Annotated in this window: 56 protein-coding genes (1 of these 56 running past the window's edge); 27 read left to right on the top strand and 29 right to left on the bottom strand. The window is 43.4% G+C overall.

Annotated elements, in window-relative coordinates; all coding sequences use genetic code 11:
• A protein-coding gene (gene ruvC / locus IEV61_RS04250) for a crossover junction endodeoxyribonuclease RuvC (RefSeq protein WP_262890587.1) crosses the window boundary here: on the top strand, nucleotides 1–163 show its 3' portion. Its footprint begins 470 nt before the window's first position; only the last 163 of its 633 coding nucleotides appear in the window; its start codon lies beyond the left edge, outside the window; it ends in the stop codon at nucleotides 161–163.
• Between the two features lie 55 nt (nucleotides 164–218).
• Here the strand turns inward: ruvC and IEV61_RS04245 are convergent, their stop codons facing one another.
• From IEV61_RS04245 to rsmA, 5 genes are all read right to left on the bottom strand, one after another.
• Nucleotides 219–620: an HIT family protein gene (locus IEV61_RS04245; RefSeq protein WP_188414047.1), complete on the bottom strand. Its 402-nt coding sequence runs from the start codon at nucleotides 618–620 to the stop codon at nucleotides 219–221.
• Between the two features lie 121 nt (nucleotides 621–741).
• Nucleotides 742–1,215: a transcription elongation factor GreA gene (gene greA / locus IEV61_RS04240; RefSeq protein ID WP_188414045.1), complete on the bottom strand. Its 474-nt coding sequence runs from the start codon at nucleotides 1,213–1,215 to the stop codon at nucleotides 742–744.
• Nucleotides 1,216–1,377: 162 nt separating this feature from the next.
• Nucleotides 1,378–2,310, bottom strand: coding sequence for a 2-hydroxyacid dehydrogenase (locus IEV61_RS04235; protein WP_188414043.1), 933 nt, complete (start codon nucleotides 2,308–2,310; stop codon nucleotides 1,378–1,380).
• A gap of 350 nt (nucleotides 2,311–2,660) precedes the next feature.
• Nucleotides 2,661–2,867: a hypothetical protein gene (locus tag IEV61_RS04230; RefSeq protein WP_188414041.1), complete on the bottom strand. Its 207-nt coding sequence runs from the start codon at nucleotides 2,865–2,867 to the stop codon at nucleotides 2,661–2,663.
• Nucleotides 2,868–2,890: 23 nt separating this feature from the next.
• Complete coding sequence (gene rsmA / locus IEV61_RS04225) at nucleotides 2,891–3,670, bottom strand: 16S rRNA (adenine(1518)-N(6)/adenine(1519)-N(6))-dimethyltransferase RsmA (protein ID WP_188414039.1); 780 nt, start codon at nucleotides 3,668–3,670, stop codon at nucleotides 2,891–2,893.
• A 216-nt stretch (nucleotides 3,671–3,886) separates the two neighbouring features.
• On the opposite strand from rsmA, the gene pdxA reads away from it, so the two are divergent.
• Together pdxA and IEV61_RS04215 are read left to right on the top strand one after the other, a co-directional pair.
• Nucleotides 3,887–4,942 (top strand): 4-hydroxythreonine-4-phosphate dehydrogenase PdxA, encoded by a 1,056-nt coding sequence (gene pdxA, locus IEV61_RS04220; RefSeq protein ID WP_188414037.1) that lies wholly within the window; start codon nucleotides 3,887–3,889, stop codon nucleotides 4,940–4,942.
• Nucleotides 4,943–5,040: 98 nt separating this feature from the next.
• Nucleotides 5,041–6,222: a DUF5009 domain-containing protein gene (locus tag IEV61_RS04215; RefSeq protein WP_188414035.1), complete on the top strand. Its 1,182-nt coding sequence runs from the start codon at nucleotides 5,041–5,043 to the stop codon at nucleotides 6,220–6,222.
• A gap of 13 nt (nucleotides 6,223–6,235) precedes the next feature.
• Here the strand turns inward: IEV61_RS04215 and IEV61_RS20765 are convergent, their stop codons facing one another.
• Together IEV61_RS20765 and IEV61_RS04205 are read right to left on the bottom strand one after the other, a co-directional pair.
• Entirely contained in the window at nucleotides 6,236–6,361 is a 126-nt protein-coding gene (locus IEV61_RS20765; protein WP_373867818.1) for a HepT-like ribonuclease domain-containing protein, read from the bottom strand.
• A gap of 248 nt (nucleotides 6,362–6,609) precedes the next feature.
• Nucleotides 6,610–6,870 carry a nucleotidyltransferase family protein gene (locus tag IEV61_RS04205; protein WP_188414033.1) on the bottom strand — a complete coding sequence of 87 codons (261 nt, stop codon included), beginning with the start codon at nucleotides 6,868–6,870 and terminating at the stop codon, nucleotides 6,610–6,612.
• Between the two features lie 137 nt (nucleotides 6,871–7,007).
• Here IEV61_RS04205 and IEV61_RS04200 point away from each other — a divergent pair, with 137 nt between their 5' ends.
• The 14 genes from IEV61_RS04200 to IEV61_RS04135 all read left to right on the top strand — a co-directional run bounded on the left by IEV61_RS04200 (nucleotide 7,008) and on the right by IEV61_RS04135 (nucleotide 18,147).
• Nucleotides 7,008–7,529 (top strand): YceD family protein, encoded by a 522-nt coding sequence (locus tag IEV61_RS04200; RefSeq protein ID WP_188414031.1) that lies wholly within the window; start codon nucleotides 7,008–7,010, stop codon nucleotides 7,527–7,529.
• Nucleotides 7,530–7,543: 14 nt separating this feature from the next.
• A complete protein-coding gene (gene rpmF / locus IEV61_RS04195) occupies nucleotides 7,544–7,735 on the top strand; it encodes a 50S ribosomal protein L32 (protein ID WP_188414029.1) in 192 nt (63 codons plus the stop codon).
• A gap of 15 nt (nucleotides 7,736–7,750) precedes the next feature.
• Nucleotides 7,751–8,689, top strand: a complete 939-nt coding sequence (gene plsX / locus IEV61_RS04190; RefSeq protein ID WP_188414028.1) for a phosphate acyltransferase PlsX — start codon at nucleotides 7,751–7,753, stop codon at nucleotides 8,687–8,689.
• Between the two features lie 11 nt (nucleotides 8,690–8,700).
• Entirely contained in the window at nucleotides 8,701–9,690 is a 990-nt protein-coding gene (locus IEV61_RS04185) for a beta-ketoacyl-ACP synthase III (RefSeq protein ID WP_188414026.1), read from the top strand.
• A 79-nt stretch (nucleotides 9,691–9,769) separates the two neighbouring features.
• On the top strand, nucleotides 9,770–10,246 hold the full coding sequence (accB, locus tag IEV61_RS04180) for an acetyl-CoA carboxylase biotin carboxyl carrier protein (RefSeq protein WP_188414025.1): 477 nt from the start codon (nucleotides 9,770–9,772) through the stop codon (nucleotides 10,244–10,246).
• A gap of 91 nt (nucleotides 10,247–10,337) precedes the next feature.
• Nucleotides 10,338–11,678, top strand: coding sequence for an acetyl-CoA carboxylase biotin carboxylase subunit (gene accC / locus IEV61_RS04175; RefSeq protein ID WP_188414024.1), 1,341 nt, complete (start codon nucleotides 10,338–10,340; stop codon nucleotides 11,676–11,678).
• Nucleotides 11,679–11,752: 74 nt separating this feature from the next.
• The gene (gene tatC, locus IEV61_RS04170; protein WP_188414023.1) at nucleotides 11,753–12,625 is read left to right on the top strand and encodes a twin-arginine translocase subunit TatC; all 873 of its coding nucleotides are present in this window, start codon (nucleotides 11,753–11,755) and stop codon (nucleotides 12,623–12,625) included.
• A gap of 48 nt (nucleotides 12,626–12,673) precedes the next feature.
• A complete protein-coding gene (gene rpiB / locus IEV61_RS04165) occupies nucleotides 12,674–13,108 on the top strand; it encodes a ribose 5-phosphate isomerase B (RefSeq protein ID WP_188414022.1) in 435 nt (144 codons plus the stop codon).
• 38 nt (nucleotides 13,109–13,146) lie between these two features.
• Complete coding sequence (locus tag IEV61_RS04160) at nucleotides 13,147–13,572, top strand: PH domain-containing protein (RefSeq protein WP_188414021.1); 426 nt, start codon at nucleotides 13,147–13,149, stop codon at nucleotides 13,570–13,572.
• Nucleotides 13,573–13,652: 80 nt separating this feature from the next.
• Nucleotides 13,653–15,182 (top strand): M28 family peptidase, encoded by a 1,530-nt coding sequence (locus IEV61_RS04155; protein ID WP_188414019.1) that lies wholly within the window; start codon nucleotides 13,653–13,655, stop codon nucleotides 15,180–15,182.
• Nucleotides 15,183–15,342: 160 nt separating this feature from the next.
• The gene (locus IEV61_RS04150; RefSeq protein ID WP_188414017.1) at nucleotides 15,343–16,734 is read left to right on the top strand and encodes a LutB/LldF family L-lactate oxidation iron-sulfur protein; all 1,392 of its coding nucleotides are present in this window, start codon (nucleotides 15,343–15,345) and stop codon (nucleotides 16,732–16,734) included.
• Nucleotides 16,735–17,289 (top strand): dihydrofolate reductase family protein, encoded by a 555-nt coding sequence (locus IEV61_RS04145; RefSeq protein ID WP_188414015.1) that lies wholly within the window; start codon nucleotides 16,735–16,737, stop codon nucleotides 17,287–17,289.
• Nucleotides 17,290–17,318: 29 nt separating this feature from the next.
• Complete coding sequence (locus IEV61_RS04140; protein ID WP_188414013.1) at nucleotides 17,319–17,573, top strand: hypothetical protein; 255 nt, start codon at nucleotides 17,319–17,321, stop codon at nucleotides 17,571–17,573.
• Nucleotides 17,563–18,147 (top strand): ATPase, encoded by a 585-nt coding sequence (locus IEV61_RS04135; RefSeq protein WP_188414011.1) that lies wholly within the window; start codon nucleotides 17,563–17,565, stop codon nucleotides 18,145–18,147. Before IEV61_RS04140 ends, IEV61_RS04135 begins: the two co-directional genes overlap by 11 nt.
• On the opposite strand, the gene IEV61_RS04130 is transcribed toward IEV61_RS04135, so the two are convergent.
• From IEV61_RS04130 to gcvH, 5 genes are all read right to left on the bottom strand, one after another.
• On the bottom strand, nucleotides 18,144–18,758 hold the full coding sequence (locus tag IEV61_RS04130; protein ID WP_188414010.1) for a SprT-like domain-containing protein: 615 nt from the start codon (nucleotides 18,756–18,758) through the stop codon (nucleotides 18,144–18,146). The genes IEV61_RS04135 and IEV61_RS04130 overlap by 4 nt on opposite strands.
• A 34-nt stretch (nucleotides 18,759–18,792) precedes the next feature.
• A complete protein-coding gene (feoB, locus tag IEV61_RS04125; protein WP_188414008.1) occupies nucleotides 18,793–20,904 on the bottom strand; it encodes a ferrous iron transport protein B in 2,112 nt (703 codons plus the stop codon).
• An 8-nt stretch (nucleotides 20,905–20,912) separates the two neighbouring features.
• Nucleotides 20,913–21,131, bottom strand: a complete 219-nt coding sequence (locus IEV61_RS04120; protein ID WP_188414007.1) for a FeoA family protein — start codon at nucleotides 21,129–21,131, stop codon at nucleotides 20,913–20,915.
• Between the two features lie 238 nt (nucleotides 21,132–21,369).
• A complete protein-coding gene (locus IEV61_RS04115; RefSeq protein WP_188414005.1) occupies nucleotides 21,370–21,681 on the bottom strand; it encodes a VanZ family protein in 312 nt (103 codons plus the stop codon).
• Nucleotides 21,682–21,741: 60 nt separating this feature from the next.
• Entirely contained in the window at nucleotides 21,742–22,122 is a 381-nt protein-coding gene (gcvH, locus tag IEV61_RS04110) for a glycine cleavage system protein GcvH (RefSeq protein WP_188414003.1), read from the bottom strand.
• Nucleotides 22,123–22,276: 154 nt separating this feature from the next.
• Between gcvH and IEV61_RS04105 the strand changes: the two genes are divergently transcribed.
• From IEV61_RS04105 to IEV61_RS04085, 5 genes are all read left to right on the top strand, one after another.
• Nucleotides 22,277–22,864, top strand: coding sequence for a DUF4142 domain-containing protein (locus tag IEV61_RS04105; protein ID WP_188414001.1), 588 nt, complete (start codon nucleotides 22,277–22,279; stop codon nucleotides 22,862–22,864).
• A gap of 118 nt (nucleotides 22,865–22,982) precedes the next feature.
• Nucleotides 22,983–25,430 carry a zinc-dependent metalloprotease gene (locus IEV61_RS04100; RefSeq protein ID WP_188413999.1) on the top strand — a complete coding sequence of 816 codons (2,448 nt, stop codon included), beginning with the start codon at nucleotides 22,983–22,985 and terminating at the stop codon, nucleotides 25,428–25,430.
• A 56-nt stretch (nucleotides 25,431–25,486) separates the two neighbouring features.
• Nucleotides 25,487–26,503 carry a Gfo/Idh/MocA family oxidoreductase gene (locus IEV61_RS04095; RefSeq protein ID WP_188413997.1) on the top strand — a complete coding sequence of 339 codons (1,017 nt, stop codon included), beginning with the start codon at nucleotides 25,487–25,489 and terminating at the stop codon, nucleotides 26,501–26,503.
• A 13-nt stretch (nucleotides 26,504–26,516) separates the two neighbouring features.
• A complete protein-coding gene (locus tag IEV61_RS04090; protein ID WP_188413994.1) occupies nucleotides 26,517–27,005 on the top strand; it encodes a TlpA family protein disulfide reductase in 489 nt (162 codons plus the stop codon).
• Nucleotides 27,006–27,300: 295 nt separating this feature from the next.
• Nucleotides 27,301–29,790 (top strand): TonB-dependent receptor, encoded by a 2,490-nt coding sequence (locus IEV61_RS04085; protein ID WP_188413992.1) that lies wholly within the window; start codon nucleotides 27,301–27,303, stop codon nucleotides 29,788–29,790.
• Between the two features lie 138 nt (nucleotides 29,791–29,928).
• On the opposite strand, the gene IEV61_RS04080 is transcribed toward IEV61_RS04085, so the two are convergent.
• From IEV61_RS04080 to IEV61_RS04055, 6 genes are all read right to left on the bottom strand, one after another.
• Nucleotides 29,929–30,915, bottom strand: a complete 987-nt coding sequence (locus tag IEV61_RS04080; protein ID WP_188413990.1) for a transglutaminase family protein — start codon at nucleotides 30,913–30,915, stop codon at nucleotides 29,929–29,931.
• Nucleotides 30,916–31,013: 98 nt separating this feature from the next.
• Complete coding sequence (locus tag IEV61_RS04075; RefSeq protein WP_188413988.1) at nucleotides 31,014–31,949, bottom strand: alpha-E domain-containing protein; 936 nt, start codon at nucleotides 31,947–31,949, stop codon at nucleotides 31,014–31,016.
• A gap of 86 nt (nucleotides 31,950–32,035) precedes the next feature.
• Complete coding sequence (locus IEV61_RS04070; RefSeq protein ID WP_188413986.1) at nucleotides 32,036–33,484, bottom strand: circularly permuted type 2 ATP-grasp protein; 1,449 nt, start codon at nucleotides 33,482–33,484, stop codon at nucleotides 32,036–32,038.
• Nucleotides 33,485–33,702: 218 nt separating this feature from the next.
• Complete coding sequence (locus IEV61_RS04065; RefSeq protein WP_229747029.1) at nucleotides 33,703–34,497, bottom strand: succinate dehydrogenase/fumarate reductase iron-sulfur subunit; 795 nt, start codon at nucleotides 34,495–34,497, stop codon at nucleotides 33,703–33,705.
• An 86-nt stretch (nucleotides 34,498–34,583) separates the two neighbouring features.
• On the bottom strand, nucleotides 34,584–36,518 hold the full coding sequence (locus tag IEV61_RS04060; RefSeq protein WP_188413984.1) for a fumarate reductase/succinate dehydrogenase flavoprotein subunit: 1,935 nt from the start codon (nucleotides 36,516–36,518) through the stop codon (nucleotides 34,584–34,586).
• A 97-nt stretch (nucleotides 36,519–36,615) separates the two neighbouring features.
• Nucleotides 36,616–37,398 carry a succinate dehydrogenase cytochrome b subunit gene (locus IEV61_RS04055; protein WP_188413982.1) on the bottom strand — a complete coding sequence of 261 codons (783 nt, stop codon included), beginning with the start codon at nucleotides 37,396–37,398 and terminating at the stop codon, nucleotides 36,616–36,618.
• Between the two features lie 173 nt (nucleotides 37,399–37,571).
• Between IEV61_RS04055 and IEV61_RS04050 the strand changes: the two genes are divergently transcribed.
• Nucleotides 37,572–38,636, top strand: a complete 1,065-nt coding sequence (locus IEV61_RS04050; RefSeq protein WP_188413980.1) for a TlpA family protein disulfide reductase — start codon at nucleotides 37,572–37,574, stop codon at nucleotides 38,634–38,636.
• Here IEV61_RS04050 and pdeM read toward each other — a convergent pair whose 3' ends face one another.
• Together pdeM and IEV61_RS04040 are read right to left on the bottom strand one after the other, a co-directional pair.
• Entirely contained in the window at nucleotides 38,637–39,293 is a 657-nt protein-coding gene (gene pdeM, locus IEV61_RS04045; RefSeq protein ID WP_188413978.1) for a ligase-associated DNA damage response endonuclease PdeM, read from the bottom strand.
• A 112-nt stretch (nucleotides 39,294–39,405) separates the two neighbouring features.
• On the bottom strand, nucleotides 39,406–39,954 hold the full coding sequence (locus IEV61_RS04040) for a YciE/YciF ferroxidase family protein (RefSeq protein ID WP_188413977.1): 549 nt from the start codon (nucleotides 39,952–39,954) through the stop codon (nucleotides 39,406–39,408).
• A 252-nt stretch (nucleotides 39,955–40,206) separates the two neighbouring features.
• Between IEV61_RS04040 and IEV61_RS04035 the strand changes: the two genes are divergently transcribed.
• Nucleotides 40,207–40,992: an SGNH/GDSL hydrolase family protein gene (locus IEV61_RS04035; RefSeq protein ID WP_188413974.1), complete on the top strand. Its 786-nt coding sequence runs from the start codon at nucleotides 40,207–40,209 to the stop codon at nucleotides 40,990–40,992.
• A 69-nt stretch (nucleotides 40,993–41,061) separates the two neighbouring features.
• Here the strand turns inward: IEV61_RS04035 and IEV61_RS04030 are convergent, their stop codons facing one another.
• The 9 genes from IEV61_RS04030 to mutL form a co-directional block, all read right to left on the bottom strand.
• Complete coding sequence (locus IEV61_RS04030; protein WP_188413973.1) at nucleotides 41,062–42,762, bottom strand: hypothetical protein; 1,701 nt, start codon at nucleotides 42,760–42,762, stop codon at nucleotides 41,062–41,064.
• A 17-nt stretch (nucleotides 42,763–42,779) separates the two neighbouring features.
• Entirely contained in the window at nucleotides 42,780–43,553 is a 774-nt protein-coding gene (locus IEV61_RS04025; RefSeq protein ID WP_188413972.1) for an ABC transporter ATP-binding protein, read from the bottom strand.
• Nucleotides 43,554–43,649: 96 nt separating this feature from the next.
• Complete coding sequence (locus IEV61_RS04020; RefSeq protein ID WP_188413971.1) at nucleotides 43,650–44,849, bottom strand: GAF domain-containing sensor histidine kinase; 1,200 nt, start codon at nucleotides 44,847–44,849, stop codon at nucleotides 43,650–43,652.
• 157 nt (nucleotides 44,850–45,006) lie between these two features.
• On the bottom strand, nucleotides 45,007–45,882 hold the full coding sequence (locus tag IEV61_RS04015) for a hypothetical protein (protein ID WP_188413970.1): 876 nt from the start codon (nucleotides 45,880–45,882) through the stop codon (nucleotides 45,007–45,009).
• A gap of 246 nt (nucleotides 45,883–46,128) precedes the next feature.
• Nucleotides 46,129–47,589, bottom strand: coding sequence for a cysteine--tRNA ligase (gene cysS, locus IEV61_RS04010; RefSeq protein WP_188413969.1), 1,461 nt, complete (start codon nucleotides 47,587–47,589; stop codon nucleotides 46,129–46,131).
• Between the two features lie 262 nt (nucleotides 47,590–47,851).
• The gene (locus tag IEV61_RS04005) at nucleotides 47,852–48,997 is read right to left on the bottom strand and encodes an endonuclease/exonuclease/phosphatase family protein (protein WP_188413967.1); all 1,146 of its coding nucleotides are present in this window, start codon (nucleotides 48,995–48,997) and stop codon (nucleotides 47,852–47,854) included.
• A complete protein-coding gene (locus tag IEV61_RS04000) occupies nucleotides 48,987–49,853 on the bottom strand; it encodes a rhomboid family intramembrane serine protease (protein ID WP_188413966.1) in 867 nt (288 codons plus the stop codon). The genes IEV61_RS04005 and IEV61_RS04000 overlap by 11 nt, the downstream gene beginning before the upstream one ends.
• 40 nt (nucleotides 49,854–49,893) lie before the next feature.
• Entirely contained in the window at nucleotides 49,894–50,613 is a 720-nt protein-coding gene (locus IEV61_RS03995; protein WP_188413964.1) for a rhomboid family intramembrane serine protease, read from the bottom strand.
• A 620-nt stretch (nucleotides 50,614–51,233) separates the two neighbouring features.
• Nucleotides 51,234–53,090, bottom strand: coding sequence for a DNA mismatch repair endonuclease MutL (gene mutL, locus IEV61_RS03990; protein WP_188413962.1), 1,857 nt, complete (start codon nucleotides 53,088–53,090; stop codon nucleotides 51,234–51,236).
• Nucleotides 53,091–53,266: 176 nt separating this feature from the next.
• On the opposite strand from mutL, the gene IEV61_RS03985 reads away from it, so the two are divergent.
• The 3 genes from IEV61_RS03985 (at nucleotide 53,267) to IEV61_RS03975 (ending at nucleotide 57,597) form a co-directional block, all read left to right on the top strand.
• A complete protein-coding gene (locus IEV61_RS03985) occupies nucleotides 53,267–54,904 on the top strand; it encodes an amidohydrolase (RefSeq protein ID WP_188413960.1) in 1,638 nt (545 codons plus the stop codon).
• Entirely contained in the window at nucleotides 54,891–56,711 is a 1,821-nt protein-coding gene (locus tag IEV61_RS03980) for a serine hydrolase domain-containing protein (protein WP_188413958.1), read from the top strand. The genes IEV61_RS03985 and IEV61_RS03980 overlap by 14 nt, the downstream gene beginning before the upstream one ends.
• Nucleotides 56,712–57,204: 493 nt before the next feature.
• On the top strand, nucleotides 57,205–57,597 hold the full coding sequence (locus IEV61_RS03975) for a VOC family protein (RefSeq protein WP_188413955.1): 393 nt from the start codon (nucleotides 57,205–57,207) through the stop codon (nucleotides 57,595–57,597).
• Nucleotides 57,598–57,671 lie beyond the last annotated feature (74 nt).

Raw genomic sequence — 57,671 nt, 5'->3', positions numbered from 1 at the left:
AGCCGTTTGCCATAGTTTTCAAAAAATAACTACCGGCAGGGGTAGTAAAATAAGCTATTCAGGATGGGAATCGTTCGTGAAAGATAACTCGCGGAGGGTAGCTTCGCCTTTACAAATCAAGAAGCCCCTCCCCAACCCTCCCCGGGAGGGAGGGAGCGAATAGTAGTGTGTTGCTTAAAATCTTAAAGTCCTCCCTCCCGGGGAGGATTTATGAGGGGCTATTCTACGCGTAAAGCTTCCTTAATCTTTTCTGCAATAGCTTCAAACTGCTCTGGTGTGAAGCTAAGTTTAGGCTTTGAGAAGTTCATATCACTTACTGAGTTCATCGGGATGAGGTGGATATGTGCATGTGGCACTTCCAGGCCTATTACCGCTACACCAATTTTAATACAAGGTATTACCCTTTTCATAGCTGTAGCCACAATTTTAGCAAATAACTGAAATTCAGTATACAAGCCATCCTCCATGTCGAACAAGTAATCTACTTCCTGCTTCGGTATTACCAATACATGGCCTTCAGCCAGTGGATTAATATCTAAAAAAGCCAGAAATTCGACGCTCTCGGCAACTTTATAGGCAGGTATTTCTCCTGATATGATCTTGGAAAATAGGGTTGACATTTTTTGGTGAGTTGTTGAATGGTTAAGTGGTTGATTGGTTAAGTAGTTGTTGAATAATGAGGAGTGATTAAGTGGTAAGCGTATTTGCAACTACTCACCACTTAACCATTCAATTACTCACTTACCTACTGATCTCCATAATTTCAAATTCAATTTTTCCGGCAGGTACGGTAATCTCGGTTTTGTCGCCTACTTTTTTGCCTAATAGACCTTTGGCAATAGGAGAGGCAACCGATATTTTACCCGCTTTTAAATCGGCTTCACTTTCCGACACCAACTGGTAGGTCATGGTGGCGCCGTTCTTTGAATTTTTGATGGTTACTTTAGATAAAGCCAGCACTTTAGACGTATCAATTTTCGATTCATCCAGCAGGCGGCCATTGGCCAAAGCATCTTCCAGTTTCCTTATTTTATCTTCATGATGGCCCTGCGCTTCTTTGGCAGCATCATATTCGGCATTCTCAGATAAGTCGCCTTTATCGCGCGCTTCGGCAATTGCGTTAGATATAATTGAACGACCTGTTGTTTTTAGGTATTGTACCTCTTCTTTTAATTTTTCTAAACCTTCTTTGGTGTAGTATTGAACCTCTGCCATAAAAACACAATATTTTAAATAGATATTTACCAGTAGCTATCAAAAAAAACCGCCCTCCCTGATTTTGGTAAGAAGGACGCAACGGCTACTAAAAACAAACAAGACTATGAGACCTTTAACGCCTGCATAGTCTTGTTTGGTATAAAAACGAAGATAAGAGATTTAAGTTTTAATCTCCAAATTTTTAATTTTTTGTGCCATCACCTCGCTTATTTTCCGGTACGATTCAAAAGTCCAGCCGCCCACATGCGGGCTCAATAATACCTTATCATTTTGCTTTAATTCGTAAAACCAGGGCTGCTCACCCAAGGTAGGGAATTTTTCCACTTCCAACACATCTAAACCAGCACCCAGTATTTTACCTTGTTTAATGGCATTAAGTACGGCTTGGGTTTGCACCACTTTACCGCGCGATGTGTTCAGCAAAAATATAGGCTTACGGAAATGGTACAGGTATTCATAATTTACCAATCCGTTGGTTTCTGGAGTAAGTGGCACGTGGAGACTAAGCACTTCGCTATGCTTAACAATTTCTTCCATGCTTACCTCGCGCGCATAGGCATCGCTAAAGCCGGTTTTGTATTTGTCGTAAGCAATTACATTTACTTCAAAGCCTTTCAATTTGCGGGCAAAGCTTTTACCCATATTGCCGTAACCAATAATGCCCACGGTGCGGCCTTTTAGTTCATATCCGCGGTTGGCTTCACGTTGCCAAAGGCCCGCCCGTACTTCCGCGTCTCCTTGGTTCAGGTTGTTCATTAAAGATAGCAGCATACCCACGGCATGTTCGCCCACAGCATCGCGGTTTCCCTCGGGGGCATTTACCAACGTAATGCCTTTTTCTGCTGCGTAAGCTTCATCAATGTTATCCATACCTGCACCTGCCCTGGCAATGAATTTAAGGTTAACGGCGGCGTCTAAAAATTTACGGTCTACCTGAAATTTGGAGCGTACCATTAAGCCTTCATAATCTGCAATAATGGCTAATACTTCATCTAATTTAATTAAGGGCTGGTAATTACAGGTATAGCCCATGGCCTCTACTTGTTCTATGAAGATAGGGTGGAGGTCGTCGACTATGAGTATGTTTTTCAATGTTTAGGTATTAATTTATACAAACTGTTTCTCGATTATTTAGCAAATGCTAAAATGAGTACATAAAGCATAACTAAACCATTTGCGGTTAAGCCAATCTTATGAACTTTTGTAGTGTTGTACATTCTAAAATCTGCAAGAAAAAGAATTGTACCAATTGGGAGTGTAAAAATTTCTATTACAAAGGGGAATGGAGGAGTATGGCTATTGCCCTCAAAACCAAACAAAAACCCTGTCCAGATTGATAGGGAGAACGAAATTATGTAAAAGAAATAATATAATATTTCTCTTGGACTTAACTCGTTATTTTCTTGCACCATGATGAATAATAAAGGAATCGGGTACACTTACTATTGGATTTCAACAGGTGTCCCAAATTTTCTTTCTTCAACATCTTTCAATCCCGCATCAATATTATTTTTTACTGCTTGTGGCAAGTCATCGTAAAAATCGTAGCCCTTGTTTTTAAATACGACTTTTACTTCACTCAAAATTTCGGGGCTATCCACTTCAAGTAAAAGTTTCATAATCTCCAGTTTTTCTGCTTGAATGTCCATACTCAAATATACGCAATATTAGTTTACCGGTTTGCAGTAATACGGTTAGTCAACTCTACAAAATCGTTTACACTTAAGCGTTCGGCACGCAGGTCAAGCGTTGCGTCTTCGGTCATGGCTTCTTTATTAATTAAAGAGGATAGTGCATTACGTAAAGTTTTACGCCTTTGGTTAAAGCCTGCTTTTACCACCTGCCAAAATAGCTTTTCATCGCAGTTGAGTTCCGGTACTTCGTTACGGGTAAGCCTTATCACGGCCGAAAGTACCTTGGGCGGCGGATTAAATACGCCTGCCTTTACAGTAAACAAATATTCAACCTTATAATACGCTTGCAAAAAAACACTCAATATGCCGTACTCCTTACTGCCTGGCTTGGATGCGCAGCGTTCGGCTACTTCTTTCTGAAACATTCCAACTAATTCGGGTACCTGGTGCCGGCTATCCAATACCTTGAAAAGAATTTGCGACGAAATATTGTAAGGGAAATTACCTATAATAGCGAAGGAGCCGGTAAAAATAGTGCTAAAATCCATTTCCAAAAAATCGGCATTAATGAGGCGTTGCTTCAGTTGCGGATATTTTTTTTTGAGGAAATTGTACGATTCGGTATCAATATCGATCAGGAAAGTTTCGTAATCAGCCTTCTGTAGTAAAAAGTCGGACAGTACACCCATACCCGGGCCTACCTCAAGCACCTGGGTATATTTGCCCTTGGGGCGCAGGCTGTCTACTATCTTAGAGGCTATATTTTTATCAGTTAAAAAGTGCTGACCCAGGTGCTTTTTTGCGCGGACTAAAGACATTATCTATACTCGAATTTTTACAAATTACGTGATATTTGCGCAGGGATGGTAAACATTATTACCGAAAACCCTTTATTTGCATTAATATAATTCTGATTAATAGAATTTTTAGTGATGATTTCACCAGTTTTAAGGTGCAACAATTCATCGGCTATAATGTCTTGATCAATTATATAATCAGTGAAATCACCTTAATCGGTGCAATCAAATACAGTTATGAGTGAAAAGCTAAAAATAGGTATCAGTATAGGCGATGTAAACGGCATCGGTATGGAAGTTATCATAAAAACACTGGCCGATGCCCGTATTTATGAATATTGTACACCCATTGTTTACGGCCATACCAAGGTTGCCTCTTTTCACCGTCGCACGGTTCAGGTGCACGATCTGAACTTTAACGTGATAGAGAGTGCTGCTGATGCACATCACAAAAAAGCCAACATGATTAATTGTTGGGAAGAAGATGTGAAAATAGAATTAGGCTTATCTACCCCTACCGGTGGCAAGTATGCTTTCATGTCATTACAACGTGCCACTGATGATTTAGTAGCAGGCGAGATTGATGCGCTGGTTACTGCACCTATTAATAAAGATAATATTCAGAACGAAGAGTTTAAGTTTCCGGGGCATACCGAGTATTTGCAAGAACGTGCCAATTCGCCAGAAGTGCTAATGTTTCTGGTGAGCGAAACCTTGAAAGTAGGCGTGGTTACCGGGCATATCCCTGTATCGCAAATAGCACAATCGTTAACTGCCGATAAAATTGTTGCCAAGTTAAAGCTGATGAATACCAGCTTGAAACAAGATTTTTGGATACGTAAACCCAAAATTGCCGTTTTAGGGCTAAATCCTCATGCGGGCGACAATGGTTTAATTGGCAGTGAGGAAAAGGAAATTATAATACCAGCGCTTGAAGCAGCCCGTGATAACGGTATAATGGCCTTTGGACCTTACCCGGCCGATGGCTTTTTTGCGAATGGTACTTATATGCAATTTGATGCCGTGCTGGCTATGTATCACGACCAGGGATTGATACCTTTCAAACAAATATCTTTCGAGTCGGGCGTTAATTATACCGCAGGGTTAAGCTTTGTGCGTACCTCGCCCGATCATGGTACCGCTTATGATATTGCCGGTAAAAATAAGGCATCGGAAGTGTCGTTCCGTGAAGCTATGTTTGAGGCTATCCATATTGTAAAACACCGCCGCGAAACGGCTGAATTGAATGAAAATCCGCTGCAATTCAGCAAGCTTAGCCGCGATAGGGATTAATCCAGGTTATACATCTGTTACAAACAGGTGGCAATGTTTCAGCAATACAACCGTTAGTTTTGTATCAAGCTGTAATTATTAGTACTTCTACCAATATAATGAATAACGTATACACCCGGGTGCGGTCCATCGACGCTTTCCGTGCGGTTACCATGTTCCTCATGATCTTTGTGAACGATCTGGAAGGGGTACCCAACGTGCCGGAATGGCTTAAACATGCAGGAGAAAACTCTGATGCTTTGGGTTTGGCCGATGTTATATTTCCAGCCTTTTTATTTATCGTAGGCCTCTCTATTCCCTTTGCCTTTCAAAACAGGCAAAGTAGCGGCGGGAAGGTGCCTTACCGCATTATTACCCGCTCGCTGGCGTTGATCCTCATTGGTTTTTTTCATGCCAATATGGAAACGTATGATGACCTCAATACCCTGCTGCCCAAGCCGGTTTGGGAAAGTTTGCTCACCTTTAGTTTCTTTTTCATATTTCTCGATTACCGCGATTTTACCAGTATCAAACGTTACCTGTTTCAGGGCTTTGGCGTAGTGCTTTTGGTAGCTATGTCGTTACTGTACAAAAGTAACGACCCTGCACATTCTACCTGGCTGCATTTTAGCTGGTGGGGCATATTGGGGTTAATTGGCTGGTCGTACATGGTTTGTGCGCTTATTTACCATTATTCAAAGGGATTACTTTGGATACAAGCCGCTGCCTGGATCATCTTCATCCTGATCAACCTTGATTTTCACTTTGGCTGGCTCACCTTTTTAATGCAGTGGAAAAGTTATTTCTGGCTGGCGGGCAATGGTGCCATGCAGGCCTTCACCATGGCGGGTATTGTAGTATCGGTGATGTATATGCGCCTGATGCAAAATAAGGAACTGAACCTGTTATGGGCAGGACTTATTTTACTGGCCATTATTTTGGCTAACCTGGGCTTTATTGTGCGCTATGTAAGTGGCGGTATTTCCAAAGCGCACGATACGCCATCTTGGGTGCTCATATGTACCTCCATTAGCCTGGTGGCTTACATGGTGTTCTTATTTGTTGTAGATAGAAAGGAAAAATACAACTGGTTCAAGATCATAGAACCGGCCGGTACCAACACCTTTACCTGCTACTTAATTCCGTTTATATTTTATCCTATTTATGGCATGACAGATGCCGGTTACCCCGAGTATCTAAGCGAAGGTACGGGTGGCCTCATTAAATGCCTGGTGTTTTCGCTGGTGATGATTTGGGTGGCAGGATTGCTTAATAAAATAAACTTGCGACTGAAGATATAGGGCTATTGTCAATTTACTCCTCTAAAAGTTTCTCCACTTCTTTTTGCAGCACAGGTAAATGAGTTATCACAACATTCCAGATAATAACATGATTTACATTGTCATAAGCGTGAATTACCTTATTGCGTAGATCGACCATTAAGCGGGCGTAAGAAATAGAGATATTCGGATCAATTTATAAAAGCTTATTTACAGCCTCACCAATAATTTCCAATTCGCGTTCAACCGCCCGGCGCTTAGTCTTGTTAGATTAATATTCCGGGAAAATGCGTTTACCATCGAGGTACTCATCAACTGAATTAATGGCTTCAAGTACATCAGTAATTAGCTTTTTTACTTCAATACTCATAATACCTCCATCTTTTGGCTGGCAATGGATTGTAGTAATTAAGGGTTTGTGATAGTTTCCTCTGCAACTAATTCCACATCGCGCTTCAGCAGGTTTTGTAAAGCATACATCAATTCAAAATAGTTATGACCATAAGTTTGAAAGTCTATACCTGCTTTGAAACGGATTACAAAATCAACATCGCTATCGGCGTGCATTGTATTTGTAGCTGCGCTGCCAAAGGCATAGGCGTGTGTTACGTCATAAGCCCGCATCAGTTGTTGAATTTGCTCAAGATTGTCCTGAATGATGTTTTGCATAATAAACAGAATGAGTAAAGGTAGCAAACCGAATTTAATACCGCTGCATTTGTCATAACAAAGCTGTTACCCAAAATTCAAAAAACGTTTTCGCTTTCCATAAAAAATCTCTACATTTGCGGGCTAATTATCGCTCATTGAAATCGTTAAGAACATATTCAATTCCTTTCACCGGCCTCAAGTTAGGCCGGCACGAGTTTGAGTACACGATCAACAACGAATTTTTCAACGAATTTGAGTATTCGCTGGTAAAAAAAGGTGAACTGCAATGCCGGGTAGAACTGGATAAGCAGGAAACCATGATCATACTTGACTTTGATATTCACGGTACGGTAGATATGGCCTGCGATCGTTGTTTATCTGAATATCCGCAGCAGTTGGATATACAGGAGCAACAGGTATACAAGTTTAGCGAAGAGGAGATCGACGCTGACGATGAGATCATTACCCTGAACAAGAATGACACAGAAATTAGTGTTGCAGGGTTAATTTACGAGTACATAACTGTTGCGGCTCCGTTTATAGCGGTGTGCGACAACGAGGGTAATACCCCGTATTGTGATAAAGATATGCTTGACCGTTTAAACAAACTGGCAAGCGGTGATGAACAAGAAAAAAGTGCCGACCCACGCTGGGATGCGCTTAAAAAATTAAAATGATATAATTTAAAGTTATGCCAAATCCAAAACGTAAGTTCTCCAAATCAAGAACTGCTAAACGCAGAACGCACTATAAAGCCGAAGCGCCTACATTAACTACTTGTGCTACTACTGGTGCTGTGCATTTGCCACACCGCGCTTACACTGTTGATGGTAACCTTTACTACAACGGTAAAGTACTTATTGAAAAAGCAGCCACAGTTTAAGCCCAATTTTCTGCAATGAAGATAGGCTTAGATATTATGGGCGGCGATTATGCTCCGAAAGCCGCTGTTTTAGGAGCAATCGAAGCTTATAGAGTTTTACCTGCAGGGCAAAGCCTTGTGCTGGTAGGCGATAAGGACGTAGCAGTAAGTATTCTTCAGGAAAATGAGTTTAACCCCGATCACTTTGAGTTTGTACACACAACCGAAGTGATAGGCATGGGCGAGCACCCTACAAAAGCCATTGCACAAAAGCCCGATTCGAGCATTGCCCGAGGGTATAACTTGTTAAAGACGGGCGAAATTCAAGCGTTCTCTTCGGCAGGTAATACTGGTGCTATGTTGGTAGGGGCTATGTTCAGCGTAAAAACTATCCCGGGTGTTATTCGTCCGGCTTTAACAGCTATTGTACCCAAACTGAAAGGCGGTTTGGGTATTTTATTGGATGTAGGTGCCAATGCAGATTGTAAGCCCGATATGCTCTTGCAGTTTGGCTTATTAGGTAGCTTATTTGCCGAGGCTGTGTATGGTATTGCCACTCCTAAAGTTGCACTGATGAATATTGGTGAAGAAGAAGAGAAGGGTAACATATTAAGCTTAGCTGCTTATCCGCTCATGAAAGCTTCATCGCAATACAACTTTGTAGGCAATGTTGAGGGCCGCGATTTGTTTGGCGATGCCGCCGACGTATTTGTATGCGACGGTTTTACCGGTAACATTATTGTAAAACTGGCCGAATCATATTACGTAATAACGCGCAAAAAAGGCTTTAACGACGAGTTTTTTAACCGCTTTAACTACGAACAGTATGGCGGTAGCACAATTTTGGGTATCAATGCCCCGGTAGTAGTAGGGCATGGTATCTCCAGCCCCGAGGCTATCAAGAACATGGTGCTCTTATCGCGCAATATGGCCGAGAGCAACCTCGTTGAAAAAATTAAACAGGCTTTCGTTTAAATCTCAAATAAATGCATAAACTACAGGCTGCAATTACCGCTGTACATGGCTATGCACCCGAATATGTGCTTACCAACCACGAGTTGGAAGCGCTGGTTGATACCAATGATGAGTGGATTACCAGTCGTACCGGTATTAAAGAGCGCCGCATACTTAAAGGCGAAGGCACCGGCACCTCAGATTTAGCCGTTCCGGCTGTTGAAGGCTTGCTTAAAAAGCGCGGCATTAGCGCCGAAGAAATTGACCTGATCATATTTTGTACCACTACCCCCGATATGCCTTTCCCGGCTACGGCTAATATTTTGGCAGATAAAATTGGCGCTAAAAACGCCTGGGGATATGATTTGCAGGCCGCCTGCTCGGGCTTTGTTTTTGGCCTGGCAACCGGAGCCGCATTTATAGAGAGTGGCAAGCATAAAAAAGTACTGGTAGTAGGCGGTGATAAAATGTCGTCAATTATTGATTATAGTGACCGCGCTACTTGTATTATTTTTGGGGATGGTTGTGGCTGTGCCTTACTCGAACCTAATTCTGAAGGTTTTGGTATTGTAGATTCGGTATGTAAAAGTGACGGCTCGGGCCGTGAGTTTTTAAATATGAAAGCCGGTGGCTCTTTAAAACCCGCCTCGCACGAAACGGTCACCAACCGTGAGCATTATGCTTACCAGGAAGGTAAAACCGTGTTCAAGTTTGCGGTAACCAATATGGCCGAAGTTGCTGCCGAAATTATGGAGCGCAACAATCTTACCGCCGATGATATTGCATGGCTGGTGCCACACCAGGCCAACAAGCGTATCATTAATGCCACGGCCAATCGCATGGGCATCAGTGATGAAAAAGTGGTTATTAATATAGAACGTTATGGTAACACTACCAACGGTACTATACCGCTTTGCCTGTGGGAATGGGAAAGTAAATTTAAAAAAGGCGACAACATTGTATTAGCTGCTTTTGGAGGTGGTTTTACGTGGGGATCGCTGTACCTTAAATGGGCTTACTGATTTTTTTGGCAACAATTTTTATTTAATTTGTTATAACTTAGGTTTTTAAATATTATCCAAAACCAACTATTTCTAAAATATGGATATTAAACAAATTCAGGATCTGATCCGCTTCGTTTCTAAATCAGGTGTAAACGAGGTATCTATCGAACAGACCGATTTTAAGATCACTATTAAAACCAACCAGGCACCAACCATAGTTAACGCTACCATACCTGCCGCACAGGTTGCACAACCGGCGCAGGCCGCAATGCCGGTAGTAACCGAACATACATCAGCCCCAACTGAAGCTCCGGCCGCTGCCGATGTATCTAAGTATGTAACTATCAAGTCGCCCATGATCGGTACCTTCTACCGCTCATCATCGCCAGATAAACCTAATTTTGCTAACGTTGGCGATGAAATTCAATCGGGCAGCGTACTTTGCATCATTGAGGCCATGAAACTTTTTAACGAGATCGAGTCTGAAGTATCGGGTCGTATCGTAAAAGTCCTGGTAGAGAACTCATCGCCGGTAGAATACGACCAGCCTTTGTTTTTAGTTGAACCTATGTAATTGTTAAGTTGATTAGTGAATGGTTGATAGGTGAGTAGTTACTAACTTAATCAACTACTTAACTCAATCAACCACTTAACTAACACAACTCATGTTTAAAAAAATACTAATTGCTAACCGTGGCGAAATAGCCCTGCGCATTATCCGTACTTGTAAGGAAATGGGCATAAAAACGGTAGCTGTATATTCTACCGCAGATCGCGACAGCCTGCACGTACGTTTTGCTGATGAGGCCGTATGTATTGGTCCGCCGGCAAGCCGCGATTCTTACTTAAATATACCTAACATTATATCGGCAGCCGAGTTGACCAATGCCGATGCTATACATCCCGGCTACGGTTTCCTTTCCGAAAATGCCAAGTTTAGCGCCATTTGTGCCGAATACGGTATCAAGTTCATCGGTGCAACAGCTGATCAGATCAATGGCATGGGCGATAAAGCCTCTGCCAAAGAAACCATGAAAAAAGCCGGCGTGCCTACCATTCCGGGTTCCGATGGTTTACTAACCGATGTTAAACAAGGCATTCAGGTAGCCAATAAGGTGGGTTACCCCGTAATCTTAAAGGCAACTGCCGGTGGTGGTGGCCGTGGTATGCGCGTGGTATGGAATGATTTGGAGTTTGAACCCGCCTGGGATTCGGCCCGTGCCGAATCTGGTGCTGCCTTTGGTAATGATGGGTTATACTTAGAAAAATACGTAGAGGACCCACGCCACATCGAAATACAGGTAGTGGGCGATCAGTATGGTAAGGTTTGCCATTTGTCTGAAAGAGATTGCTCTATTCAGCGTCGTCACCAAAAATTGGTAGAAGAATCGCCTTCACCGTTCATGACCGAAAAACTTCGTAAAAAAATGGGTGAGGCTGCTATTAAGGGCGCCAAAGCTGTACGTTACGAAGGTGCCGGTACCATTGAATTTTTGGTAGATAAGCACCGCAATTTCTACTTTATGGAGATGAATACCCGTATACAGGTAGAGCATCCGGTTACCGAAGAAGTAATTAACGTAGATTTAATTAAAGAACAAATTAAGGTTGCTGCTGGTACGCCAATATCGGGCAAAAACTACGAGCCTACTATGCACGCCATAGAGTGCCGTATTAATGCCGAAGATCCTTTCAATAATTTCCGTCCATCACCGGGTAAAATTACCAATTTCCACTCACCGGGTGGCCACGGCGTACGTGTAGATACGCATGTGTACAGCGGTTATGTAATTCCGCCTAACTACGATTCAATGATTGCCAAGTTAATTTGTGTGGCCCAAACCCGCGAAGAAGCTTTAAATACTATGGAGCGTGCCCTGAGCGAATTTGTGATTGAGGGTATCAAAACCACTATACCTTTCCACTTGCAACTCATGCGCGATCCTAACTTCAGGGCGGGTAATTTTACCACCAAGTTTATGGAGAGCTTTGAGATAGCGGAATAAATATTTCATGAAATAAAAATTAAAATACAATACCATTCGTATGTGATACAGAATGGTATTTTTGTTTACAGTACATGAGCGATAATAAAATAATAAAAGCGATAAAGGAAAAGACGAACGACCTCGAAGTGGAGATGTCGTTTTTTGATCATATTGAGATACTAAGGTGGCATTTGATAAGGGCTTGTATTGCCATTATCATTTTTACCGGATTAGCTTTTTATTACTACGATTTCGTTTTTGATACGATCATCATGGGGCCCATGAAGCCTAACTTCTGGACCTACAGGATGCTGTGTAAATTAGGGGATTATTTGCATCGGTCGGGTTTTTGTATCACCAAAATTCCGGGTAAGATTATTAATAACGAAATGGCCGGCCAGTTCACGCTGCAAATTAACTCGGCTTTAATTATAGGTATCACGCTTGGGTTTCCTTATTTATTATGGGAAATTTGGCGTTTCATTAAGCCAGCTCTTCACGAAAAGGAACGTAAGGCAGCTTCGGGTTTTGTCTTTTATGCCTCTTTATTATTCATCTTGGGGATTCTGTTTGGCTATTACGTCATATCGCCAGAGTCTATCAGCTTTTTAGCAAGCTATCAAATAAGTGCTATCATTGAGAATAATTTTACCATTGATTCTTATCTGTCATCAGTTGCTACACTCACTTTAGCTACAGGTATAGTATTTGAATTGCCTATACTGGTTTACATTTTAGCCAACCTGGGTATTTTAACCCCTAAATTTATGCGTGCAGGCCGGCGCTATGCCATTGTAGCAATTTTAATTGTTGCCGCAGTAATTACACCAACGCCCGATATGATGACCATGTTCATCGTGAGCTTGCCGCTATTTGTTTTATACGAGGTAGGCATCATGGTAGCAGGTGCAGTTGAAAAACGTAAGCTGAAAAAACATAACGAATTAATGAAAGCAGAAGCCTAAGATCAATCAGTCCATGGTCTATTGTCCATGGACCATAGACTAATTATCATGAACACTAACCTTAAAATTGCCATTGGCTCAGACCATGCAGGCTTCAACTATAAACAAGAACTAATAGCATGGTTGCCGCAGGCAACTGTTAAAAACTTCGGCACTAACTCGCCCGATTCTACCGATTACCCCGACTTTGCTCACCCGGTAGCTTTAGCGGTTGAAAGCGGTGAGTTTGATTTTGGCATATTGGTTTGCGGCAGTGCCAACGGGGTAGCCATTACTGCCAATAAGCACCAGGGTATTCGTGCAGCTATATGCTGGCAGCCCGAACTGGCCGCATTAGCCCGTCAGCATAACAACGCCAATATTGTGTGCATCCCTGAGCGTTTCATTTCTTTGGAAGATGCTAAAGCCATTGTAGAAACGTTTTTGACCACCCAATTTGAAGGTGGCCGCCATGCCACACGCGTTGGCAAAATGGCTTGCTGAATTTTTAATAATTGATAAATAATTATTAAGTTTATTGCATGACCGAAACACTTATTTGGAAGGGCTCGCCATCTCAATTGCAAAATTTAGGAGCTTATATTTTATGTGCACTATTTTCTTGGTTGGTTATCCCAATTTTTATAGCTATTTGGTTATACATCAAAACCTCATGTACAAAGTTCGAAATTACAAATGAACGCATTTTGGTTAGCCGCGGTGTATTAAACAGAATAACAGACGAAGTGTCTATTTATAAAGTTGTAGACTCGCAAATGGAAGAGCCATTATTGTACCGCATAGTGGGTTTAGCTACCATAACATTTTTTATAGTTGGAGATAGGACAAACTTCAGCATTACTATAGACGGTATAAAAAACGCCAGGTATATTGGTGATGAAGTAAGAAAATATATGGATAGTTCAGGATCAATAATGAATGATGCTATTATTAACCAAATAGGATAACGGTTTATATTATTATTGTTACTTGTTCTGATTGAAAGGTTACTTGAATTTGACTACCATTGTAAAACGTTCTGTTAAAAATGAAAAAAACTTTGTTATGCAGTGCTGCATTCATTGCAGCACTCGGGGCCTGTGCCCAGCCTAATCCTACGGCAGTAAAATACGCCAAGTATATCACCGTAGATAACGCCAAAAAACACCTGACCATTATTGCTGCCGATGATATGGAAGGCCGCGAAACCGGCAAGCCCGGCGCCGATAAAGCCGCCAACTACCTGGCCGGCGAATACAAAAAATTAGGCCTTTTGCCTGCCAATAATGGCTCTTTCTTTTTAGATGTGCCTTTAACCAGTACTTCTTTCAAAGTTAACTCGGTAAGCGTTAACGGTACAGCACTTACGGTAGGGAAAGATTACTCAGCACTTAGCGGCGGCGGTACCCAAACCATCAATGCTTCGGAAGTAGTATTTGTAGGCTATGGTTCAGAAGCAGAATTAAAAGATCTTGATCTTACAGGTAAAGCTGTCATGGTAATTACCGAGCCTAAACCGGGTGCCGATGCCAGCATTAGCCCTATGCGTGCATTTGGCAGAGTAGCTGCAGCCTTAATGGCTAAAAAACCAGCCATAGTATTAGGTGTAGGTGCTGTAGCACCAGTTACAGGCGCAGGTAGTGAGCGTATAGGCCTTAAACCAGCCACACCGCACCCGGTTGTTACACGTGCCCTGGTACTGTCAATTACCCCGGCCATTGCCGACCAGGTATTAAAAGCAAGTGGGAAAACCTATGCCGATTTAAAATCAGCCGCAGGTCAGCCGCAAACGTTTAAAGCCGATGTAAAAGCCAGTGCCGAAACTATGGTTAAGGATGCTAAGGCGGTAGATATTGTTGCCTACATTCCGGGTTCAGATCCTAAATTGAAAGACGAAGTTTTAGTTTTCTCTGCTCACTATGATCACATAGGTATGGAGCCTGAAGGCACCAAAGGCGACCGCATAAACAACGGTGCTGATGATGATGGGTCGGGTACTACCGGTATTCTGGAGATTGCTACTGCCTTTATGAAAGCTAAAAATGATGGTAAAGGCCCTCGCCGTACTATCTTATTTTTAGGTAACGTAGGCGAAGAAAAAGGTCTATTAGGCTCAGAGTATTATTCTGAACACCCGGTATTTCCTCTCGAAAAAACAATTACCGATTTGAATATCGACATGATCGGCCGTCGCGATCCATCGCATGAAGGCACGCCTGACTATTGCTATTTGATAGGTTCTGACAAGTTAAGCACTACCCTGCACAAGATCAGCGAGAACGCCAATAATACTTACACTAAACTGGCGGTAGATTATAAGTACAATGATCCTAAAGACCCTGAGCGTATTTACTACCGTTCAGATCATTATAATTTTGCCAAGCACGGCGTACCAATCGTATTTTACTTTGATGGTGTACATGCAGATTACCATAAAGTAAGTGATGAAGTAAGTAAAATTGATTTCCCTTTACTGGTTAAACGTACCCAACTGGTATTTTACACCGGCTGGGATTTAGCCAACCGCGATGAGCGCCCGGTAGTGGATGTGAAAAACGACATGCCGGCAAGCAGGTAGTTGATGGCTCAAAGTTAATGGTTCATGGGAGCCATAAGTAAAAGCGCCCTGCAGTTGGAACTCTGTAGGGCGCTTTTTTCATGGGTTATTGATTTTGGAGTGCTTTAAGCTATGAACTAAGAACCATTAACTATGAACAAAAAACACTAATTTCGCATCTATGGGAAGTACGGCCGAGAAATTTTTGGCAGATTCGGAAGAGAAAGCATTTGATCAGGATCATCGCCGTATCATTAATTTTAACATGGGCAGGTACCATACCTCCGTTGCCCGTGGTACGGCCCGCCTGGTAAATCTCGAAACTGCCAAACGCAAAGCTCATGTGGTGAAATGGCGGGTAATGGAAAACCTCGACAAGTACCTGCCCGAGTTTGAAGCCAACTTTTTACGTCGGGGCGGCAAGGTAATTTGGGCTAACGATGTTGCCGAGGCCCAACAGGAAATACTGAACATATTGCAAAGAGCAGGGGTAAAGCGCGTGGTTAAATCAAAAACCATGGCTACCGAAGAAATTCATTTGAACGAGTTTTTAACGGAGAATAATATTGAATCGTTAGAGACTGATTTGGGGGAGTACATTGTACAGCTACTGGGCCAAAAGCCTTACCACATCGTTACCCCGGCTATGCATCTTTCTAAAGAGGACATCGCTAAACTCTTCCACGAAAAATTTGGTACACCTATAGATTCTACTCCCGAGCAACTTACCGCAAAAGCGCGCGAGCTGCTGCGCGATAAGTACCTTGAAGCCGATGCCGGCATTACCGGTGCTAATTTCTTGGTTGCTGATAGTGGCAGCATTGCGCTAAGTGAAAATGAGGGGAACACCAGGTTAAGCACCACCTTTCCTAAAATACATATTGCTGTTGTAGGTATTGAGAAGATCATCCCCTCCATGGCTGATCTTGACCTGTTTTGGCCACTACTCTCAACCCATGGTACAGGTCAAAACTTAACCGTGTACAATACGATACTCACCGGCCCCCGTCAACCTAATGAAACCGACGGCCCCGAAGAGATGTACGTGGTTTTGCTGGATAACGGACGCACCGATCTGCTGGCTCAGAAAGATCAGCGGCAAGGGCTGTATTGCATCCGCTGCGGGGCTTGTTTGAATGCTTGCCCGGTTTATCAAAACGTGGGTGGGCATACGTATAACACTACCTATAGCGGTCCCATTGGTTCGGTTATTACGCCGCACATGAAAGGGATGGAGGAGTTTAAGCACTTAAGCTATGCCTCAAGTTTATGCGGTCGGTGCACCGAAGTTTGTCCGGTTAAAATTGATATCCATAAAATGTTACTGCTTAACCGCCGTGATGCGGTGAAAGCAGACCTGGTAAGCAAGCCCGAAAAGTGGGGCTGGGCTATCTGGAAGAAAATGATACTTAAACGTAATTTTACCGACTTTTTTGGTGGAAAAGTGAAGAATTTCCTACTGAAAACGTTGTTCAAAAAGTCGTGGGGGCATTACCACGATATGCCGCAGGTGGCCGAAAAGTCTTTTGCGCAGCGCTGGGCAGAAGAAAATAATCAAACAGAAAAAGGCTAAATGAGAAAAGTAGTATTGAATTTGGCCGTAAGCCTTGATGGATTTATAGAAGGCCCCAACGGCGAGTATGACTGGTGCCTCACCGACCAGGACTACGGCATGGCCGAGTTTTTTACCACTACCGACACCATCTTTATAGGCCGTAAAAGCTACGAAATGGTGGCAGGGATGGAAGATGAATACTTCCCGGCCATTCAAAAGATCTACGTTTTTTCAGATACCCTATCACCTGTTGCTCACGAAAAAGTGGAAGTTGTTACAAAGGACAGCTTTGATAATGAGGTTAAAGCCATACTCAATAGCGAAGGTGCCAACATCTGGATGTTTGGCGGAGCCAGCCTCATTTCGGCATTCATCGAACGGAAAATGATCTCACAAATGATCCTGTCTGTTCATCCTGTTATACTGGGTGGGGGCAAGCCGTTGTTTCAAAATATAACCAGTAAAGTTGATCTGTTACTGGTTGATACCAAGACGTACGATACTGGTTTGGTACAACTCAATTATGTGCTGAAGCCTGAATTTGACCATGCGCTATTTGATACGACATTGTAGTTGGTTGATTAATTTTAGTATATTGTGTTATGATGACTTTGGAAGAAATCTACAAATTAGATCCCACACAAAAAGTAATTGACGAGGGTGCTGATTGGGGGGCTAAAGAAATGTTAAAAGCAGGCTTACCAATCTACTACCGGAGTGAAGAACATCCTGAAACAATGTCGGGCAACTTCTTCGTAAAGGAGTATCCTAATGGTGCAAAGTTTATTATTCGCAGTGAGTTAACAGAAGATATGCGTTTGTTAGAGGAACAAATAAGGCTAATAAATGCAATCTGACGGGCCATTACTGGTTGTAATAGCAGGGCCAAATGGTTCGGGGAAAACCACATTAACCTCATACCTTATAGAAAAAAAGAGGATTAAAATGGCCATAATTAATCCTGATGAAATTGCTTTTAAGGAGTTTGGAAGTTACCAACATCAAGTTAAAGCCGCTCGCCTAGCTCTCGATAGAAGAAAAACCGCGTTATTAAATAGCAATGATGTAGCTTTTGAAAGCACCTTTTCCGGCAATTCAGAAATCAATGATATCAAACAGGCAATAAAGCTCGGGTACAAAGTTATTTTGTATTATGTGGCTTTACAATCTGTGTTAGATAATGTAATCAGGGTGAAAGAACGTCAGTTTAAATTAGGCCATAATGTAGAAAATGGAGACATCATTAGGCGTTTTCATAGTAGCCAGACTAATTTGATAAATTATATTAGCCTGTTTGATACTGCTTACTTATTTGATAATTCCGAAGCAGTTCGCTCTCGTGTTGCCATTTTTTCGCATGGAAAAGCATCATGGGTAAATCCAAAACATATCCGGCACCCTTTCTACCAAAAGCTATTTAATCAAATTTAAGCAACCTCTACCAACTCTACCTCCGCCACCGGGCTAAATAAGTATATCCTTTTTGTGCTTACCTCAATGCAGCGGAAGCGCTTGCGCAACTGCTCTTCTTTTCTAAACACCCGGCCATCCTTTAACTTAAACACAGCTTTAAGGGGCAGCTTTTCTACGGTAGTCGCCGTGGCATGGTTAGCATCATACTTCCTTAACGAGCGGTATAAGTTCAAGTCCGAACAGCTGGAGGCAGCGGGATTATTCAGGTAAGCGGTAATTGCACTTTTAACATCAGCCGGAAAAACCTGCTGATCAAAAAAGGGCTGCATCATTTTCTTAAAATTGCTTTTCCACTCGGCGCCATGCGGTTTAATAAGGTGTTTATGCTGGTTCCAGGTGTGCAAATGGGCAAACTCATGTACGGTAGTAACCAGGAAAGCGTAAGGGTTTAAATTGTTGTTTACCGAAATACGGTGACCTTTGCCATCGAAAGGTGGACGATAATCACCAAATTTGCTATTGCGGCTGCGCGATATTTTAAATTCGCACTTAAAATAATCTATCCAGCGGCCAACCAGCGGGGCGGCACCCCCCGGTAAATACTTTTCTAAAACTTTGATCTTGTCCACTAAAACTCCTAAGCGAATATAAGCAGCGGTAACGTTATTTTAATAACGTGTAAGTAATAAAGCTGGCTGCATAAGCCAATACGGCCATGTAGGCGAATTGTACAGCCGGCCAACGCCAATCTTTGGTTTCGCGGTAAACTACAGCTACTGTGCTGGCACATTGCATAGCAAAGGCATAGAACATCATAAGGGAGAAAGCTACAGCGAGTGTAAACGTTGGCTTCCCGGTTTCAGCGTTGCGAGCACTGCCCATCTTTTGTTTTACAGATTGTATTTCGTCGGCATTTCCATCTACGCTGTAAATGGTAGCCATGGTACCCACAAATACTTCGCGTGCGGCAAATGAGGTAATTAAGGCAATGCCTATTTTCCAGTCAAAGCCCAGGGGCTTAATGGCGGGCTCAATAGCATGGCCAAGATAACCGGCATAAGAGCTTTCCAGCTTTTCGGAGGCAATGGCATGCTGTACCTCCGTAGGTTTCATAATTTGACCGTATTGAGGTTGTTTATATTTCTTTTCTATTTGTTCAAAGTTGTTGCCGGGGCCGTAGGATGCCAGTACCCACAAAATAACCGATACGGCAATAATAACCTTGCCCGCCTGTAATACAAAGGTCTTGGCACGGTCGAACATGGTGAGCAGTACGTTATTCCACCGGGGCATGCGGTACACGGGCAATTCCATGATGAAATAGCCGCGTTCGCGTGCTTTAAGTATGTACTTCATAACCCAGGCTACAATAATGGCCGATACCAAACTCAGTACATACATACCCGTAAGGGCTAAACCCTGCAAATTAAATATCCACCACAGGTTTCTATCGGGCACTACAAGCGCAATTAGCAAGGTATAAACCGGCAAACGGGCCGAACAGGCCACCAATGGCGTAACCATAATGGTAATCATGCGGTCTTTCCAGTTCTCTATGGTGCGGGTACTCATGATAGAAGGTACCGCGCAGGCAAAACCACCAATCAAGGGCACTACCGATTTTCCGTTCAAGCCTACTTTACGCATCAGCCGGTCCATCATAAAGGTAACCCGCGCCATATAGCCGGTATCTTCCAGTATGGCAATCAAGGCAAATAGTATAGCAATTTGAGGGATGAATACTAATACACCGCTCAAACCTGCAATAACTCCATCGGCCAGCAGATCGGTCAGCGGGCCGGCAGGCAAGAGGTTATGTACGCCGGTTTGCATCCAGATAAACAGCTTTTCGATGAGTTCCATGGGGTAGGCCGACCATGCAAATATGGCCTGGAACATGAAAAGCAATATACCGAAGAAAATAAAAAAACCAAATATCCGGTGGGTTAAAACCTTGTCTATCCGGTTGCTGGTACTTTCTTCCTGGGCTGCTTCCTGCTTGGTTACGGTGTCGTAGAGCAGGTCGTTAATGTAATTATAACGGGCAATGGTTTCTGTAGCCTGAGCCTTTTGCGAGTGGAAATTATGGGCAAGTTCAAGCTCTTCAATACGGCTGCTTTCTCTTTCTGATAAAAAAGTAAGCGTTTCGTGCTGGTGAGCCAGTTGTAAGGCAAAGTAGGGGTTGTCAACCTGTAGTTCTTCGCCAATGGCATCAACCAACTGCGGCGCTATTGATTTTACATCGATACTGTCTTGTTGCAGGGCAAACTTATTAGCGTAAGAGATACTCTTCTTTAACTCGTCAATACCTTCATTACGGCGGGCAGAGATTGGCACGATAGGTACGCCTAACTTTTTCGACAGGCTGTTAATATCTATCGAGATGCCATCCTTTTTAGCTACATCCATCATGTTTAAGGCAACAACAAGAGGTATCTTCAGGTCGGCAACCTGGGTATATAAAAGTAAATTTCTTTTGAGGTTAGAAGCATCAAGGATGACCACCACCAGATCGGGGGCTTCATGAACTCTATCGGCCAGTACAGAAAATACGATAGATTCGTCGCGGCTTTTAGGATAAAGACTATAAGTTCCGGGAAGGTCAATGATCTCGGCGCGTCGGCCATCGGGCAGGTTGCAAAAGCCAGTCTTTTTATCAACCGTAACACCCGGAAAATTTCCTATTTTTTGGTTTAAACCGGTGAGTAAATTAAAAAGGGTTGATTTACCGGTGTTGGGGTTTCCTACAAGCGCAACTTTGATCTCTGCCTTCAATGCAATAATTACTGTAAAATAATGGTCGAAGCTTCTTGTTTACGTAAGCTGAGCATGTAGCCCGAAACGTTAACGGCAATGGGATCACCCAGGGGGGCAACGCGCTCTACCTTGATCTCTTCACCGGGTAAGCAACCCATTTCCATCAATTTAAGCGACATTTCAAGGTCTGTAAACTCCTTAATAATGCCTGTTTTTCCTATTTGCAGTTGCGATAGCTTTTTCATAAACCGAATACAAACATAGAGCTTATTTAAATCAAATCCAAATAAGAACAGTGTTTGCTTTCTGTCATAAACGCAAAGCTGGGCAGGTTTATTTTAGCATAAATTGTTACCGGCAAACTTGGCTGATATAGCCTTACCGAAATGCGGGCAATTACAGCCTTTTTTAAATATTCCGCACGAAGAAACCATAAAACATATAGCTACCACCAACATAACGCCAATTTTTCTCATCACACACTTATCTTTTTACAAATATTAAACTGCTAAAAGCTGCCATGCCGGCGCCTACGCTATCGGCAAACAAATCGTTCCATTCGCCGCTACGCCAGGTAAAAATATAGAGTTGTAGTATTTCGATCAAAGCACCAAAGGCAACAGCAACAGCAAACATTTTTACGGCATCAAAGAAGGTAAAGTTGCTTTTTTGAGCGATTAGGCCATGAATGGCTAAAACGGTGAACATGAAAAAGAAACAACAGTGCGTTAACTTATCAAAGCCAGGGAAAAAGCGCGGAGAGTGTGCTATGCTGCCCATTTTCATGTTGCACATGAATAAAACAAATAAAGCCCACCCAAGGGTGAGCTTTTGGTATTTTAAATAAGCAGTCATTTAAGCGCCTACTAATGCAGCGTAATCTTCTGTCGATAGTAAACCTTCGGCTTCAGACGCGTTGGTTAACGTTACTTTTACCATCCAGCCATCGCCGTAAGGGTCGGTATTCACCAGTTCGGGCTGGCTATCCAGCATGGGGTTTAATTCCAATACGGTGGCAGTTACAGGCATAAACAGGTCTGATACTGTTTTTACGGCCTCCACTGTACCAAAAACTTCGTCTTTGCTTATTTCCTGACCTACAGTATTAATGTCTATGTACACAATGTCGCCCAGTTCGCGCTGTGCAAACTCGGTAATGCCTATGTAGGCCTCATCGCCTTCAACTCTAATCCACTCGTGGTCTTTGGTGTATTTTAATTCTGCCGGAAAGTTCATATATCAATATTTATTGGTGCCCAAAAATAGTAAAACCTTTAAGTATAGCATAACAATTACAGCTACAAATGTTTCACAACTTAAATATTTCAAACCCACCTGCCGGTTTATTGTTATAGTAGTATAATAACAAATTAAATAATCTACAGATACCATGAAAAAAGTATGTTCAATGTTAATGCTTGCGGCAGCTGCCCTGGCATTCCAATCATGTGGCGGTTCGTCAAGCAACGATAGCAAAGCCAATGCAGACAGTGCAAACCACACCAAAGACACTTCTACCAATGCTGTTGAAACAGGCGGTATTGCCGTTGTTGGTGATGATGCAGAATTTGCAGTGGCAGCAGCTAACGGCGGTATGGCCGAGGTTGAGCTTTCAAAACTGGCTGCAACCAAAGCAACCAATGCTAAGGTAAAAGAATTTGCCACCATGATGACCAAAGATCACATGACTGCAAACGAAGAGTTAATGGCTTTAGCTAAAACTAAAAACATTACCTTACCAACTACAGTAGGTGCCGATGAGCAAAAAACAATGGGCGATATTCAAGCAAAATCAGGTACTGAATTTGATAAAGCCTATGTTGACCAAATGGTGAGCGATCACAAGAAAACAGTTGACCTGTTTGAAAAAGCTACCACCGATGCAAAAGATGCAGATATTAAATCTTTTGCCATTAAAACTTTACCTACATTAAAAAACCACCTGGCTGCTATCGAAGCAATCCAAAAAGGTATGTAATAACTGTAAATAGTTTTGTAAAAAGGGTTCTGATACTTTCAGAGCCCTTTTTTTATGACCGGTAAGTAAAGACACGATAAAAAATGTATTTTAGAGAGCACATTAATCATTGCCCTCTATGAAGAAATTTTACATCACGTTTATTGCTTTAATAACGGTTAGTATATTATCCTACGCGCAAAATGCTGAAGGTATTGATGGTAAAACCAAAGGCTTCACCAAACAAGCCGGTTACTTTAATACGTATTGGGACGATAAAACCGGCCGTTTGCTGTTAGAGATCAATAAACTGAACCAGGAATTCTTATATGTAGAGTCGATGCCGGCGGGTGTGGGGTCTAATGACCTTGGGTTAGACCGCGGGCAACTGGGTGATACCAAAATTGTAAAGTTTGTAAAAAGCGGGCCTAAAATATTGTTGATACAGCCCAATTATGATTACCGTGCCGTTAGTAATAACGCCGATGAGCGCCGGTCGGTAGAAGAAGCCTTTGCACAATCGGTTATATGGGGTTTTAAAGCCGAGGCAATTGACGGGGACCGGATACTGATTGATATGACGCCGTTTCTCATGCGCGATAGTCACCAGTTATCGGCAAGTTTGGCCCGTTCGGGTCAAGGCGCTTACCGGGCCGATGAAAGCCGCTCGGCCATCTACATGGGCAACACCAAAAGCTTTCCTTACAATACCGAAATGGAAGCTACGATTACCTTGGCAGGCAGCGCTAGCGGTCGCGAAATAGGCACCGTTACCCCTGATGCCAGTTTTGTAACCGTTCGTATGCACCATTCCTTCATACAACTGCCCGATGCACAGTACAAGCCCCGTGCATTCGACCCTCGCTCAGGCTTTTTCAGCACCGATTATATGGATTTTGCTACGGCCATTGATCAGCCCATTGTCAAACGTCTTATTAACCGCCACAGGTTGGAAAAGAAGGATCCGGGTGCTGCCATAAGTGAGGCCGTAAAACCTATTATATATTATGTAGACCGTGGTGCGCCCGAGCCGGTGCGTAGCGCCTTGTTAGAGGGTGCCGCCTGGTGGAACCAGGCTTTTGAAGCGGCCGGTTACAAAAATGCTTTCCAGGTAAAATTACTGCCCGAAGATGCCGACCCTATGGACATTCGTTATAACATCATCCAGTGGGTGCATCGTTCCAGCAGGGGATGGTCTTATGGTTCGTCTGTGACCGACCCGCGTACAGGTGAAATCATCAAAGGACAGGTGTCTTTAGGTTCGCTGCGCGACAGGCAGGATTTCCTGATTGCCGAGGGACTGGTACAGCCTTATGTAGATGGTAAGCCGGTGAGCGATAAAATGCTGAAACTGGCCGTTGCCCGCCTGCGCCAGTTGGCGGCACATGAGGTAGGGCACACCTTAGGCTTATACCATAATTATGTGGCCAGTACCAATAAACGGGCATCAGTAATGGATTATCCACCGCCAACCGTGAGTGTAAAAGCCGATGGTACCATTGACTTGAGCGATGCTTACACTGCCGAAATTGGTAGCTGGGACAAGCGGGCAATTATTTATGGCTACGCAGACCTTACGCAAAGTAAGGATGATGGGCAAGCTTTAAAAGCAATCATTGCAGAAACATTAAAGCAGGGCGAAATATTTATAGCCGATGCCGACTCGCGCCCGGCAGGAAGCGCTCATCCTAAAGCCCATTTGTGGGATAGCGGTACCGATGCTGCCGATGAATTGAACCGCTTAATGGTATTACGCAAACAAGTAATCAATAATTTCTCCGAAAATGCTATCCGCCAGGATGCACCTATGGCTACCATCGAAGAAGTGTTGGTACCTGCCTACTTAATTCATCGTTATCAGGTAGAAGCCGCCTCTAAAGTATTAGGTGGCCTGTACTACACCTATGCCATTAAAAACGACGGTCAACAGGTAACCCGCATGGTTCCGGCTGCACAGCAATGGAAAGCGTTTGATGCATTGATGAAAACCATTACACCCGATGCTTTGGCCCTGCCCGAAGCCCTGATTGCTAAAATACCGCCACGACCGGTTGGCTATCCTCGTACGCGCGAGCTGTTTAAATCGCGCACAGGGTTAACTTTCGATCCTATTGGCGCGGCCGAATCTGCCGCCAGTACTACGTTGTCATTTATGCTGCAGCCGCAACGCGCTGCCCGCTTAGTGGAGTATCATGCGCGTAATGCTGCGCTACCTTCTTTAGAGCAGGTACTGGATAAAATGATTGCTCAAACCTGGAAAGTTACCCCGACAGCCGATTATAAGGGTGAGTTGCAGCGCATGGTGAATAATCAAATGCTGAAACAATTGCTTGGTTTGGCGGCAAGTACACAGGCACCCGAAAGTGTGCGCAGTATTGCTTTGTTGAAAATTGATGAACTTAAAAGTTTAATGCAAATTCAGCAAAGAGGAACTAATAGTTTGCAGCGGGCTAATGCGCTATTTTGCCTGTCGCAAATAAAGCAGTTTGAAGATAATCCCGATAAGTTTCAACTTACACAACCGCTGGTAATGCCCGATGGATCGCCTATTGGTATGGGCGATGAAACGGAATGCCCGGCGAGGTAAAACGTTAATTTGACTTTGATACTGTCTGTTAAACTGATATAATTTATACTTGCATTATGTCATCACCTATTGTAACCGGTATACTATCGTTCGGCATGTCGGGCCGTATATTTCATGCGCCGTTTGTGCATGCGCACGAAGGGTTTAAATTTAAGGCCGTGCTGGAGCGTAACCAAAAAAATGCGGCGGAGTATTACCCCGACGTAGTAAGTTACGGTAGTATAGAAGACTTGCTTAACGACGCAGAGATCGAACTGGTGATAGTAAATACGCCCAATCATTTGCATTACGAGCAAGCCAAACAAGCTTTACAGGCAGGCAAGCATGTGTTGGTAGAAAAGCCGGTTACAGCAAATCTGGTGCAGTTACTGGAATTGTTTGACATAGCTAAGGCACAAAACAAGCACTTACTGGTTTACCAGAACCGCCGCTGGGACAGCGACTTTTTATCGGTTAAAGAAGTGATAGAAAGCGGGCGTTTGGGTGATTTAGTGGAGGCGCATTTCCGGTTCGACAGGTATAAGCCTACGCTTAGCCCCAAAGCCTTTAAAGAAACTGCAGGCACACCGGCCAGCGGTTTGGTATACGATTTAGGGCCGCACCTGCTCGACCAGGTGATAAGCTTGTTTGGTAAACCACTTACCACCCATAAAGTAATCGCGTCGCACCGCGAAGGTTCGGAGGTTGCCGATTATTTTAGCTATCAGCTTACTTATCCGCATCAGCTAACAGTTTATGTAACCTCAAGTCTGCTGGTGGCTCAGCCGCTGCCATCTTTCGTGCTGCACGGTACGGCAGGCAGTTATCTTAAAGAAAGATGCGATGTGCAGGAAGCACAACTCGACCAAAACATGAAGCCTACCAACCCCCAATATGGTGTTGAACCTAATGGAAGCGAGGGGCAACTGGTACTAATGGGGTTGAATAATGAGAAAACTATTGAAAAAGTGCCTTCGCACCGGGGCAACTATTTAAATTTATTTGATGCCGTTTATCACACAATTGCCAACGGTGCGTTGTATCCTATAACTAATGAACATATTGCCTGGCAAATTGAATTATTGGAGGCATAAGCATATAAACCACATGAAAAATATACTGATACTTTTAAGTTTAATTATTACTACCGGTTGTACACGTGCACAGGATGTATCCAAAATACAAAGCATCCCGCCTTATCGTATTTTAAGCGCACCTGATAGTGCTTATAAAACCCCGGCCAATCTTAAAAAGAACCAGCCGGTTATGATCGTTTACTTTTCGCCCGATTGCAGCCACTGCCAGCGCTTAATGTATGAGATGAAAGGCCAGATGAAGGACTTTTCAAAAATACAGGTAATCATGATTACTCCGGTTGACTATAAAATGGTAAAAGGCTTTTATCGCGATTTTGGAGTATCTGAGTATCCTAACTTTACTGTTGGAACCGAAGGTTATACCTACCAAGTGCTTAAATATTACAATGTTAAAATGACGCCTTACATCGCCATTTACGACCACAAGCACAAACTGTTAAAGGCTTACGAAAAAGCGCCTAAAATAAAAGAGCTGGCCGGTATGGTTAAAAAGGCATAGTAAAAAACTGTTTAAATAAACAATCGAAATAGATAAAAAACCATGTCATTGCGAGCGACAGCGCGGCAATCTCTGCCTGCTTGGTTACCGAATGCATGGAGATTGCCGCGTCGCTATCGCTCCTCGCAATGACATACTATCGGTTGAAACAGCTTCTTGTAATGCGGTGGTCTGAACCTATTGTATTGTTTGCCCTGCAACCGTAATAAAAAAATTACCAAAACTGTATCCTTAGTTAGCAATAAAGTTACAACCCCTTATAGGGTGGTAATTTTTAAAAGCTGATTTTTGCGGGATGAACTTTTTGGCCATAAAACGCATATTTTTATTCTTACTTCTTTTAATTACGATCAAGGCTGGTGCGCAAACAGGAGGTGCCATTACTGGTAAACTGGTTGATGCCAACACCGGCCAAGTGCTTGATTTTGCCAGCGTAAGTGTAACCCTAAAGGCCGATAAAACCACCAAAGGCATACAAACAGATGTTGCCGGTAACTTTAAAATAGATGGCCTAAAAGATGGTGTTTATATCTTAAAAGCTACTTTCTTAGGTTATTTAACCTATACTAAAGACTCTATACAAATAAACTCTTCGCGTAAATTGCTGGCCTTAGGTGCTGTGAAATTAAAGCCTGCCAAGGGCGTATTAAAAGAGGTGGTGGTTACAGCTCAAAAGAGCACTATTAAGTTAAGTACCGATAAAAAAGTATTCAGTGTTGATCAGAGTTTGGTAAGCCAGGGCGGCTCGGCTACAGATCTGTTAACCAACGTACCCTCGGTACAGGTAGACGTGGAAGGTAATGTGAATTTGCGCGGATCGAGCAATGTACGTGTATTGATCAACGGTAAGCCTTCGGCTATATCGGGTGGTAGTGTGAGTGATATTTTACAGTCTATACCGGCCAGTGCCATTGAAAATATTGAGGTAATTACCAATCCTTCTTCTAAGTACGATGCCGAAGGTCAATCGGGTATCATCAACATTATTTTAAAACGTAATGCACAGTTAGGTTTCAACGGTTCGGCATCAGCTACCGTAGGTACCCAAAATACATACAATGGGAGCTTAAACCTGTCATATCAAACTTCTAAAGTGAATCTGTTTGGTAACTATAGCTACCGTAAGGCCGACCGTATTGGTAACGGTACTACCAACCGTATCACTTATCCGGGAACAGATTCGGCAAGGTTTCAGGATCAGATCTCCAATCAAACTTTTAAGTTTAACTCACACAACGTACGTGCCGGGGCCGATTTTAACCTTGATGCCAAAACGGTTTTGACAGCATCGGGTAATATTAATATCCGTGAACGTAACCGCTACCAAACAGGTAATACCAGCATTACGACCAGGAATGCCCTAACTCAACAGCTTATTCAAAATAACTTTTCAGGCAACTCGGGTAATAACCTGGATTTAAACTTAGATTTTAGTCATAAATATAAAAAGCCGGGTCAGGAACTAACGGCTAACATTGGCTACTCATCTGAAAAGGAAGATGGCGATGAAAACCTCTCTACTATAACCAGGAACTACGGGTTCATCAATAACAGCAGCATTTTCAGGCAAAATAATACTACCGACGGAAAGCAGCGCAACCTAAACCTCCAAGCCGATTATACCATGCCTTTGGGTAAAGACAGTAAGCTGGAAGCCGGTTACCGCAGCACCATTAACCGCAACGATAACAACTACCTGGCCTACGTATTGGCCAACGGCAGTACCACTAATTTCGTTTTCGATAACACCCGTTCTAATCATTTTATCTACAATGAGCAGGTACATGCCGTATATACCAATTATCAGCGTCAGTTTGGTAAGTTTGGTGTACAGGTAGGTGCTCGTGTGGAAGATGCACACATTAAAACCCGTTTGGTTGATAGTGTTAACCAGTACAAGCAGGATTATTTCAGGATTTATCCAAGTGTATTCCTGAGCGATAAGCTTACCGAAAATCAAACCTTACAATTGAGTTATACCCGCAGGGTAAGCCGTCCGCGCGACAGGCAGCTTTCACCATTTTTGGACAGGAGCGATCCGCTGAACTTCCAGCAGGGAAATCCAACGTTACAGCCCGAGGATACTCATGCCTTTGAATTAAGTTACATCAATTATTGGAATACACTGACGTTAACCTCATCATTATACTATCGCTATACTAACCAAAACATACAGCAAGTACGTACGCCTTTAACTGCGACCACTACTTTAACCACCTTTGAAAATATTACCAGCGCGGCTAACGCAGGGTATGAGTTGATAGCCAAGCTAACGGCTTCTTCCAAATTTGACCTTACCGGTAACGTTAACGTGTTTTACCGAAATATTAAAGGCAACCTTGAATTTAACGTTCCACAAGCTTCGGGATATGCCTTCAACGGTAACCTTACCGCCAATATTAAGCCCATCAAGAAGTTGGGTATACAACTCCGTGGCGATTATCAGGGCAAGCAAGTGCAGGCACAAGGTTACAGCCGTGCATTGTATGGCTTTGATGGCGGTGTGAGATACGATCTGACCAAAGCGTTAAACATAAGCGCCAACGTACGCGATATATTTAACAGCCGCAAATTTGGTTCTATTGTAGATAATACCAATACGGCTTTCCCTTATACCCAAGAGTCGTTCCGTCGCTTTGGTACACGTACGGCATTGTTTACGGTATCGTACCGTTTTGGCAACAGCGGGTCAGAACAAAAGCGTCAAAAGAAAGGCCAGGATCAGGATAATGGCGGTGGTAACCCAGATGATTTGGGCGGCGGCGGACCAGCAAATATCAAATAGCAATTTAAATGTGCAGATAAGAAAATGTGCAGATGTGCAAATGATTGAAACAATCAGTACTTAAGCTAAATTTCATCTGCACATCTGCACATCTGCACATCTGCACATCTGCACATCTGCACATCTGCACATCTGCACCTATTGTTGTTGCTGCTGTTGTTGAAGTAGCATAGCCTCTTTGTAACGTTGGTAGCTATTGGTAGAAAACTCTTCGGCTTCGGTGGCTTGTATAAAGCTGTTGCTGGGTAGTTTCTCTGCATCTATTATAGCGGTAGGCTGGTCTTTGTACTCCACGCTCACCTTAACCTCAAGTTTATGTCCCCATGAACCCTTGTATACACCTTTAACCGGCGAGCAGTCGGAGAAGTTGCGGCCTACGGCCAGGCGTACGTGGGTTTCGTTGGCTATACAGTTGTTGGTGGGGTCAATGCCCAGCCAGCCATAATCGGGTAGGTAAACCTCGGCCCAGGCATGTGTAGCGCCTTCGCCACGCATACCGTTATGGTTAGGACATATATAGCCGCTAATGTAGCGTGCCGGAATATTGAGCAGGCGCAGCATTAGCACCAACAAGTGGGCAAAATCCTGGCAAACACCGGCTTTCAATTGTAATACTTCATCAATAGTGGTTTCTACTGTGGTAACGCCCGGCAGGTATTCAAAGTTGCGGTATACATACTCGCAAAAGCGAAGTGCTGTTTGATAGGGTGTGTCTTCAGCCTGTTTCTCTGTTTCAATTACAGCAATGAGATCGGGCAAAGCATCAAAATAGTCATGCTTTAAAAAATCGATGTAAGGCACAATGTTTTGCAGCGCGCTAAGCTTTTGCCACTGTGTTGCGGCAGGTGTGGTTTCGGAGGGCAGCTCTTTAGCATGGGTAACAACCAATACTTCGGAGTTGATGACCATGCGGTTATGTTGCTCGAGGTAAGTAAAGCTGCCAACTTCGTTGCCGTAATAATCTATATGCGTATCTACCAAAGGGTTGCCTGTGATGGTGAGGTCGTGTTTTAAAACATCCTGGTTGGCATCCACTATAGGGAAGAGAATGATCTGGTTGGCGCTGTCGCGCACCATGCCATCATACGTATAACGGGTAATATGTTGTATTTTAAATTCTGGCATATGATGTTGTTGTTTCCTTGTATGCTTAACACGATTAAACGTTGCTGCTTTGTTCAGTCTTTGACGAAGTCAGGCTAACCAAGTATTAAATGATGCACTTAAGAGTTTGCAAAATAATGTTCGTTAAGGGATATGCCTATGGCAAAGAGGTCATGCTTTATCTGGGTTAAGAATTTATGCAAACCTATTTGCCTGATGCTTTCGGCCGAGCTATATTGAATATAGCTTTGCAGTTTTCCTATTTGGAAGGCTATATCGCGGTAACTGCTCAAATTGCTTTCATTCTTGAGCCGTTCATAATACCGGTGAATGTTGTTGACCGAGTAGATTACCGAGCGCGGGAAATCGGTATTCAGAATGATCAATTCCATGACACTCTGTGCCTCTATACCATCGCGATAGGTTTTCAGATATAGTTCATACCCGCCAATAGACTGTAAAAGATGCTTCCAATAGGTAGTATCAGTAAGCAAGTCGGGGTTATCGGTAACGGAGCCAAATTTAACATCCAACAGATCTACCGCCTGAATACTTCGTTCGAGGTATTTGCCAATGTTCATAAAACTACGGCCCTGGCCGCGTTCCATGGTCACCTCGGCCGTGCCATAATACAGCATGATCTGCCTGATGAGCGTATCCAGTGCCGTTATTGGGTCTTCATTTTGCAGGCGGGGAACAAGGCCATCATCTTTAACGCAATGGTAATACTCATTTAAGCATTGCCAAAGGTCGCGGGTAATGTGCTCTTGTACACTGCGTGCATTTTCGCGGGCCAGCGTAATCATATTAATGATAGAGTTTGGATTGCTCTTATCATTTACCATGTAGGTTAACACCGAACGGCTATCGTTATCTAAAGTACGCATTAACTCCTGGTCAACGCCCGAATAGATCCGGATCACCGGTTCCCAGGTGAACTCACGTACCGCATCCTGCGATGAGTTGTAGTTGATCTTCATCATTCGCAAAATACCATCACTGCGTTCAATATAACGGCTTAACCAATAAAAACTTGCTGCTACTCTGCTTAACATATTTTGCTATATCGAAATCCGAATTTGTTTGTTTATCTGTTTGTAAGATTTATGGCTGGTAAGAATTTCTAAATCTAATTTCTAAATTAGGCCAACACCCAGGTATCTTTGCTTCCGCCTCCCTGCGAACTGTTTACCACCAGCGATCCCTCTTTTAAAGCCACGCGCGTCAATCCACCCGGAACTATCTCTATACCATCGGGGCCGCAAAGGGCGTAAGGGCGAAGATCGATACGGCGGGGTTGCAGCATGCCTTGTATATAACATGGGGCAGCTGAAAGACTGATGGTTGGCTGTGCTATAAAGTTGCGCGGATCTTTCAGTATCTCTTTTTTATAATCTTCAATTTCCTGTTCATCTGCCGCATGGCCCATTAACATACCGTAGCCGCCGCTGCCATTGGTTTTTTTAACTACCATGCTGTTAATGTTGGCAAAGGTAAACTCGCGCTCGTCGGCATTGCGGAGCTGGTAAGTGGGTACGTTCTTCAACAAGGGCTCCTCGTTGAGGTAGTACTTGATCATATCAGGCACGTAACTATAAATGGCTTTGTCATCGGCCACACCATTGCCAATAGCATTTACAATGGCCACATTACCCTTACGGTAGGCGCTCATTAAACCTGCAACCCCCAGTACGCTTGTTGGATTGAATACCAGCGGATCCAGATACTCATCGTCTACCCGGCGGTAGATCACATCTACCTGCTGCAGGCCAGTAGTGGTTTTCATGTAAACCTTATGGTTGTTCACCACCAGATCGCGGCCTTCTACCAGTTCTACGCCCATTAAGCGGGCCAGTGTAGTATGCTCAAAGTAAGCCGAGTTATAAATACCCGGACTCAGCAGTACAATGGTAGGGTTGCTAATTTGCCTTGGAGACAAGGCCAGCAAGTTTTTGTATAATATGGTTGGATACTCCGTTACACTACGCACATTACATTGGGGCAACAGATCGGGAAAGAGCCGCTTGGTAATCTCCCTGTTCTCCAGCATATAACTTACGCCAGACGGCGTACGAAGATTATCTTCCAATACATAAAAAGCACCATGTTCGTCACGTATCAGGTCTATACCGGCAATGTGTACGTAAATATCGTGCGGTACATCAACCTGGTACATTTCGCGCAGAAAATGCGGGCAGGAGTAGATCACATCAATAGGCACAATGCCGTCTTTAATGATGAATTGGTTATGGTAAACATCTTTAAGGAAGAGGTTAAGCGCGGTTAAGCGTTGCTTAATTCCTTTTTCTACAAAGTTCCATTCTGATGCAGTAATGATACGCGGAATGATATCGAACGGGAAAATCTTTTCTATGCCTTCGCCACTATTGTAAACGGTGAAGGTGATACCCTGTGTCATGAACAGGCGACGCGCCAGATCTTCTTTTTTGTTCAAATTATCCGTAGATTCTTTGGAAAGATACTCGATGACACGTTGATAATGGTCGCGTATGGAAGAATTATCGCTATACATCTCGTCCCATACACCGTTTACAGCATTATATTCACTAAAATGTGCTGATTTGTACATAGGAGCTTATAATTAAAGTCGAAACAAATAAATATTTAATCAATTGGGGTAATTTAGCAACACTTTTCCAAATATCATTAATAAATTATTGCTGTTGGTGTTTTAATTAGCACAGTTGCTTTGATATTTGCATGTATATTAAGCTTTAGGGGGGCTATAGGCAAGCAAAAAGGGCTTAAGTAAAATACTTAAGCCCTTTTAAAAGTTAGAAATAAATTTTAGTTATTGTCAATTTCCTGTACCTCTTCTTCTCTAAACAGCTTGGCGCTGAAGAAATCGAAGTTCATGCGGGCAATGTTAGTTAAAGTAATTTCCTTAGGGCACTCAGCTTCGCAGGCACCGGTGTTGGTACAGCTACCAAAACCTTCATGATCCATTTGGGCAACCATGGTTTGTACACGGCGGTAACGCTCTGGCTGACCTTGTGGTAACAAAGCCAGTTGGTTTATTTTAGCCGATACGAATAACATAGCCGATGCATTTTTACAGGCTGCTACGCAAGCACCGCACTGTATACAAGTAGCCGAGTTGAAAGCCTCATCAGCAATTACCTTAGGAATAGGAATCTCATTGGCATCGGGCACACCACCGGTATTAACCGAAATGTAACCACCCGCTTGTTGTATACGGTCGAAAGCAGAACGGTCTACCGCTAAATCTTTCACTACCGGGAAAGCAGCAGCTCTCCATGGCTCAATGGTAATGGTTTCACCATCGGTAAAGCTGCGCATGTGCAATTGGCAGGTGGTGATAGCACGTTTTGGGCCATGCGGACGACCATTGATATATAATGAACACATACCACATATACCTTCGCGGCAATCGTGGTCAAAATGGATTGGTTCGCCTTTGGCATGAATAAGGCTCTCATTCACTACATCCAGCATCTCCAGGAAAGACATATCAGGAGATATGTTTTCGGCCTTATAGGTCACAAACTTACCATCAGTTTGTGCATTCTTTTGGCGCCAAACTTTCAGCGTCAAATTCATCGTTCCGTTTGCGTTACTCATATTTTAAAATTAGAGTCAAGAGCCAAGAATCAAGAACCAAGAGAAGACAGGTAATCTTGCTTCTTGGCTCTTGCTTCTTGGTTCTCTTATTTATAGCTTCTTTGTGTTAACTTAACGTTTTCGTATACCAAATCTTCTTTGTGCAGCACTTCGGGTTGGTTATCGCCAGTATATTCCCATGCAGCTACATAAGCGAAGTTATCATCATCGCGCAGTGCCTCACCTTCTGGCGTTTGTGACTCTAACCTGAAGTGGCCGCCGCAAGATTCGCGACGATCTAAAGCGTCTTCGATCATCAAGGCACCCAACTCAATAAAGTCGGCCACACGACCGGCCCGCTCAAGCGATGCATTGATCTCTTCGTTTTCGCCCATTACAATTGCGTTTTTCCAGAAATCATCTTTTAAAGCCTGTATTAAACCACGAGCTTTGATCAAGCCTTCCTCGCTGCGTGCCATACCGCAATATTCCCAAATAATGTGGCCTAATTCGCGGTGATACTCAACTACCGTTTTGTTGCCTCTCAAAGAAAGCAGTTTAGCTATATACGCTTCTACGTCTTTCTTGGTTTGCGCAAATGCCGGATGTGAAGTGTCAACAGGTTTTGGTCCTATGGTAGCTAAGTAATCTCCTAAAGTATAAGGAATCACGAAATAGCCATCGGCTAAACCCTGCATCAATGCCGATGCACCTAAACGGTTAGCACCATGATCTGAGAAGTTAGCCTCACCCAGTGCATATAAGCCCTGTATGTTAGTACTCAGGTTATAGTCTACCCAAAGGCCGCCCATGGTATAGTGAACCGCCGGATAAATACGCATCGGCTGCTTGTATGGGTTTTCATCTGTAATTTGATAGTACATATCAAACAAGTTACCATACTTTGCTCTAACGGTGTCTTCACCTAAGCGGGAAATAGACTCTGCAAAATCGAGGTAAACCGCTAAGCCCGATGAGCCTACGCCACGGCCTTCATCGGCAACTTCTTTGGCATTACGGGAAGCCACATCACGTGGAACCAGGTTACCAAAAGAAGGGTATTTACGTTCCAAAAAGTAATCGCGATCCTCTTCCTTGATCTGATCTATTTTGATTTCACCTTTACGCAGCTTTTGCGCAATTTCTACCGTTTTTGGTGCCCAAACACGGCCATCGTTACGTAACGACTCCGACATCAGCGTTAACTTAGATTGGTGATCGCCCGATACTGGGATACAGGTAGGGTGAATTTGGGTATAACAAGGGTTTGCAAAGTAAGCACCGCGTTTGTGCGCGCGCCATGCTGCTGTTACGTTAGAACCAATAGCGTTGGTAGACAGGAAGAAAACGTTGCTATAACCACCTGTAGCCAATAATACGGCATGGCCTGCATGTGTTTCAATAGCACCGGTCTTTAGGTTACGGGTAATAATACCTTTGGCCTGACCATCTGCTACTACCACATCCAGCATTTCAGTACGGGTATACATTTTTACCTTACCTTCATGTATCTGGCGGTTTAATGCAGAAAATGCACCTAACAATAACTGCTGTCCTGTTTGGCCACGGGCATAAAACGTACGCGATACCTGCGCACCACCAAATGAACGGTTATCTAATAAACCACCGTATTCGCGGGCAAAAGGTACACCTTGTGCAACACACTGGTCAATAATATTAACCGACACCTCGGCTAAACGGTAAACGTTAGCTTCGCGGGCACGGTAATCTCCACCCTTAATGGTGTCGTAAAATAAACGGTAAACGCTGTCACCATCGTTACGATAGTTTTTAGCGGCGTTAATGCCACCCTGTGCAGCAATTGAGTGTGCACGGCGGGGGCTATCCTGAAAACAAAACGCAGTAACATTGTAGCCCAACTCGGCTAAAGAGGCTGCAGCCGAAGCCCCTGCTAAACCGGTACCTACTACAATAACGTTGTATTTACGCTTGTTGGCAGGGTTAACCAGTTTAAGGTTAAATTTATGCTTGCTCCATTTTTCGGCTAATGGGCCTTGTGGAATTTTAGAATCTAAACTCATGTTTCTTCTAAATTATATTTTTTAGTGAGTAGTGAGGAGTTTATTGATGAGTGATTAAAATAACTACTTAACAAATCAACTATTCAACCAATCAACTTTACTTCAAACTCTGTAAATAATAAACTATTGGCATTGCGGCAAAGCCAAGCGGTATAATTACGGCAAACAGCCATACGCCTACAAATTTGATGATTGGCAGGTATTTGCGGTGTACCCAGCCAAATGTGCGGAACGCGCTCTCAAAGCCATGCAGCAGGTGGAACGATAAGGCCACCATAGCTATTACATAAATAACAACATACCACAAAATGCTAAAGCTGTTGGCCACACGCGAGTGGATATCCTTAACACGGGTAATCTCGGTGTTGTCGGCATACGATAAAGAATGCTCAAAATCTGGTTTCTCAGGTTTAAAATCAGTTACTGTTCTTTCGCCGGAGGTAATGTCGGTTCTGTACTCTTTGTAGCCTACATCGTGGGTAAACTTGTACTTGTACCAAAAATCGCCCATGTGTATTACAATAAACACCAATAAAATACTGCCTAAAAGGCCCATATTTTTTGATGAGAAAGATACCGGAGATTTGGTTGCAACTGCATAACCTACCGAACGTGCCTTGCGGTTCTTAATGGTTAAAACCAATGCATAAATAGCATGTACTATAATAGCCAGGTATAATAAATAAGCAATAACTTCTATAGGCGGAAAGTGCGTTAAGAAGTTGGCGTACATATTAAAACTGTAACCATCATCGTTGCTGAATAGCAGCAGGTTACCGCCCAAATGGACAATTAGAAAAAGACTCAGAAACAAGCCTGTTAAAGCCATGATCAGCTTTTTTCCCAGTGAAGAGTTAAAGGTTTGTTTTAATTCACTCATTATATTCAGAATTTTTAATCAGGCAAAAATATTTAATATAACCCAAAACCTGATTATTGATTTGAGTTATTGTCAGGATATTGTCTATTTAGAAACATTCTAAAAGTGAGGTTGCGTTTTTTAGTATTCCGTACATATATACTATATTAGCAGCATAGCCTTTTTGCTTATCAATGAAAAAATATCTTCTGCTTTTTACCGCCGCTATAATGGCTGCCGGTTGCACAAAATTACCGCACGTAACCTTTAACGGTAAAGTATCCGGATTACATAACGGCGTTTTTTTAGTAACCGATTCGGCCGGTTTGAGCCTGGCCGGACAAAATATTACCGATGGTACCATTAAGGTTGATACTGTGCTTGAAAATCAAGGTTACTGTACGCTCACCATCAATAAAAACGGAACCAGAGATTTTCCGGTAGAGGTTTACCTGCAAGCGGGGCAATATACCGTTGAGGCTGATGCCGCGCATTTAGACAGATATCCTAGAATAACGTCTTCATCGCCTATACAAACCGAACTTACAGCTTATTATATGCTGCAGGATGAAATGGGGTTGAAGCGCTTTAAGAATCCAATGAGCCAATTATCGGCCAATGATGGTGACATTGATAAACTTAAGCTTGACGTATTTAAGGCTTTCATCGCAAAGTATCCTAACAGTGTAGCTGCGGCACATTTAATGGCAGATGTTAACTATGGTAATGATATTGAGGCCTATAATAAGATATTTAACAAATTAAGCCAAGTCGCTAAAAACAGCAGTATTGGGAAAGGGATAGGCAAACGTTTAGGCCTGATGATGAAATTGCTGCCTGGCGCCGAAGCCCCGGATATTACCGGTACTACGCCCGACGGTAAAAAGTTTGACCGCACCAAACTGGATAAGAAAGTTTATGTGGTTGATTTTTGGAAGGCTGGGAATCAGGTAAGCCGGATGAACCATCAGGAAATGGTAAACGGCATAATTGGCCATGTAGACAGCCGCAAGGTTGGTTTCATTAGTATCTCTCTTGATAATAAGCGCGACTGGTGGACCAAGGCCATTACAGAGGATCACTTAAGCTGGCCGCAATATGCCGACCTGAAAGGAAACGAGTCGGCTAATGCAGAAGCATGGGCCATTACTAAAATACCTACTTATTATATATTAGATGGCAAATGGCGTGTAATTGAGCGAGATGTTACCATGAGCAGGCTGGAGTTTACCATTAACGACTACCTGGCACATCATTAATTAAACCGCAATAACCTTGCCTTCTAAAATACCGAAAACATGATCGTTAGGCTCGTGGTGCATAGCCACCTTACCGGTAAACTTGCCAAACGATGGCAGTATAGCCTGCTGCCTGCTGAATGCGAAGCAAGGGAGGGTGACCGATTGCCTGCCTTTGCCCAATAGTTTTACTCCGGGATGAATATGCCCGCAAAAAACATAATTTTCATGCTGCTCTAAGCAGGCATTGTTTTGCGGATGGTGTAGCATCAAGAAAGGGCCTTCCAAAATTTCCTGATGGGTTTGCACACTAATGTCATGGTAGTGCTGCTCCTTTATAACGTCATGATTACCTATCACCAGGTGCATGGTTACATGGCTAAACTCTTTTCGCCAGGTGGCAAAGTCATACCAATCGGCGTTCATGTCGCTATGGAAAAGGTCGCCTAAAAAATAAAGGGTATCAGCCTCGTGGCGGTGCAGGAGTTTGGTAAGGCAATTAAGGTCATCATGGCCAACCTGCCGGGGCACGGCAATGCCTGCTTTGCGGAAATGACCAACTTTGCCTAAATGCACATCGGCCACAATGATTGCATTTTTTTGTCTCCAGTATATTGCCCTTTCAGGGAGTAACTGTAAATCTTGCTCCAGTATATTAAAATTCAACCCTACACTCATCTTATGGATGCAAATATAGAGATTATGCTAATAATATTAGTTGTTAAAAATTGCGCCTAACAAAAAAGCCATCCCGGTAACCAGGATAGCTTTTTATAATAATGCGATCAGCTTATGCTTTTTCGCTTTTAGCTGATACGTTGATAATGCTTTCGGCTAATTGAGTCAACAGTTCATCTGTTTTTTTCTCTTCGGCCAAAGTTTCGTCAAGCAATTGAGCTGCTTCGCTGTAACCTAAGGTATTAGCTAATGTACGCAGTGTGCCATAAGAAGCAATTTCATAATGTTCTGATTTTTGAGCAGCCGAAATAATGCCTGCATCGCGGGTCATGGTGCCATCTTCAGTATCTTCCACAATACCTTCCGATTCTTCGATCAGGCCAGCCATTGCATCACATTTTTTAGCTGCTGCTTTTTCTTCTATCATTTCAAAAACCTGCTCCAGGCGTGTAACCTGGTTGTCGGTTTCTTCCTTATGAGTTTCTAATGCACTGCGTAATTCGTCAGATGTTGCAGCTTTAGCCAATTTTACCAATGCTTTTGAAAGGTGTTTCTCAGCCCAGTAAATGTCTTTTAACTCATCTACAAATAATTCTTTCAATGCCGATTCTTCAACGTTATCGGTATTCTCTGGTTGTTTTTTTGCTTTTGTGGTTGCCATAGTGGTAGATTTTATTCGAATTATTAACACACTATAAGTTTATGTGTTTTAATTAATTGTTAACATTTGTTAATAATAAGATATTTTAACCCTATGGTAAAGCATCGGCTTATTCGCACGCAGAGTTCCAGGGACGAAAGAAGATTCTGTTCATAGCCTGTTAGTAATCAGTATTTTTGCGACAAAAAAATGATTTGTAACATTAGTGCTATTTGAAAATATATTATTAAATTTGGCTACCCTATTAAATAAATGTATTGTAATAAATTGAAGCTAATTGCACTGTTTGTTATACTTGCAATTTCAAGTTCTTGTAAAAAAGATTCGCTTACCGACGATGGTTTTGATCCCAGTGTTGGTCCCATTAATATTCCTGCATCGGTAGATCCCGATCCTATTAAGCAGGATACCGTTAATAAATACATCGTTGTTATTGGCTCGTCTACTGCTGCAGGCTATGGCGCCAGCGTAAGAGATTCGTGCTGGGTGGCAAGATTACGTAGCAAACTGATAGGCGATAATAAAAGGTTTAAAGTGATTAACTTTGGTGTAGGCGGGTATTCAACCTATAAGCTAATGCCTACAGGTTACGTTTCAGAAATCGAAAATCGCCCACAGGTAGATACCAATAAGAACGTAACGGCCGCATTAAAATACCATCCGGCTTTAGTAATCATCAATTTGCCCAGCAATGATATTGCCGCTAATTTTCGTGATGAAGAAATCTTGAAAAATTATCGTGTGATCATCCGGACTATAGCATCGAGCAGGGCCGAATATATTATTACCGGCAGTCAGCCACGTAATTTTCCTGCCGTCGAGCAGCGCAGGCGTTTAAAAATAGTGAACGACAAAATGATCGGTGAGTATCCAACGCACATTGATGATTATTTGCAGAAGATAAGTACGCCTACATTTGGCATATTAAAAAAATACTCCGCGGGTGACGGTATTCATTTAAATAATGCCGGGCATAAGTTGATATACCAATCTATTTATGATTTCCCGTTGTTTAAGAACGTAGCCGATTATAAATAAGTTTTACAGTTAACGCAAAAGAGCCCTGCAATTTTGTTGCAGGGCTCTTTGCGTTATGTAGTATTTAAATTAAAACTCTTCCAATTCAATGTTTTCCCAGGTTTGGCGTTTATAGTAATACAGCATAATACAGTAAATAATGATGGCTAAAACTGCCAGCGCCCATATTAACGTTTCCCATTTTGCTAAAAAGTAGTGGCCAAAACCGATGGCTGCAATAAAGCCGGTAATAAGCAGGGAGGTAATAATACGCCCGCCCGATTGTTTAACCAATACAGGTTTAGAGAACGGCAAGCCTTTCACCATAAACAGTGCCATGAGTATACCATAGGTAAGGCCTACAAAAAAGGCAAGGATAAGGTCATTAATTACTGCTGGCCCCCAAATGGCAATACTTACGGCGCCCAGCACCACGCAATAGGGGAAATAATACAACGTAACCACCGCCTTAAACATACCCGACAATATTTTACCCGGATGCGTAATAGGTAAAGCATAGTAAACCCAGGCCGGTTTGTATTTTTCAGAAAAAGAAATGTGCTGCAAGATGGCCGATAAGATAAACGTACTTAAATAGATCAAAAAGATGTAACCTCGATTGTGCTGTAACGTCGTTACTCTGTCGTTTACCGAGCCCTTGCCATTAAGCGAAAAATACAGAAAGTAAATAGGCACATAGGCAAAAGCAGGGTACACCTTTATCTTAAACTCGCGGATGCGAGCCGCCAGTTTCCAGGTAATTCGGAAACCGGCATTCTCTACCGGGTCTGATGCGATGAGGTTAGCGATCTTGCCCACAATATTGAACCTTGATTTTCTAACAATACCGGGCGTTACCGGGGCCGAACTATTACCATCAGAAGTAGCCGCCACGGCTAAACTACGGTTAAAACCCGGGGCCAGTACCTTAGCCACTAGCCATAAGCCTGCCAGCGGAACAGTAACGCCTACAATGGCCATAAGGCTGGTTACAATATTTGCCCGGTCGGGGTGTATAAGTACTTCGTTTAAGGCGGCTATCCATACGGGTGGTATAAAGTACGACCATGTATAATGCAGCAGATCAATTTTAGCCAATACAGATACATTGATGAGACGTGGCAACAGATAGTAAGTGCCAAATATCACAATAGAAAAAGCGATCTGGAAGTAACTGATAATATCCTTAAACTTTTGCGGCGATACCAGTTTCATGAGTACCAGGTAAACAATGTTAACCAGCAAAATACTTAAAAATGTGATCTGTATAATTTGCACAATGAATACCGGTATTGCCAGCCAACCATCCATAATGCCTATCATAACAATACCTGGCAAGGCCTGTAAAAAGGCCAGCCTGAACACATAGATGCTGATGTGCATAATGCGCGATACGGCCAGCGTACGGTCATTAACCGGCCGTGGCAGCAAAATGTACTGGTCGCGCACGTCTAAGAGTACAGTGGTAAAATCAGTAATGAGCGTCAGCGACATCAGCACCATAAACATGCTGAAGTACACGGTTTGCCCAACTAATGGCATTTGGAAAATGAAAAGCACTGCCCCTAAAAAGGCGCCCATTAGTAGGGTAACCAGGCTTACCGCCCAAGAGGTAGTGGCCTTGCCTGATGTTGCGGTAGCCTTACGCCTTCCGGCAAACATGGCGCTGGGGCGTCGCCCGTCAATAAGTAGCTTAACCTTGAGTATATGATAAAGCTGTTCGGTATCTACCCCTGTTTTTTCGAGCACGGGCATAAACAAGCTTACCAGTTTAAGTAATATTTTATCCATGTTGAAGCCGCTTATAATTAGTCGAATGCGTTAATAATGGCATCGGTTTCGCTGTCTGTTTCGTTGCGGCCGGTAAGTTTAGCAAAAACACGCTCCAATGTATCGGCGTGGTTTTGTTTTAATGATTCAAAAGTGCCGTCGGCAATGATTTCGCCTTTATTGATGAGCAAAATACGGTCAGACACCTTTTCTACCACATCCATCATGTGCGAACAGTAAAAAATGGTTTTACCTTCCTGCGACAGGCGCATGATCAATTCTTTGATCATAATTACCGCGTTGGCATCCAATCCCGATAGGGGTTCATCTAAAATAATGATCTGCGGATTGTGGATAATGCCCGATATCAGTAAAACTTTTTGCTTCATACCTTTGGAGAAGGTGTCCATGCGGTCGTTTAAATTATTCCCAAGTCCAAAGGCGCTCAGTAGTTTCATAGCCCTGGCAGTTAACAGTTCCTCCTCCATACCATAGAGTTTACCCACAAAATCGAGGTATTCCATAGGCGTAAGCACATCATACAGTTCGGCATTTTCGGGCACGTAACCTATGCGTTTCTTAATTTCCTGCGGATCGTGCTGCAGGCTGATACCGTCTACAATTACTTCACCATTAAATTCAGGAATTAAACCGGTCAAAATTTTAACGGTAGTAGATTTTCCGGCACCGTTGGGGCCTATATAGCCAATAACCTGCCCGGGGTAAATATCGAGCGATAGATTTTTAAGAACCAGTTTAGCGCCGTATGATTTAGACAGGTTGCGGATCTGTATTAATGGGGTATCGCTCATATAACATCATTTTTGTGAATATACAAAGTATATTGTAATGATTTTTATAGTTAGATGAGTGTCCTGTACAATTGTTACAGGCTGCGGCATTGATTGTTACAGGGGCAGCATTACCTTGAAAGTAGTGCCCTCGTTTATAATAGATGTAATGGTGAACGTGCCGTTCATAGCATCAATAATTTGCTTAACTAAGGTGAGGCCAAGCCCGTACCCAACTTCGCCGTTAGTGCCCGAGGTAGATTGGCCGGTACCTTCTAATATGGCATTTATGTCGTTTTGTTCTATACCAATGCCGGTATCGGTCACATCAATAAGTAAACGGTCAAACGGTTCTTCAATAAGGCATTGCAAATCTACCGTTACTCGGCCTCCCTCAGGCGTAAATTTAATAGCGTTTGAAACCAGGTTTGCAATAATTTGCAATAATTGCCCTTTAGGGAAGTTATGCTGAGCCGTAGGCTGCGATATGCTCACCGTAAAACTTACCTTCTTTTTTAAGGAGCGGGGCGTAAAAAGGTCTACCAGTTTATCTTTCAGGGTATGCAAGTTATAAGTTTTGCCCGGTGTTTGGTTACCGTTGAGTTCTGCATTTAAAATATCTTCAAGCAGTTGTATGGCCGATTTTCCGCTCTCGTGTATCATACGCATATAATCGAGCAGGTCTGCAGTGTTACCTTCGCTGGCTTCTTCCAAACCCAATTGCGATAAGCCAATAATACCACTTAACGGTCCCCTAATGTCGTGAGCAAGCATGCGCTTGGTGTCCGATTGTTTTTTGATCTGCTGTTTCAGCGATTCTACCTGTTTAAATGTGTTTAGCCGGTTAACTACCTCGCGAGCCATAATGCGCAACAGATCCTTCTTTTCCTGGTTCAGGTCATGTTGGTTTTTATGCAGAACACACAATGCTCCTAAGTTGTGGCCGTTGCTGGTGGTAATAGGTACGCCATAATAGTACCTGAGTTGCGGACTGCCTGCTACGTAATCAAAGTCTTTAAAGCGTTCATCGGCCGAGAGGTCTTTAACCTCAAATTCTACTTCTTCTGCAATGGTGTATTGGCAAACCGAATCTTCGCAAGGCATATGGTCAATGGCTATACCGTGTTGGGCAACAGTCCATTGCGTATAATTATCCAGAAGATTGATAAGTGAAATTTGCGTACCGCATAAGCTGGCCGCCAACAGGGTAAGATCTTCAAAATTTTTACTTAACGTATCATAATCTAAATTATACTCCGATAAAGCAATAATTCTGTCTATTTCATTATCAGGCTTAGGGGCTGCAATTGTATTCATGGTTTTGATAGTGCAAATATACTAAAATACATTAGGCACCAATCAGTTAAGCTGTAACAAGCCCTTTGTGCATGTTAGTTATGCAGAATGTGCCCAATTGTTAAAGCATAAAAAAAGCCGGTTTTAAAACCAGCTTTAATATATTTTATTGTTGAACCTATTCGTTTTCGATAGCCGAAAATATTTCGAGTATGATGTTCCAACGGTGTTTGGCATCCATTTCCCAAACCCGTACATAATTATAATTACTTACAATATTACCTTTAAGTATTCGTGCACGGCCATAGCTGTAAGCCAGGTCGTTACTACTTGCCCTGCCCGCGCTAAGCGTTTCGCCCGAAATTTGAATAGCCTGGTTAGCTACAAACTGTAATGTTTTATCGGTGCCCACCAATGGCTCAAAGCCAGGGAAGTACAGGTGCCCCTCGGTGGTAAAAAATTCTTTGTAGGCTCCTACGGTAGAAATTTTGAGGCCCTGATTAAACTGCTGATCATTATCCATAATGATCTTTTTTGGATTAAAAGGGTCTTTACTGGCCGCTACCTGGTGGGTAGAATCGGGCTCTTTGATATCTACCAACTGTGCCTTATTGGTTTGCGGATGCTGGATGCCCAGGTTCATCAGCAATTTTAACTTGCCCGATGCTGCGTCCATACGCCACAATGATACGTAATCGCCGTAAACCTTATCATCCTCAGTGTTGCCATTTTGATAAACATAAGGGCCGGCTGTAAAAGCCAGATCGCCATTGGCAGATGTGCGTGCGTATTTAGGCTGCCAGGTCATGTTGCCGGGTTGCTTATCTATCTTACCATAAAAGTCGGTTATTTTAACAGCATCAGGTTTAAAAATGATGCCTTCGGGATCGGCAACAGCCAGAAATGCATCTTTCATACCTTTGCGGGCAGATAGCTTGGCAAATTCATCTTCGGCTTTAATTACAGTTTGTACAGTAGCGCTCTTTTGTGCTACAGCTGATAGGGCATAGCAACTAAAAGCGGCTACAGCTACAATAGCTTTGTTCATTTTCATAGTTAGATTGAAAGCATTAACGCTTGCGTTAATGCGGTGTTAACATACTGATAACTAAATTTGGCTCAATTTATTATCAAAGATTTAAGCGTGGCATTAAAATGCTGTACGCACAGATAACAATAGAGCTGTAATTTGTTTGGTAATGGGTTTGTATTTAGTATGTGAGTTAAATAGTTATTGTTGCAATAAAATAATTAACAGCAGTTATTAAATTTAGTGAGAATTACGGTGCGTTAAAATTTGTTAAATCTTGCTCCAAGTAGTACCCTCTTTACTGTCTTTAAGCTGAAAGCCTATTTTTTGTAAGCCATCCCTAATTTTATCCGAGGTGGCATAATCGCGGTTAATTTTAGCTTCGCTGCGCAGGTTCATGATAAAATCAAGCACGTGCGGCAACTCATCACTGCTGGCCTGCTCGTTCAATAAACCTAAAATACCGGTAACAAAGGTATGCATGAGCGTTTTAAGCAGCGCTAAGTTAACCTCGTCGATTTTTAGCTTATTGTCATGCACCGAATTGATAATGCGCGATGCCTCAAACAGTTCGGCAATGAGGATAGGGCTATTAAAATCGTCGTTCAACGCCTCGTAGCAGCGGTCCATTAGTGGTTGTATCTCTACCTCGGTAGTGCCGGATGCCTGCAAACTTTCTAACAAACTAAAGGCGTTCATCAAACGCTTGAAGCCCTTTTCTGAGGCTTCCATGGCATCATTGCTAAAATCGAGCGTACTGCGGTAGTGTGCCTGTAACATGAAGAAACGTACGGTCATGGGGCTGTAGCCTTTGTTCAGGATGGCGTTATCTCCGCTGAATAACTCATGCGGTAAAAAGCTGTTGCCTAATGATTTAGACATTTTTTGCCCGTTTACCGTTAACATATTGGTATGCACCCAATAACGCGCGGGGCTTTTACCGTAGCAAGCAATGTTCTGTGCCACCTCGTTGGTATGGTGGGTTGGTATCAGGTCCAAACCGCCACCATGAATATCAAATTGTTCGCCTAAATACTTGTGGCTCATGGCTGAACACTCTAAATGCCAGCCCGGAAAACCTATGCTCCAGGGCGAAGGCCACTTCATCAGGTGCTCAGGTTTGGCCTTAATCCACAGTGCAAAGTCAAGTTTGCCGCGTTTCTCGTCTTGTCCGCCCAAGGTGCGGGTATTGTTCAGCAGGTCTTCCAAATGGCGGCCGCTTAGTATGCCGTAATCGGTAGTTTGGTTGTATTTTTCTACGTCGAAGTAAACCGAACCATTTACCTCGTAGGCAGCGCCTTTTGCGAGCATGATCTTTACCAGTTCAATTTGCTCTATGATGTGGCCGGTGGCCGTAGGCTCAATACTGGGTGGCAACACGTTAAATGTGCGCATAATATCATGGAAACCAGTGCTATATTTCTGCACAATTTCCATGGGTTCCAGCTTGGCCAGTTTGGCTTTTTTAGAGATCTTGTCTTCACCTTCGTCGGCATCGCCCTCCAGGTGGCCGGCATCGGTAATGTTGCGCACGTAGCGTACTTTATAACCCAGGTGAGTTAAGTATCTGAAAATAAGGTCAAAAGATATATAGGTACGGGCGTTGCCTAAGTGTGCATCGCTGTAAACAGTAGGGCCGCAAACATACATGCCTACATAAGGGGCATCGAGCGGTATAAATTCTTCTTTAGTACGGGTTAAGGTATTGTAAACAAATACTTTTTGTTCCATGGGCGCAAACTTACAATTTTTAATTCAGGCTGATGATTTTTTTGAGGTAAGGCATCTGTCAAAAACATTCTAATTGTTGATATTAATCGGCTGGACACAACCCATTATTTGCATTAGCCCCACTTCAAAAAAAGTATAGATAATTACATCAAACTACTCAAAAACCTCAAAAAAGTAGAAATAAATACATTGAGGTATATTGAAAGATTATTCGGCTAAACATTAACCTTTGATTAAAGTTTGGAGATGGCAATGATACGAATTATTCGGCCTGGTTGCCGCCGCTTTTCAACAGCAGGGTACTGCAAACCGGGTAATGGTCCGATAGCTTTTTTTGGATGATGTGGTAGCTCATAACATCGAACGCCGGGCTGGCCATAATATAGTCGATCTGGTAATTGGGGAAGCTGCCGTTATAAGTACGGGCAAAACCCGAACCTTTTTTGCGGAATGCGTTGCTCATGCCTTTTGACATTTGGTTAACGGCATAGGAAGAGGGCGTATCGTTAAAGTCGCCGGCTATGATGTAGGGGTAGGGGCAGGTTGCGGCATGGGCCTTTACTTTAGCTACCTGTTCGCTGCGTTTCTCAAAAGCTCTTTTGAGTTTAGAGCCTATACGTTTAGAAGAAGAAAGGTCGGCCTCGCCTTGTTTGGAAACTTTGCTGAGGTAGTTATAATCCTCGGGGTCGAAACCGATAGATTGCAGGTGTACAGCATAAAACCTGAACATTTGATTGGCCTTTTTAACATCTACAAATATGCACTGGTTGCTGCTGCCATTATTGGCCGATAATATCACGAATCCCTTATTGGTAATAGGGAACTTGGAGAAGATGGCCATGCCCATAGCCTCGGTACCGTTATCGAAACTGAAGGGGTTAAAGTAATACGCATCCGATTTCATGATCTTTTTCATGGAATCTTTAATGGCATACTGTCCGCGCCTGCGGCTATAGAATTCTTCAATGCCAATAACATCGGGCCGCTGATCATCAATGAGCGCCAGCATTTCGTGTTTGGTCAGCGAATCGTTCTTTTCGCCATAACGTTTAAAGTTATGAGCATTGTAGGTCATAACCCGTAAGGCGTTAGGCTGATTAGGTGTGGTATAAGCGGTTGACTTGCGGAAGCCGATATTGTCTCTCAATACACCCCATCCTATAATAATGCAAATAAGCGGAAACAGAATATATTTGCTGCCACGTAAAACCCAGTAAACCAAAACCAGGCAGTTGGCTAATAAAAGCGGGGGATAAGCAAGGCCGAAAAAAGCGATGATCCAAGATTTACGGGGATCGGTAACTGGCGAAAAGTAACTAATGAGCAAAGCAAGACCAAGCATTATGCTTAGGCCCAGTATCAATTTATCAAAAAAGTTTAACCGTTTTTCCTTCTTATTAACCCTCATGTTTGCTGGCCCGGAACAATACTTCCTTCTCGTGTTTATTCAGGCTATCGTAACCACTTTGCGATATTTTATCTAAAATATGGTCAATTTCTTCCTGCCGCGGTACAGAGGTGCCCGGCTGCTGGTAAGTTTTGTTTTGCGTGGCTACTTTAACTTTGGGGCGCTGATTAAACATGTTACTAACCGAACTGCCTAAATCGTTACCGCGGTTAAGCTGTTTAATGTAAATGAAACCTAACAAAGCACCACCCAGGTGGGCAATTTCACCGCCGGCATTAGGGCCGGTAATACTCAAGAAATCTATCACTACGTAAAATACGGCTATCCATTTCAACTTAACGGGGCCTAAAAACATCATGTATACTGTGTAGTTAGGCAACAAGGTAGCTGTGGCCACTACAATAGCCATTACGCTTGCTGAGGCACCTACCACATAACTAACAGGCAAACTGGCAGCAAATAGCGGGAATACGTTAAAGGCTAAAATATAGAGTGCGGCACCACCTAAACCGCCAAGCAAGTAAAGGTTAACCAGGCGTTTGTTGCCCAGGTATTCTTCAAAAATCTGGCCCATCCAAAACAGCCAAAGCATATTAAACAGGATGTGAAAAATATCGGCGTGCATGAACATGTAAGAAACCGGCGTCCAAAAATGGGCGGCCAACGTAGGCAAATAAGCCGGTAGCGCCAAGTATTGGTTGGCAAAATTGGCCAGCATATCGTTACCCATTAAGCGCAGCAGCACCGCGGGTACATTAATTAATAAAAATACCGCTACGTTAATGCCAATAAGCAGATTAATGCGGCTACCCGACTGCAGCAGCTTGTAACGTATATCTTGCCAAAGGGATTTCATAAAATTGAAAGATGTTTTATTAAATAACTTACATAAGTTACTAAAAATTGTTTGGCTTATAGGTTCCCCAAATTTTTATTAAGATATAGCCCACCAACGCGCCACCCAAATGTGCAAAATGCGCCACCGAGTCGCCGGGCGTAGGTCTTAAACCGCCATACAATTCCCACACAATATAACCAATTACTGCATATTTTGCCTTCACCGGCAACGGAATAAACATAATAAACAGTTCCACGTCGGGGAACATCATCCCAAAGGCCACCAGTAAGCCAAATATAGCACCCGATGCACCCACGATACCCGCTTCAGGACTATAAATGCCTACCAACTTTTGAAAACCCGGCTGATCAAAGTAAGGCATTATATCACCGTTGGGTACGGTAAATGCACCAATTACCTGATAAACTTCATAACCCTGAACCAGCATTTGTAAAGCCAGCGCACCAATACCTGTTATAAAGTAGTATTGTAAAAAGCGCTTTGGCCCCATGGTATATTCCAGCATTGGTCCAAATACATAAAGTGCAAACATGTTAAAGAAAATGTGCATCCAGCCGCCATGCATAAACATGTAGGTGATAATTTGCCACATCCTGAATAAAGGGGCGTTGAAATAATGAGCCGCGAGGTAAGGCTCGAAGTTCATGCCCGAGTATTGCAGAAATATATTCCCTAAAAAGAAGATAACGTTGATAATAATCAGATTTTTGACCACCGGCGTAAGATTAGCCAGCGGATTTTGCCTGTATGCACTCATAGGATATGGTAATGGCGCTTATTATGCGCCTAAATATTTAATATATAAAGTTGTCATTTCGAGGCTAACGAGAAATCTTGTTACTCCATGCTTGTGGACTTACTTTGCAATTTGAACAGGATCTCTCACTATTGTTCGAGATGGCATAGGGTTAATATTTAAAAAGCTGTCATTTCGAGTGCTAACGAGAAATCTTGTTACTCCATGCTTGTATGTTACTTTGCAATTTGAACAGGATCTCTCACTGTCGTTCGAGATGGCATAGGGTTAATATTTAAAAAGCTGTCATTTCGAGTGCTAACGAGAAATCTTGTTACTCCATGCTTGTGTGTTACTTTGCAATTTGAACAGGATCTCTCACTGTCGTTCGAGATGACATAGGGTTAATATATAAAGTTTGTCATTTCGAGTGCTAACGAGAAATCCTGTACTCCATGCTTGTATGTTACTTTGCAATTTGAACAGGATCTCTCACTATCGTTCGAGATGACGTTTTGTTTAATTATTCACGTTGTCAGTCTGAGCTTGTCGAAGACCTGTACGCTTATCTAAGTCTTCGACAAGCTCAGACTGACAGCGGACATACTCTGTACTCTATACTCCTGACTCTCTCCCCCCAACTATTTCTCAAACCGTTCCATCAGCTCATTCAGCGTAAACGTGCTGATCACCGGTTTGCCGTTCAGCGCCAGATTAGGCATCTGGCAGGCAAAAAGCTGGTCTATCAGCAAATTCATTTCTTCTAAAGTGAGTTTGGTACCTGCTTTGGTAGCCGCATTGCGCGCTAAGGTACGGGCTAAAGTATCGCGCTTATCTAACTTGAGGATAGCCATATTGTTTTTAAATCCTTCGAGCAAATGCTCCAGTAACTGGTGCTCGCTGGCGGCGTTTAAATCGGCAGGTATACCGTCCACTACCACCGTATTTTTGCCAAACTCACGTATATCAAAACCTAAGGCTTTAATGTCGGGCAATAGTTCTTTCAATAAGGTAAAATCGCTGCCGTTCAACGTCAGCGTTTGCGGGAACAGGCTCTGCTGACTAACGCCCGAATGGTTTTGCAACTGCTGTAAAAATCGCTCATATAAAATACGCTCATGCGCTGCCTGCTGGCTAATGAGCATAAAGCCCGATTTTATTTGCGATAGGATGTACCGGTTATGGATCTGGAATAACTGCCTTTCGCTGGGTTTGGTTACGGCCTGGTTGTTCACCTCAAAGCTATCATCGGGCAGCATTTCCTGCTGTTGCTGCGGCACCTGCTTACTTATTTCATACAGCGTTTCCCAGTTCTGCGTCATGCCGCCTTTGTAAGGGTTATTGCTGTTTTGATAACTGCTTTCGCGTGGGGCAGGCTTGGCTACCGGGTCAAAAGGGTTAAAGTTAGGATTGAAAGTAATGCCCGGCGGGGTAATTTCTTCCAGTGGTTTAGCGGTAATGAGGTGCTCGATGCTGTTCTCCTGGTCAAAATCTAAACTTGGCGTAATGTTGTACCGGCCTAAGGAGCGTTTAACTGCCGAACGTATAATGGCGTAAATAGCCCGTTCATCCTGGTACTTAATTTCTGTTTTGGTAGGGTGTACGTTAATATCGATCTTGCTCGGGTCAATATCAATGAACAATACATAAAACGGGTAAGTATCCTCGGGCAATAACTCTTCAAAAGCTGTCATTACCGCATGGTTGAGGTAATTATCGCGGATGAAACGGTTGTTCACAAAAAAGAACTGTTCGCCACGGGTGCGGCGGGCAAACTCAGGCTTGCCCACAAAGCCACGCAGGTTAATAATGGTGGTATCTTCTTCTACCGGCACCAGGCGCTGGTTGTAATTGTTGCCAAACAGGTGCACAATGCGCTGTTTTAACTGCGAGGCCGGCAGGTGGTACACCTCCTGCCCATCGTGGTGCATGGTAAAAAATATTTCGGGATGCGCCAGCGCCACCCGCTGAAACTCATCTATAATGTGCCTTAGCTCTACCGGGTTGCTTTTTAAAAAGTTACGGCGGGCGGGCGTGTTGTAAAACAGGTTTTTCACCGCAATAGAAGTGCCTGCGCTGGTGCCTGTAGCTTCCTGGCTTATTACTTCCGATCCTTCAATTACAATACAGGTACCCAGTTCGTCCTCATGGCGTCGGGTTTTCATTTCAACCTGGGCAATAGCGGCAATAGAAGCCATGGCTTCGCCCCTGAAACCCATGGTGCGTATGGCAAACAAATCTTCGGCCTTGCGTATTTTGGAGGTGGCATGGCGCTCAAAGCACATACGGGCATCGGTCAAACTCATACCGCAGCCGTTATCTATTACCTGTATCAGCGCCTTGCCGGCTTCCTTAAGCAGCAGCTGTATTTTATCTGCTCCCGAGTCTATTGCGTTCTCTACCAGTTCTTTTACCGCCGATGCCGGTCGTTGCACTACTTCGCCCGCAGCAATCTGGTTGGCCACGGCATCAGGTAAAAGCTGTATAATATCTGACATCAAAAAAATCCCCTTCAATTTCGACGGCTAAATTAAATATTTGATGGCATAACTTTACCTTTGAAACGTTGTTAATAAAAAGCAGCCCCTCCCAAACCCTCCCCGGGAGGGAGGGCTTTCAGGAGTTAAATTAACTCCCTCCCCCTCCGGGGAGGGTTGGGGAGGGGCTTTTACGTATGAAAAAACTTTGGCCTTCATTATTGCTGCTGCTGCTTTTTGCCGCCTGTAAACAAAAAGAATATAATGCCGATATGCTGGTGAAAAATGCCACCATATATACGGTAGATAGTACTTTCACTACTGCCGAAGCCTTTGTGGTGCAAGCCGGTAAAATTGTGGCCATAGGCAGTGCCGACAGCCTGGAGAAAATATACACCGCACGCCAGGTGGTTGATGCCAATGGTAAAGCCGTTTACCCCGGCTTTATTGATGCCCATACCCACTTTTACCGCTATGGTTTAAGCTTGCAGGAAGTACACCTGGAAGGTACCAACAGCTGGGACGAGATCGTAGACTCGGTGCAGGCGTATGCCGGGCGTAACGAGGAAGGCTGGATCATAGGTAGGGGCTGGGACCAAAACGACTGGAAAACCAAGCAGTTCCCGAGTAAAGGCAAGTTAGATTCATTGTTCCCGGTAAGGCCGGTAATACTTACCCGTGTAGACGGGCATGCCGCGATAGTGAACCAGGCAGCGCTGAATATTGCGGGTATTAAGCCCAATCAAAAATTAGAGGGCGGACAAATACAAACCGTAGATAACAAGCTCACCGGTATACTGGTTGATAACGCTGTTGATTTGATAACCCATAAAATACCTCAGGCTACCGATCAACAAACACAAAGTGCTTTATTAGGTGCACAGCAAAATTGCTTTGCCGTTGGTTTAACCACGGTAGATGATTGCGGACTGGATTACCCCATGATCAACACCATTGCCGAATTGCAGCATAAAAAAGCATTAAAAATGCGCATGTATGTAATGCTGAGCGATAATGAGGATAATATTAATTACCTGTTTAAACGTGGTGTTTATAAAACACCAGGCTTAAATGTACGCTCGTTCAAGGTATATGCCGATGGTGCCCTGGGCTCGAGAGGTGCGTGTTTATTACACGATTATAACGACCAAAAAGGCTGGAAAGGCTTTTTGCTGAGCAGCCAAAAGCATTTTGAAGATGTTGCCCAGCGTATTGCCGCTAAAGGTTTCCAAATGTGTACCCACGCTATCGGCGATTCGGCCAACCGCACCATCCTTAAAATTTATGCCAACGCCTTAAAAGGCAAGAACGACAAACGCTGGCGCATAGAGCATGCCCAGATCATTGATCCGGCCGATATTAAATATTTTGGAGAGAATAACATTATTCCATCGGTGCAACCCACCCATGCTACTTCGGATATGTACTGGGCCGGCGACCGCCTGGGTGCACAGCGTTTAAAAACTGCCTACGCTTATAAGCAACTGTTGCAGCAAAACGGCTGGCTGCCTTTGGGTACCGATTTCCCCGTAGAAAATATTAACCCGTTATATACGTTTTATGCAGCAACCGAGCGTAAAGACATGAAAGGTCTTCCGGCTAACGGCTTTCAAAAAGAGAATGCCCTGAGCAGGATTGAGGCCCTGCGCGGTATGACCATTTGGGCAGCCCGTTCTAATTTTGAAGAAAAAGAAAAAGGCAGTATTGAGGTAGGCAAGTTTGCCGATTTTGTGATAACTGACCAGGATCTGATGAAAGCCAAAGGTGCCGAATTACCCCGTATTAAAGTGCTGAAAACGTTTGTAAATGGCGAAAAAGTGTATGAAAAGAAATAAGTGTGGTTGGTTAATAGCCGTTCTGTCGGGTTTTATATTGTTAAATACGGCTTGTGCCCAAAAGCCACCTATCATAACCATCCCAACCGGGGCAAACTATGTAAGCGAAGAAAACCTGAGCATACAATCTACCGTGTTGCTTAACAATGAGCAAGGCGTAGTGCCGTTAACTGGTCTGGATAAAGCCACCATAGCCAGCGTACGCTTTACCCATGAGTATGCGCCTGTATTTGATAGTTTGCTGAACAAGTATGCCAGGGTGAAAAATTTTAACGGGTTAACTTACTACAACATAAGTAAGCTAACCGATGATCTGAAGCTCTACAATACCATCATCTTACAACTGACTGACCTTGATTTAAACAACCAGCAGCTGCTCAACTTTATTACCATGAACGATAAGTTGAAGAAAATGGTGGTGGTATATTGGGGGAGTGGCATACCGTTGAATAAACTGGATGGGGTAAATACACCTGTTATATGGTGTAACCGTATATCGCCCGTGGCAGCAGCTTACGCGGCGCAGGCTGTTTTTGGAGGCATGGCCATTACCCAAAAGCTCACCAAGAATGCATCGGCCAAATATGTGGCAGGTTCGGGCTTTATTACGGCTAAAACCCGCTTACAATACACCGTGCCCGAGGCTGTAGGCATCAAAGCCGAAAATCTGACGGCAGTAGATAATATTGCCAATGAAGCCATTAATGACCATGCTACGCCGGGCTTTACCGTTTTGGTGGCAAAAGATGGTAAAGTGATTTTCAACAAAGCTTACGGCTACCATACTTACACCAAAACTCAGCCCGATAAGATTACCGATGTCTTCGACCTGGCATCGGTCACCAAAATATCGGCTACCACGCTGGAGGTGATGAAACTGGTTGATGAAGGTAAACTAAGTTTAGACTCTACCATGGGCAGCTACGTAGCCCTGGCACGCAATACCAGTAAGAATGATATTAAAATACGCGAACTGATGTTGCACCAGGCAGGTTTGGTTTCTTACATTCCTTTTTACGAGCGTATCAAGGCTACCGACCATAGTTCCGATTCATCGGCTGCATACCCTACCAAAGTAGCCGATGGTTACTACATGCGTAAAGATTACTTTAAGGAGGTAATGTGGCCGCAAATGCTTAACTCGGCACTGCGCACCCGCGGCCAGTATGTATACAGCGATTTAAGCATGTATTTTATGAAAGAAGTAGTAGAAACGGTTACGGCTACCCCTTTAAATGTATACGTGCAAGATAATTTTTATAATCCGCTGGGCATGCAAACCGCCGGCTTTTTGCCCCGCAACCGTTTTGCCGCCGACCAAATTGTGCCTACCGAGAATGACACTTATTTCAGGCATACACTACTAACAGGTTATGTGCACGATCAGGGTGCGGCCATGGTGGGCGGGGTATCGGGCCACGCTGGTTTATTTGCTTCGACTAATGACCTGGCCATCCTATTCCAGATGCTGTTGAATGGCGGCAATTACGGAGGTATCCAGTATTTCAAGCCCGAAACGGTAGCTCAATTCACTGCCAAACAATCTAACGTAAGTCGCCGTGGCCTGGGTTTCGACCGCTGGGACCCGGTGGTAAGCAAACATTACCCATCTAACTACGCGTCTGATCAAACCTTTGGACATACTGGCTACACCGGTACCTGTGTTTGGGTAGATCCTAAGAGCCAGTTGGTTTATATTTTCTTATCAAACCGCGTATATCCTAAAGATTCAACCCTCCTCAACAGCCGCCGCATTAGGGGGCGTATTCAGGATGTGTTTTACGAGGCTATGCAGAAAGGGATGTAATGCCCCTCCCAACCCTCCCCGGGAGGGAGGGCTTTATGTTGATTTCTTCTTTAAAGGATTTCCTCTTGGAGAGATATAGCTGATTGTGCGGTTGTGGGTTGGAGTTTGGTTGATGAACCGCTTCATTAAACTCCTCCCTGCCCTCGCGGGGGAGGGAACTGAAAAGAAGTATTAAGGGACAACACTATTCGGCAATCCTGCAATATTCTAAAAGAGAGTAGGCCTGTTAGTGTGCCTACAAATAAGAGGGCGGGGATGACAGAAAAGCGGGCCGGCGTGGGCCTTGAGCGGGGAAGCTTTTTTCTGTCTTAATTTTTTGTTACTTTTTGTATCAAGACAAAAAGTAATGGGCTCTGCGGCCAAGAGCAGACGAAGTTTGTTTGAAAACACAAATCGAAGTTATAAATGTACCGACTGCTTAAATAGATGCCCGCAATTAGTAGAATATACTCCAAACTAAATTAACTACATTGCATTAACCAAATCCACCATCATGCAAGAACTAAACATCCCTTCAGGTTATCAGCGCATTATGCCGTACCTTATTATTGAAGGTGCCGCCGATTTTTTCAAGTTTATGCAAACCGTTTTTGACGCTACCGAAAAAATGAAGGTCATGCGCAACGAACACACCTACATGCATGCCGAATTACAGATAGGGGAGAATACCATCATGTTTACTGATGCTACAGCGGATTTCCCGGTGCAAAACGCAGGTCTTTTCATTTACGTAGCCAATTGCGACGATACCTACAATAAAGCCTTAGCCAATGGCGCAACCAGTATTATGGAACCTGTTGATCAGGATTATGGTCGTGGTGCAGGTGTGAAAGATGCTTTTGGGAATACCTGGTGGATTACCGGTGAGCTGCAATCTGAAGCGTAGCTAATCGGTTGATTTGTCAACCTAAAATCACTTCATAGTGTGTAGTGTAATCTTTACATACACTTAACACATTT

The organism is Mucilaginibacter galii (genome assembly GCF_014635825.1).
GTDB lineage: Bacteria > Bacteroidota > Bacteroidia > Sphingobacteriales > Sphingobacteriaceae > Mucilaginibacter > Mucilaginibacter galii.
Note: the sequence above shows the minus strand (reverse complement) of the source record. Positions and strands in the feature narration are given on the sequence as shown.

Coding starts and splice junctions, on each gene's coding strand:
- IEV61_RS04245 (WP_188414047.1), bottom strand. CDS start 620: ATGTCAACCCTATTTTCCAAGATCATATCAGGAGAAATACCTGCCTAT.
- greA (WP_188414045.1), bottom strand. CDS start 1,215: ATGGCAGAGGTTCAATACTACACCAAAGAAGGTTTAGAAAAATTAAAA.
- IEV61_RS04230 (WP_188414041.1), bottom strand. CDS start 2,867: ATGGACATTCAAGCAGAAAAACTGGAGATTATGAAACTTTTACTTGAA.
- rsmA (WP_188414039.1), bottom strand. CDS start 3,670: ATGTCTTTAGTCCGCGCAAAAAAGCACCTGGGTCAGCACTTTTTAACT.
- pdxA (WP_188414037.1), top strand. CDS start 3,887: ATGAGTGAAAAGCTAAAAATAGGTATCAGTATAGGCGATGTAAACGGC.
- IEV61_RS04215 (WP_188414035.1), top strand. CDS start 5,041: ATGAATAACGTATACACCCGGGTGCGGTCCATCGACGCTTTCCGTGCG.
- IEV61_RS20765 (WP_373867818.1), bottom strand. CDS start 6,361: ATGGTCGATCTACGCAATAAGGTAATTCACGCTTATGACAATGTAAAT.
- IEV61_RS04205 (WP_188414033.1), bottom strand. CDS start 6,870: ATGCAAAACATCATTCAGGACAATCTTGAGCAAATTCAACAACTGATG.
- rpmF (WP_188414029.1), top strand. CDS start 7,544: ATGCCAAATCCAAAACGTAAGTTCTCCAAATCAAGAACTGCTAAACGC.
- plsX (WP_188414028.1), top strand. CDS start 7,751: ATGAAGATAGGCTTAGATATTATGGGCGGCGATTATGCTCCGAAAGCC.
- IEV61_RS04185 (WP_188414026.1), top strand. CDS start 8,701: ATGCATAAACTACAGGCTGCAATTACCGCTGTACATGGCTATGCACCC.
- accB (WP_188414025.1), top strand. CDS start 9,770: ATGGATATTAAACAAATTCAGGATCTGATCCGCTTCGTTTCTAAATCA.
- accC (WP_188414024.1), top strand. CDS start 10,338: ATGTTTAAAAAAATACTAATTGCTAACCGTGGCGAAATAGCCCTGCGC.
- tatC (WP_188414023.1), top strand. CDS start 11,753: ATGAGCGATAATAAAATAATAAAAGCGATAAAGGAAAAGACGAACGAC.
- rpiB (WP_188414022.1), top strand. CDS start 12,674: ATGAACACTAACCTTAAAATTGCCATTGGCTCAGACCATGCAGGCTTC.
- IEV61_RS04160 (WP_188414021.1), top strand. CDS start 13,147: ATGACCGAAACACTTATTTGGAAGGGCTCGCCATCTCAATTGCAAAAT.
- IEV61_RS04155 (WP_188414019.1), top strand. CDS start 13,653: ATGAAAAAAACTTTGTTATGCAGTGCTGCATTCATTGCAGCACTCGGG.
- IEV61_RS04150 (WP_188414017.1), top strand. CDS start 15,343: ATGGGAAGTACGGCCGAGAAATTTTTGGCAGATTCGGAAGAGAAAGCA.
- IEV61_RS04145 (WP_188414015.1), top strand. CDS start 16,735: ATGAGAAAAGTAGTATTGAATTTGGCCGTAAGCCTTGATGGATTTATA.
- IEV61_RS04140 (WP_188414013.1), top strand. CDS start 17,319: ATGATGACTTTGGAAGAAATCTACAAATTAGATCCCACACAAAAAGTA.
- IEV61_RS04135 (WP_188414011.1), top strand. CDS start 17,563: ATGCAATCTGACGGGCCATTACTGGTTGTAATAGCAGGGCCAAATGGT.
- IEV61_RS04120 (WP_188414007.1), bottom strand. CDS start 21,131: ATGAAAAAGCTATCGCAACTGCAAATAGGAAAAACAGGCATTATTAAG.
- IEV61_RS04115 (WP_188414005.1), bottom strand. CDS start 21,681: ATGTGCAACATGAAAATGGGCAGCATAGCACACTCTCCGCGCTTTTTC.
- gcvH (WP_188414003.1), bottom strand. CDS start 22,122: ATGAACTTTCCGGCAGAATTAAAATACACCAAAGACCACGAGTGGATT.
- IEV61_RS04105 (WP_188414001.1), top strand. CDS start 22,277: ATGAAAAAAGTATGTTCAATGTTAATGCTTGCGGCAGCTGCCCTGGCA.
- IEV61_RS04100 (WP_188413999.1), top strand. CDS start 22,983: ATGAAGAAATTTTACATCACGTTTATTGCTTTAATAACGGTTAGTATA.
- IEV61_RS04095 (WP_188413997.1), top strand. CDS start 25,487: ATGTCATCACCTATTGTAACCGGTATACTATCGTTCGGCATGTCGGGC.
- IEV61_RS04090 (WP_188413994.1), top strand. CDS start 26,517: ATGAAAAATATACTGATACTTTTAAGTTTAATTATTACTACCGGTTGT.
- IEV61_RS04085 (WP_188413992.1), top strand. CDS start 27,301: ATGAACTTTTTGGCCATAAAACGCATATTTTTATTCTTACTTCTTTTA.
- IEV61_RS04080 (WP_188413990.1), bottom strand. CDS start 30,915: ATGCCAGAATTTAAAATACAACATATTACCCGTTATACGTATGATGGC.
- IEV61_RS04075 (WP_188413988.1), bottom strand. CDS start 31,949: ATGTTAAGCAGAGTAGCAGCAAGTTTTTATTGGTTAAGCCGTTATATT.
- IEV61_RS04070 (WP_188413986.1), bottom strand. CDS start 33,484: ATGTACAAATCAGCACATTTTAGTGAATATAATGCTGTAAACGGTGTA.
- IEV61_RS04065 (WP_229747029.1), bottom strand. CDS start 34,497: ATGAGTAACGCAAACGGAACGATGAATTTGACGCTGAAAGTTTGGCGC.
- IEV61_RS04060 (WP_188413984.1), bottom strand. CDS start 36,518: ATGAGTTTAGATTCTAAAATTCCACAAGGCCCATTAGCCGAAAAATGG.
- IEV61_RS04055 (WP_188413982.1), bottom strand. CDS start 37,398: ATGAGTGAATTAAAACAAACCTTTAACTCTTCACTGGGAAAAAAGCTG.
- IEV61_RS04050 (WP_188413980.1), top strand. CDS start 37,572: ATGAAAAAATATCTTCTGCTTTTTACCGCCGCTATAATGGCTGCCGGT.
- pdeM (WP_188413978.1), bottom strand. CDS start 39,293: ATGAGTGTAGGGTTGAATTTTAATATACTGGAGCAAGATTTACAGTTA.
- IEV61_RS04040 (WP_188413977.1), bottom strand. CDS start 39,954: ATGGCAACCACAAAAGCAAAAAAACAACCAGAGAATACCGATAACGTT.
- IEV61_RS04035 (WP_188413974.1), top strand. CDS start 40,207: ATGTATTGTAATAAATTGAAGCTAATTGCACTGTTTGTTATACTTGCA.
- IEV61_RS04030 (WP_188413973.1), bottom strand. CDS start 42,762: ATGGATAAAATATTACTTAAACTGGTAAGCTTGTTTATGCCCGTGCTC.
- IEV61_RS04025 (WP_188413972.1), bottom strand. CDS start 43,553: ATGAGCGATACCCCATTAATACAGATCCGCAACCTGTCTAAATCATAC.
- IEV61_RS04020 (WP_188413971.1), bottom strand. CDS start 44,849: ATGAATACAATTGCAGCCCCTAAGCCTGATAATGAAATAGACAGAATT.
- IEV61_RS04015 (WP_188413970.1), bottom strand. CDS start 45,882: ATGAAAATGAACAAAGCTATTGTAGCTGTAGCCGCTTTTAGTTGCTAT.
- cysS (WP_188413969.1), bottom strand. CDS start 47,589: ATGGAACAAAAAGTATTTGTTTACAATACCTTAACCCGTACTAAAGAA.
- IEV61_RS04005 (WP_188413967.1), bottom strand. CDS start 48,997: ATGAGGGTTAATAAGAAGGAAAAACGGTTAAACTTTTTTGATAAATTG.
- IEV61_RS04000 (WP_188413966.1), bottom strand. CDS start 49,853: ATGAAATCCCTTTGGCAAGATATACGTTACAAGCTGCTGCAGTCGGGT.
- IEV61_RS03995 (WP_188413964.1), bottom strand. CDS start 50,613: ATGAGTGCATACAGGCAAAATCCGCTGGCTAATCTTACGCCGGTGGTC.
- mutL (WP_188413962.1), bottom strand. CDS start 53,090: ATGTCAGATATTATACAGCTTTTACCTGATGCCGTGGCCAACCAGATT.
- IEV61_RS03985 (WP_188413960.1), top strand. CDS start 53,267: ATGAAAAAACTTTGGCCTTCATTATTGCTGCTGCTGCTTTTTGCCGCC.
- IEV61_RS03980 (WP_188413958.1), top strand. CDS start 54,891: ATGAAAAGAAATAAGTGTGGTTGGTTAATAGCCGTTCTGTCGGGTTTT.
- IEV61_RS03975 (WP_188413955.1), top strand. CDS start 57,205: ATGCAAGAACTAAACATCCCTTCAGGTTATCAGCGCATTATGCCGTAC.